The organism is Ralstonia pickettii, assembly GCF_030582395.1.
Taxonomy (GTDB): Bacteria; Pseudomonadota; Gammaproteobacteria; order Burkholderiales; family Burkholderiaceae; genus Ralstonia; species Ralstonia pickettii_D.
Genome location: NZ_CP104382.1, coordinates 1,370,252 through 1,426,317, shown reverse-complemented (window position 1 = coordinate 1,426,317; position 56,066 = coordinate 1,370,252). Strand labels below are relative to the sequence as shown.

The 56,066-nt window shown below is 65.8% G+C and carries 51 protein-coding genes (2 of these 51 running past the window's edge); 24 read left to right on the top strand and 27 right to left on the bottom strand.

The window, feature by feature from the left end; translation table 11 throughout:
- The 4 genes from N5B55_RS23135 to N5B55_RS23120 all read left to right on the top strand — a co-directional run.
- A protein-coding gene (locus N5B55_RS23135) for an Nramp family divalent metal transporter (protein ID WP_304540307.1) crosses the window boundary here: on the top strand, positions 1-1,248 show its 3' portion. Its footprint begins 24 nt before the window's first position; 1,248 of the gene's 1,272 nt are visible here — the last part of the coding sequence; its start codon lies off the left edge, out of view; the stop codon is at positions 1,246-1,248.
- 98 nt (positions 1,249-1,346) lie between these two features.
- Positions 1,347-2,618 carry a zinc-dependent alcohol dehydrogenase gene (locus tag N5B55_RS23130; protein WP_178961427.1) on the top strand — a complete coding sequence of 424 codons (1,272 nt, stop codon included), beginning with the start codon at positions 1,347-1,349 and terminating at the stop codon, positions 2,616-2,618.
- The gene (locus N5B55_RS23125; protein WP_304540304.1) at positions 2,615-3,337 is read left to right on the top strand and encodes a PIG-L deacetylase family protein; all 723 of its coding nucleotides are present in this window, start codon (positions 2,615-2,617) and stop codon (positions 3,335-3,337) included. The genes N5B55_RS23130 and N5B55_RS23125 overlap by 4 nt, the downstream gene beginning before the upstream one ends.
- Positions 3,321-4,244 (top strand): glycosyltransferase family 2 protein, encoded by a 924-nt coding sequence (locus N5B55_RS23120; RefSeq protein WP_154205376.1) that lies wholly within the window; start codon positions 3,321-3,323, stop codon positions 4,242-4,244. Before N5B55_RS23125 ends, N5B55_RS23120 begins: the two co-directional genes overlap by 17 nt.
- A 33-nt stretch (positions 4,245-4,277) precedes the next feature.
- Here the strand turns inward: N5B55_RS23120 and N5B55_RS23115 are convergent, their stop codons facing one another.
- The 11 genes from N5B55_RS23115 to N5B55_RS23065 all read right to left on the bottom strand — a co-directional run bounded on the left by N5B55_RS23115 (position 4,278) and on the right by N5B55_RS23065 (position 18,180).
- Positions 4,278-5,300 (bottom strand): UDP-glucuronic acid decarboxylase family protein, encoded by a 1,023-nt coding sequence (locus tag N5B55_RS23115; RefSeq protein WP_304540281.1) that lies wholly within the window; start codon positions 5,298-5,300, stop codon positions 4,278-4,280.
- Positions 5,297-6,289, bottom strand: coding sequence for a glycosyltransferase (locus N5B55_RS23110; protein WP_304540280.1), 993 nt, complete (start codon positions 6,287-6,289; stop codon positions 5,297-5,299). The genes N5B55_RS23115 and N5B55_RS23110 overlap by 4 nt, the downstream gene beginning before the upstream one ends.
- The gene (locus N5B55_RS23105; protein WP_304540277.1) at positions 6,286-7,431 is read right to left on the bottom strand and encodes a glycosyltransferase family 9 protein; all 1,146 of its coding nucleotides are present in this window, start codon (positions 7,429-7,431) and stop codon (positions 6,286-6,288) included. Before N5B55_RS23105 ends, N5B55_RS23110 begins: the two co-directional genes overlap by 4 nt.
- Positions 7,428-8,480 (bottom strand): glycosyltransferase family 2 protein, encoded by a 1,053-nt coding sequence (locus N5B55_RS23100; protein ID WP_304540275.1) that lies wholly within the window; start codon positions 8,478-8,480, stop codon positions 7,428-7,430. Before N5B55_RS23100 ends, N5B55_RS23105 begins: the two co-directional genes overlap by 4 nt.
- On the bottom strand, positions 8,477-10,303 hold the full coding sequence (locus tag N5B55_RS23095) for a carbamoyltransferase family protein (protein ID WP_304540273.1): 1,827 nt from the start codon (positions 10,301-10,303) through the stop codon (positions 8,477-8,479). The genes N5B55_RS23100 and N5B55_RS23095 overlap by 4 nt, the downstream gene beginning before the upstream one ends.
- A 54-nt stretch (positions 10,304-10,357) precedes the next feature.
- Complete coding sequence (waaF, locus tag N5B55_RS23090; RefSeq protein WP_065859189.1) at positions 10,358-11,569, bottom strand: lipopolysaccharide heptosyltransferase II; 1,212 nt, start codon at positions 11,567-11,569, stop codon at positions 10,358-10,360.
- On the bottom strand, positions 11,566-12,231 hold the full coding sequence (locus N5B55_RS23085; protein WP_304540269.1) for a D-glycero-alpha-D-manno-heptose-1,7-bisphosphate 7-phosphatase: 666 nt from the start codon (positions 12,229-12,231) through the stop codon (positions 11,566-11,568). Before N5B55_RS23085 ends, waaF begins: the two co-directional genes overlap by 4 nt.
- A complete protein-coding gene (locus N5B55_RS23080) occupies positions 12,222-12,983 on the bottom strand; it encodes an SDR family oxidoreductase (RefSeq protein ID WP_304540267.1) in 762 nt (253 codons plus the stop codon). The genes N5B55_RS23085 and N5B55_RS23080 overlap by 10 nt, the downstream gene beginning before the upstream one ends.
- A 33-nt stretch (positions 12,984-13,016) precedes the next feature.
- Positions 13,017-14,330, bottom strand: coding sequence for a glycosyltransferase family 4 protein (locus tag N5B55_RS23075; RefSeq protein WP_304540265.1), 1,314 nt, complete (start codon positions 14,328-14,330; stop codon positions 13,017-13,019).
- 359 nt (positions 14,331-14,689) lie between these two features.
- Entirely contained in the window at positions 14,690-15,259 is a 570-nt protein-coding gene (locus N5B55_RS23070) for a hypothetical protein (RefSeq protein WP_369812442.1), read from the bottom strand.
- A 2-nt stretch (positions 15,260-15,261) separates the two neighbouring features.
- Positions 15,262-18,180 (bottom strand): ABC transporter transmembrane domain-containing protein, encoded by a 2,919-nt coding sequence (locus N5B55_RS23065; protein ID WP_304540262.1) that lies wholly within the window; start codon positions 18,178-18,180, stop codon positions 15,262-15,264.
- Between the two features lie 230 nt (positions 18,181-18,410).
- Between N5B55_RS23065 and N5B55_RS23060 the strand changes: the two genes are divergently transcribed.
- Complete coding sequence (locus N5B55_RS23060) at positions 18,411-19,646, top strand: cystathionine gamma-synthase family protein (RefSeq protein WP_304540260.1); 1,236 nt, start codon at positions 18,411-18,413, stop codon at positions 19,644-19,646.
- An 18-nt stretch (positions 19,647-19,664) separates the two neighbouring features.
- Here N5B55_RS23060 and N5B55_RS23055 read toward each other — a convergent pair whose 3' ends face one another.
- From N5B55_RS23055 to N5B55_RS23025, 7 genes are all read right to left on the bottom strand, one after another.
- Positions 19,665-19,991, bottom strand: a complete 327-nt coding sequence (locus tag N5B55_RS23055; protein WP_065858452.1) for a cytochrome C oxidase subunit IV family protein — start codon at positions 19,989-19,991, stop codon at positions 19,665-19,667.
- Between the two features lie 8 nt (positions 19,992-19,999).
- Positions 20,000-20,689 carry a heme-copper oxidase subunit III family protein gene (locus N5B55_RS23050; RefSeq protein ID WP_065858450.1) on the bottom strand — a complete coding sequence of 230 codons (690 nt, stop codon included), beginning with the start codon at positions 20,687-20,689 and terminating at the stop codon, positions 20,000-20,002.
- A complete protein-coding gene (locus N5B55_RS23045) occupies positions 20,686-21,294 on the bottom strand; it encodes a cytochrome c oxidase subunit 3 (RefSeq protein WP_304540256.1) in 609 nt (202 codons plus the stop codon). Before N5B55_RS23045 ends, N5B55_RS23050 begins: the two co-directional genes overlap by 4 nt.
- Positions 21,291-23,090, bottom strand: a complete 1,800-nt coding sequence (gene ctaD, locus N5B55_RS23040; protein WP_304540254.1) for a cytochrome c oxidase subunit I — start codon at positions 23,088-23,090, stop codon at positions 21,291-21,293. The genes N5B55_RS23045 and ctaD overlap by 4 nt, the downstream gene beginning before the upstream one ends.
- 12 nt (positions 23,091-23,102) lie before the next feature.
- Entirely contained in the window at positions 23,103-24,260 is a 1,158-nt protein-coding gene (locus N5B55_RS23035) for a cytochrome c oxidase subunit II (RefSeq protein WP_304540252.1), read from the bottom strand.
- A gap of 234 nt (positions 24,261-24,494) precedes the next feature.
- Positions 24,495-25,007 (bottom strand): hypothetical protein, encoded by a 513-nt coding sequence (locus N5B55_RS23030; protein ID WP_065858443.1) that lies wholly within the window; start codon positions 25,005-25,007, stop codon positions 24,495-24,497.
- A gap of 97 nt (positions 25,008-25,104) precedes the next feature.
- Entirely contained in the window at positions 25,105-25,563 is a 459-nt protein-coding gene (locus N5B55_RS23025) for a DUF3293 domain-containing protein (protein WP_065858441.1), read from the bottom strand.
- Between the two features lie 146 nt (positions 25,564-25,709).
- Here N5B55_RS23025 and N5B55_RS23020 point away from each other — a divergent pair, with 146 nt between their 5' ends.
- Positions 25,710-26,165, top strand: a complete 456-nt coding sequence (locus N5B55_RS23020) for a universal stress protein (RefSeq protein ID WP_065858439.1) — start codon at positions 25,710-25,712, stop codon at positions 26,163-26,165.
- A gap of 105 nt (positions 26,166-26,270) precedes the next feature.
- Positions 26,271-26,969, top strand: coding sequence for a YceH family protein (locus tag N5B55_RS23015; protein WP_304540248.1), 699 nt, complete (start codon positions 26,271-26,273; stop codon positions 26,967-26,969).
- Positions 26,970-27,017: 48 nt separating this feature from the next.
- Here N5B55_RS23015 and edd read toward each other — a convergent pair whose 3' ends face one another.
- On the bottom strand, positions 27,018-28,847 hold the full coding sequence (gene edd, locus N5B55_RS23010) for a phosphogluconate dehydratase (RefSeq protein ID WP_304540246.1): 1,830 nt from the start codon (positions 28,845-28,847) through the stop codon (positions 27,018-27,020).
- Positions 28,848-29,164: 317 nt separating this feature from the next.
- Here edd and zwf point away from each other — a divergent pair, with 317 nt between their 5' ends.
- Genes zwf through N5B55_RS22995 form a run of 3 tightly spaced genes read left to right on the top strand, consistent with a single transcriptional unit; the run spans position 29,165 to position 32,374 of the window.
- The gene (zwf, locus tag N5B55_RS23005) at positions 29,165-30,634 is read left to right on the top strand and encodes a glucose-6-phosphate dehydrogenase (protein ID WP_065858556.1); all 1,470 of its coding nucleotides are present in this window, start codon (positions 29,165-29,167) and stop codon (positions 30,632-30,634) included.
- A complete protein-coding gene (gene pgl / locus N5B55_RS23000) occupies positions 30,634-31,338 on the top strand; it encodes a 6-phosphogluconolactonase (protein ID WP_103518685.1) in 705 nt (234 codons plus the stop codon). Before zwf ends, pgl begins: the two co-directional genes overlap by 1 nt.
- Positions 31,319-32,374, top strand: a complete 1,056-nt coding sequence (locus N5B55_RS22995; RefSeq protein WP_065858554.1) for a glucokinase — start codon at positions 31,319-31,321, stop codon at positions 32,372-32,374. The genes pgl and N5B55_RS22995 overlap by 20 nt, the downstream gene beginning before the upstream one ends.
- A gap of 13 nt (positions 32,375-32,387) precedes the next feature.
- Here N5B55_RS22995 and N5B55_RS22990 read toward each other — a convergent pair whose 3' ends face one another.
- A complete protein-coding gene (locus N5B55_RS22990; RefSeq protein ID WP_304540241.1) occupies positions 32,388-33,221 on the bottom strand; it encodes a MurR/RpiR family transcriptional regulator in 834 nt (277 codons plus the stop codon).
- A gap of 215 nt (positions 33,222-33,436) precedes the next feature.
- Here N5B55_RS22990 and N5B55_RS22985 point away from each other — a divergent pair, with 215 nt between their 5' ends.
- The 4 genes from N5B55_RS22985 to N5B55_RS22970 all read left to right on the top strand — a co-directional run bounded on the left by N5B55_RS22985 (position 33,437) and on the right by N5B55_RS22970 (position 38,941).
- Positions 33,437-35,161 (top strand): S53 family peptidase, encoded by a 1,725-nt coding sequence (locus N5B55_RS22985; RefSeq protein ID WP_304540239.1) that lies wholly within the window; start codon positions 33,437-33,439, stop codon positions 35,159-35,161.
- 96 nt (positions 35,162-35,257) lie between these two features.
- Entirely contained in the window at positions 35,258-35,992 is a 735-nt protein-coding gene (locus N5B55_RS22980) for a response regulator transcription factor (protein WP_304540237.1), read from the top strand.
- 3 nt (positions 35,993-35,995) lie between these two features.
- The gene (locus N5B55_RS22975) at positions 35,996-37,312 is read left to right on the top strand and encodes a sensor histidine kinase (RefSeq protein WP_304540235.1); all 1,317 of its coding nucleotides are present in this window, start codon (positions 35,996-35,998) and stop codon (positions 37,310-37,312) included.
- Between the two features lie 147 nt (positions 37,313-37,459).
- Positions 37,460-38,941, top strand: coding sequence for a DegQ family serine endoprotease (locus tag N5B55_RS22970; RefSeq protein WP_304540233.1), 1,482 nt, complete (start codon positions 37,460-37,462; stop codon positions 38,939-38,941).
- A 125-nt stretch (positions 38,942-39,066) separates the two neighbouring features.
- On the opposite strand, the gene N5B55_RS22965 is transcribed toward N5B55_RS22970, so the two are convergent.
- Positions 39,067-39,693, bottom strand: coding sequence for a chorismate mutase (locus N5B55_RS22965; RefSeq protein ID WP_304541800.1), 627 nt, complete (start codon positions 39,691-39,693; stop codon positions 39,067-39,069).
- Positions 39,694-39,853: 160 nt separating this feature from the next.
- Here N5B55_RS22965 and N5B55_RS22960 point away from each other — a divergent pair, with 160 nt between their 5' ends.
- The 3 genes from N5B55_RS22960 (at position 39,854) to N5B55_RS22950 (ending at position 41,944) form a co-directional block, all read left to right on the top strand.
- Positions 39,854-40,204, top strand: a complete 351-nt coding sequence (locus tag N5B55_RS22960) for a hypothetical protein (RefSeq protein ID WP_065858544.1) — start codon at positions 39,854-39,856, stop codon at positions 40,202-40,204.
- 69 nt (positions 40,205-40,273) lie between these two features.
- Complete coding sequence (locus N5B55_RS22955; RefSeq protein ID WP_065858542.1) at positions 40,274-40,600, top strand: hypothetical protein; 327 nt, start codon at positions 40,274-40,276, stop codon at positions 40,598-40,600.
- Positions 40,601-40,771: 171 nt separating this feature from the next.
- Entirely contained in the window at positions 40,772-41,944 is a 1,173-nt protein-coding gene (locus tag N5B55_RS22950; protein ID WP_304540229.1) for a GGDEF domain-containing protein, read from the top strand.
- A gap of 59 nt (positions 41,945-42,003) precedes the next feature.
- Here the strand turns inward: N5B55_RS22950 and N5B55_RS22945 are convergent, their stop codons facing one another.
- A complete protein-coding gene (locus tag N5B55_RS22945) occupies positions 42,004-42,387 on the bottom strand; it encodes a VOC family protein (RefSeq protein ID WP_304540227.1) in 384 nt (127 codons plus the stop codon).
- 232 nt (positions 42,388-42,619) lie between these two features.
- On the opposite strand from N5B55_RS22945, the gene treA reads away from it, so the two are divergent.
- Genes treA through N5B55_RS22925 form a run of 4 tightly spaced genes read left to right on the top strand, consistent with a single transcriptional unit; the run spans position 42,620 to position 45,657 of the window.
- Entirely contained in the window at positions 42,620-44,233 is a 1,614-nt protein-coding gene (gene treA, locus N5B55_RS22940; protein ID WP_304540224.1) for an alpha,alpha-trehalase TreA, read from the top strand.
- Positions 44,234-44,268: 35 nt separating this feature from the next.
- Positions 44,269-44,532 carry a DUF2164 domain-containing protein gene (locus tag N5B55_RS22935; protein WP_027679760.1) on the top strand — a complete coding sequence of 88 codons (264 nt, stop codon included), beginning with the start codon at positions 44,269-44,271 and terminating at the stop codon, positions 44,530-44,532.
- A 44-nt stretch (positions 44,533-44,576) separates the two neighbouring features.
- Positions 44,577-44,948 carry a 2OG-Fe(II) oxygenase gene (locus N5B55_RS22930; RefSeq protein ID WP_304540220.1) on the top strand — a complete coding sequence of 124 codons (372 nt, stop codon included), beginning with the start codon at positions 44,577-44,579 and terminating at the stop codon, positions 44,946-44,948.
- A gap of 16 nt (positions 44,949-44,964) precedes the next feature.
- Entirely contained in the window at positions 44,965-45,657 is a 693-nt protein-coding gene (locus N5B55_RS22925; RefSeq protein ID WP_178961401.1) for a Crp/Fnr family transcriptional regulator, read from the top strand.
- Here the strand turns inward: N5B55_RS22925 and N5B55_RS22920 are convergent.
- The 3 genes from N5B55_RS22920 to N5B55_RS22910 form a co-directional block, all read right to left on the bottom strand.
- Positions 45,654-46,667, bottom strand: a complete 1,014-nt coding sequence (locus N5B55_RS22920) for a 2-dehydropantoate 2-reductase (RefSeq protein WP_304540217.1) — start codon at positions 46,665-46,667, stop codon at positions 45,654-45,656. The two genes, N5B55_RS22925 and N5B55_RS22920, sit on opposite strands and share 4 nt — an antisense overlap.
- 27 nt (positions 46,668-46,694) lie before the next feature.
- On the bottom strand, positions 46,695-48,359 hold the full coding sequence (locus tag N5B55_RS22915) for an alkaline phosphatase D family protein (protein ID WP_304540214.1): 1,665 nt from the start codon (positions 48,357-48,359) through the stop codon (positions 46,695-46,697).
- 199 nt (positions 48,360-48,558) lie between these two features.
- Positions 48,559-49,977 (bottom strand): discoidin domain-containing protein, encoded by a 1,419-nt coding sequence (locus N5B55_RS22910; RefSeq protein ID WP_304540212.1) that lies wholly within the window; start codon positions 49,975-49,977, stop codon positions 48,559-48,561.
- Positions 49,978-50,892: 915 nt separating this feature from the next.
- Between N5B55_RS22910 and N5B55_RS22905 the strand changes: the two genes are divergently transcribed.
- Entirely contained in the window at positions 50,893-51,645 is a 753-nt protein-coding gene (locus tag N5B55_RS22905) for an autoinducer binding domain-containing protein (RefSeq protein WP_304540210.1), read from the top strand.
- 16 nt (positions 51,646-51,661) lie between these two features.
- Here the strand turns inward: N5B55_RS22905 and N5B55_RS22900 are convergent, their stop codons facing one another.
- Both N5B55_RS22900 and N5B55_RS22895 read right to left on the bottom strand, forming a co-directional pair.
- Positions 51,662-53,446 carry an EAL domain-containing protein gene (locus N5B55_RS22900; protein ID WP_175402388.1) on the bottom strand — a complete coding sequence of 595 codons (1,785 nt, stop codon included), beginning with the start codon at positions 53,444-53,446 and terminating at the stop codon, positions 51,662-51,664.
- Between the two features lie 435 nt (positions 53,447-53,881).
- Positions 53,882-54,766, bottom strand: coding sequence for an aldo/keto reductase family oxidoreductase (locus N5B55_RS22895; RefSeq protein WP_304540207.1), 885 nt, complete (start codon positions 54,764-54,766; stop codon positions 53,882-53,884).
- Between the two features lie 129 nt (positions 54,767-54,895).
- Here N5B55_RS22895 and N5B55_RS22890 point away from each other — a divergent pair, with 129 nt between their 5' ends.
- Positions 54,896-55,810: a LysR family transcriptional regulator gene (locus tag N5B55_RS22890; RefSeq protein ID WP_304540205.1), complete on the top strand. Its 915-nt coding sequence runs from the start codon at positions 54,896-54,898 to the stop codon at positions 55,808-55,810.
- Positions 55,811-55,981: 171 nt separating this feature from the next.
- Positions 55,982-56,066, top strand: partial view of an ABC transporter substrate-binding protein gene (locus N5B55_RS22885; protein WP_304540202.1) — the 5' portion only. It continues 896 nt past the right edge of the window; 85 of the gene's 981 nt are visible here — the first part of the coding sequence; the start codon lies at positions 55,982-55,984; its stop codon lies off the right edge, out of view.

Below are 56,066 nucleotides of genomic sequence, written 5' to 3'. Positions count from 1 at the left end.
TGGTACCGCCGGCTGGGGCCCGGCTTCATCACCGGCACTGCCGATGACGATCCGAGCGGCATCGCCACCTATGCGCAGGCCGGGGCGCAGGTCGGCACGGGCATGCTGTGGACGCTGTTGCTCACGCTGCCCCTGATGATTGCCATCCAGCTCGTCAGTGCGCGCCTTGGGCGGGTGTCCGGGCAGGGCGTGGTGGCAAATATCCGGCGACACCACTCGCCTTGGCTGGCGTATGCATTCGTGGCGCTGGTTACGGTGGCCAACGTTATCAACGTCGGTGCGGACATTGTGTCCATGGGCGACAGCGTTCGGCTGCTCGTGGGCGGAGCCACCGCCTGGTATGCATGCCTCTTCGCCGTGGTGACGCTCGCACTGCAAGTCTGGATGCCGTATCGCCGCTATGCGCGCTATCTTCAATGGATTGCGTTGTCGCTGCTGGCATACGTCGCCACGGCGTTTGTCGTGAAGGTGGATTGGGCGCACGCCTTGCACGACACCGTAGTGCCGCGGATGCAGTGGTCGAAAGACTACGCGATGACGCTCGTCGCCGTCTTCGGCACCACCATCAGCCCGTATCTGTTTGTATGGCAGGCCGCAGGCGAGGTCGAAGAAACACGGCTTGCCGAAGACGAAGCGCCGCTCAAGCACGCACCCTGGCAGGCAAAGGAGCAACTGGCACGCATCCGCATCGACACGACGTTCGGGATGGCAGTGTCGGCGCTGATCGCCTTCTGCATCATGCTGACGGCTGCCTACGCGCTGCACACCCACGGCGTCACCCACATCGAAACCTGCGCACAGGCCGCCGAAGCGCTCAAGCCGGTGGCCGGCCGCTTCGCGCAGTTGTTGTTTGCCGTGGGCGTAATCGGCACGGGGCTGCTGGCCGTGCCTGTGCTGGCAGGGTCGGCCGCCTATGCCGCTGCCGAGGCCTTTGAGTGGCACAGCAGTCTGGAAGCGAAGGTGCACCACGCGCCCAAGTTCTATCTCTTCCTGACACTGGTGATGGCGGCGGCCATGGTGATGGTGTTCCTGCCGATCGAGCCCTTCAAGCTGCTGTACTGGGCGGCCGTTCTCAACGGCGTGGCGGCCACGCCCGTCATGGTCATGCTGCAGCTGATATCGCGTCGCAAGGCAGTGATGGGGCCGTTTCGCAGCTCGCCCATGCTGCACGGTACGGCCTGGGTGGCGACGTTGTGCATGTGCGCCACCACGTTGCTGTTCTTCGTGCTGGCTGCGGGAGGTTCCTGAAAAAAGGGAGTCGGTCGCGGCGCAGGCACCTGGGTTGCGTGTCTTGGGCGAAACCGCGCAGCGCGCGCGGTGTCCTGTTCACCAACCAGGGGTCAAACATGAAAGCTGTTGTATTTCACGGCATCGGCGACATCCGTCTGGAAGACGTGCCCGAGCCGACACTGCGCGAGCCGACCGACGCCATCGTGCGCCTGACGGCCAGCGCCATCTGCGGGACGGATCTGCACTTCGTGCGCGGCACCATGGCCGATGTGAAGGAGGGGCGCATCCTCGGCCACGAGGGGGTGGGCGTGGTGGAAGCACTGGGCGACGACGTGCGCAATCTGTCGATCGGCGATCGGGTGGTGATTCCGTCCACCATCGCGTGCGGCGCGTGCGCATATTGCCGTGCCGGTTACACGGCGCAATGTGATGTGGCGAACCCGCATGGGCACCTCGCCGGTACGTCGTTCTACGGCGGCCCGGAAGAGGCCGGCGGGTTTGACGGCCTGCAGGCGGAGAAGGCGCGCGTACCGTTTGCGCATGTCAACCTCGTCAAGCTGCCCGATGAGGTGTCGGACGATCAAGCCATTCTGCTGTCGGACATCTTTCCTACCGGCTACTTCGGCGCTGATCTCGCCAACATCAAACCGGGCCATACCGTTGCTGTGTTCGGCGCGGGGCCGGTCGGGCAGTTCGTAATTGCCTCGGCCAAGCTGATGGGCGCGGGGCGCATCTTTGCGGTGGACCATCTGCCGGACCGGCTGGACATGGCGCGTGCCCAAGGCGCCGAGGTGATCGATTTCGAGCGCGAGGACCCTGTGCAGGCGTTGCGCCGGCTCACCGGTGGCATTGGTGTGGATTGCGCGATCGATGCCGTGGGCGTGGACGCCCAGCATGCCGACCACGGCCCCGCACGCCCCGACGACAAGACTGCCGAGGCGTTTGCCGCCGAGCGCAAAGCCACGGCGCCGCAAGCGCGCGGCACGGGTGCCGTTTCCGATACCAACGAGAACGCACCGTGGCAAGCCGGCGATGCGCCGTCGCAAGCGCTGCGCTGGGCCGTCGAAGGCTTGGCCAAGGCCGGCACGCTGTCGATCATCGGTGTGTATCCGCCCAACGACACGACGTTCCCCATCGGCATGGCGATGAACAAGAACCTCACCGTCCGCATGGGCAATTGCAACCACCGGCGCTATCTGCCCAAGCTGGTGGAACTGGTGCGCACGGGTGCCATCGATCCGGCGACCGTGCTGTCGGTGCGCGAGCCAATGGCAGCGGCGCTCGACGCCTACCGCGCCTTCGACTCGCGCGAGCCGGGCTGGATAAAAGTCAAGCTCGACCCGCAAGCCTCTGACGGCGCTCGCACGCCAAGCGCCTCTCGGGCATGACCCGGGAACTGCACGATCGCGTCGCCAGCCTTGGGCCGGTGCTGGTGATCTCGCCGCACTTTGACGATGCGATCTTTTCGTGCGGCGGCTTGCTGGCTGCGCATCACGGCAGCCGCACGGTCACGGTGTTTGGCGGCGCGCCAACGACACCCGTCTCAACGATATGGGACCGTGACGCGGGCTTTGCCGATTCCACCGAAGCGGTGGCCGCGCGTCGGCTGGAGGACGCTCAAGCGCATGCACAAGTGAGCGCCACGGTTCAGCATCTCGCCTTCTGCGACAGCCAGTACGGGCAGACGCCCAGTGCGGCGGAGCTGGAGCGCGCGCTGCACAGGCTGGTGGAAAGACAGGTGGCGGATGCGGTGTTCGTGCCGCTGGGGCTCTTCCACAGTGACCACGTGCTCGTGCATGACGCGGCCCTGATGCTGTTGCGCAAGCTGCCGAAGCGCCTCTGGATCGGCTATGAAGACGCGCTGTACCGGCGCGGGCGCGGTGCGGTGCAGGAGCGCATCGTTGCGCTGGCAGGCCGCGGCATTGTTGCGACACCGGTGTCGCCCGTCACGGCCGTGGACGGCCGACAGAAGCGCCGCGCCGTCGCGCGTTATGCGAGCCAGTTGCGCGCCTTCGGCCCCGGCGGCGTGGACGACCTGCACCTGCCCGAGCGCTTCTGGCTGCTGGAACCCAAGGAAGGAGAAACCGATCATGCAAGCGCTGGATGACGCCCTCAGGGCCCAGGCACCGTGCTCCATCGTCGTGCTGACGTATAACCGGGCGGCCACCGTGCTGGAGACGCTTGGCAAACTTGTCATGCTCGATGAAGCGTGGCCCATCGTGGTAGTCGACAACGGCTCTACCGACGGCACTGCCGACCAGGTCGCCGCGCGCTTCCCAGACGTCACGCTCGTGCGGTTGCCGCGCAACTACGGCGCAGCCGGCCGCAACTTTGGCGTGGCCACCGTCGATACGCCTTACGTCGCCTTCTGCGATGACGACACCGCGTGGCTGCCGGGCTCGGTGGCACGGGCAGTAGACGTGCTGCAGCGGTATCCGGCCGTGGGCGTGGTGGCTGCACATGTCGTGGTCGGCCCGACGCGGCGCGACGACACCGCGTGTGAACCCATGGCTACCAGCACACTGCCCGCCGAAGGTTTGCCGGGCCCCGCGTTGCTCGGTTTCATGGCAGGGGCGTGCGTGGTTCGCGCGCGCGCGTTCACCGAGGCCGGTGGGTATCGGCGGGACCTCTTTATCGGGGGTGAAGAGAGCGTGCTCGCGCTTGATCTGGTCGACGCCGGCTGGCGCATCGTCTACTGCCGGGAGGTGGTCACGCACCACAACCCTTCGCCGGTGCGCGATGTGATGCAGCGGCGCGCCCTGCTGACGCGCAACGAGTTGCTGAGCGCCTGGCTGCGGTTGCCGCTCGACCTCGCGTGGCGGGTGACGGGTCGCGCGATCCGGGCGATGGCCGAACAGGGCGTGCTTGCAGAAGCTTTGCCTGCCGCGCTGGTACGCCTGCCGGGCACGCTGCTGCATCGGCATACCGTGCAGCCGACCACCGTGGCGCTGTGGCGGCAGATGGATGCAGACCGGCAGCGCCGCCGCGCCATCCCCACGCTGTCGATCGGCTAGCCCGATTGACGAAGAACGCCCGCGAAGGCCGAGTCAGGCCCGCGCGGGCATCGGGGCCAGGAAGAACTGCTGCCGGAAGTACTCCACCGTGCGGGCCAGCCCCACCTCCAACGCGGTGCGGGGCTCCCAGCCGAGTACCTCGCGCGCCAGTGCGATATCGGGGCAGCGCTGTGTGGGGTCATCCTGCGGCAACGGGTGGAACACCAGTTCCGAATTGGAACGCGTGCACGAGACGATCTGCCGTGCAATGTCGAGCATGCTCATCTCGACCGGGTTGCCCAGGTTAACGGGCCCCGCAACTTCCGCCGGTGTGTTCATGAGGCGGACCAGCGCATCGATCAAATCGTCCGCGTAGCAGAAGGCACGCGTTTGCCTGCCGTCGCCGTAGAGCGTGATCGGCTCGCCGGCGAGTGCCTGCATGATGAAGTTGGAGACCACCCGCCCGTCGTTCGGGTGCATGCGCGGGCCATAGGTGTTGAAGATGCGCGCCACCTTGACGTCCAGGCCATGCTGGCGGCGGTAGTCCATGAACAGCGTCTCGGCGCAACGCTTGCCCTCGTCGTAGCACGAGCGCACGCCGATGGGGTTCACGTTGCCCCAGTAGCGCTCAGTTTGCGGGTGTTCCTGCGGGTCGCCATAGACCTCGCTGGTCGACGCCTGCAGAATGCGCGCGCCCACGCGTTTGGCCAGCCCCAGCATGTTGATCGCCCCGTGTACGCTCGTCTTGGTGGTCTGCACGGGGTCGTGCTGGTAATGGATGGGGGAGGCAGGGCAGGCCAGGTTGTAGATATCGTCCACCTCCACATACAGCGGGAAGGTGACGTCGTGGCGCAGCACCTCGAACCGCGGATGCCCCAGCAGATGCGCGATGTTGCGCTTGGTGCCGGTGTAGAAGTTGTCGACGCAGAGCACATCGTGCCCGTCGCGCAGCAGGCGGTCGCACAGATGCGAGCCAAGAAAGCCCGCACCGCCCGTGACCAGCACGCGGCGCTGGTCGCGCCAGTGGTGGTGCGGTTCCGGGTGGCCGGGGTGATGTGCATCTCCGTGGTGTCTCATGCCGCCTCCTTCCTCTTTTCCATGACAGCGGCAAACGCATCCAGCCAGTCGGCGACGAAGCGGTCGATGCCGAAACGCGTACGCGCCGTCTCGCGTGCGGCGTCGCCCCAGTCGCGGGCCAGCGTCGGGTCGCGCAGCAGCGTCTGCATGACGCCGGCCAACGCATCGAGGTTGGTATCGACATAGCCGTTGTGGCCGTTGCGGATGACCGTGCTCATCTCCGTGGTGGCCAAGCCGACGATCGGCATGCCGATCGTCATGGCTTCCACCACGGCCAGGCCCAGGCTGGTGTAGCGAATCGGATTGAAGAAGAATCGGTAGCGCGCACAAAAGGCGGGCAGCGCGAGATTGCCCACCTCACCGATGCCCCCAGCCTCTTCCGCGCCCATGCCGACCAGGTCGAGCGGCACGCGCTGACGCAGCGAGTGGAACACGTCCGCACCCAGCCGGCGCCCGCGCTTGTGCAGATGATTCACGACCACGATGCCGCGCTCCAGGTCGCCGGCGTAGGTTGCCGGCGCGGGCAAGTGCACACCGTGCTCGATCACGCGTGCGGGCGTGATGCCGCTGTCCCACATCAACGCGTTGAATGGCGTCACATGCACCAGCAGCACGTTCGGGTCTTGCACCCAGTGGCGCGTATTGGTGGGGTGTTCCTGCGGCGGATCGTGTTCGAGATAGATCGTCGGCAGCGTCCGCTGTGCTGCGCTGAGCACCGACAGGCGATCGTCTTCCCACTGCGCGCGGGATTGATACAGCACGGCATCGAAATGCTGCCCCGCCACGGCATCGAACGGGACTTCGTGCACGTTGTCGCCCCAGGGCAGCGCGCCGACCTTGCCCGCATAACCGGGCGGCACGCGGCCCGACGCATCGGGCGGTCGCGTCACCAGATAGAAGTCGTGCGGCACCTGCGACAGGTAGTACAGATAGTTGCCGTGCACGTGCCAGGTCAGGATGCGCAGGCGTTGTCGCGTGGGGTGGTTCATGTGGTCGGGTTCTCGATCGGGCGGGATGCGGCTTGTGCGTCTGCCGGCTGCGACGCGTGCGATGCACGCAGGTGCACGTCGGGGTCGAAGAGCGCGGCATACGCGGCGTCGAGCACTTCATGCACCGTCACGTCGCGCGCGCATTCGTGCCCCGTGGGGCACGTCCAATGCATGCAGGGCCGGCATGGCGGGTGCGCGGCCAGCACGCGGTGCAACGTGCGGTCGGCCGGCGCCCAGCGTTCCACGTCGCTGCCGCAGGCAACGACCAGGCTGGGCGCACGCACCGCCGCCGCCACGTGCGACACGCCGGTGTCGTTGCACACCAGCAGACGTGCCAGGCGCAGCAGCGCCGCCAGCCCGCCGAGCGAGGTTTGCCCCACCACCGAAGCCGCACGCTGGCGCATGTGGCTGCGGACCTCCTCAACGAGGGCCGCCTCCGACGGTGCCCCCGTGATCACCACGTGAAAGCCGCTGACGATGAGCGTGTCCGCCACGGCCGCAAAGCGCTCCGGCCACCAGCGCCGCGTGGGCATGCGGGCACCGGGGTGCAGGCAGACGAGGCGGTCGCGGTCCAGCGCGTGGTGACGCAGCAGGGCAAGCGCTTCGGCATAGTCGTCACGCGCGAGCGGAAAATCCGGCGTGGCCCGCACCGCCGGCGCCCCCAGGTGGACCAGCAGGGCCAGCAGCCGTTGCGCCTCGGGCAACTGCGTCGGCCACGGCAGCAGCGCTGTATTGGCCTGCCGCGGGATGACGCCGTTGGGCTGAAATCCGAACACATGGTGCGCACCAAACTGCCGGACCACTTCCGTCGATTGCGGCCCGCTCCCGTGCAGCTGGATGGCAACATCCAGGCAGCGGGACCGCATCCCCGCATAGAACGCATGCGTAGCATCCGCATCGGCAGGGCCGGCTTCCGGGAATCCCTCGCCGCCCGGGAACGCGACAAAGTCGTCGAGCAGATCGGCATAGCGCGCTTGGAACTGCCGCGCCCATGGCAGCCCCACGAGCGTGATGTGCGCCTGTGGCGCAGCGGCCCGCAATGCGTGCAGGGCAGGCACTGCGCACAGCATGTCGCCCAGTTGCAAGGCGCGAAATACGGCGATGCGGCGTGCGCCGCGCAAGAGGTCGGCAGCGGGCGTCATAGGAACCAGACCCTGAAATGCCAAGCGCCGCGCATGCGCCAGTACAGCGCCAGTGGCGGGATGGCGATGGATGTCCAAAACATTTCCAGCACATGCCGCACCGTGTGGGCGGTGCCCTGCAGGCGCATGGCGGTAAAGCGCAGCGTGAGTGCCAGCCAGACCACGGCGGCCGCAGCAGCCACCCAGGGCAACTGCGCGGCCAATCCGGCCAGCGCAACCACCACCGCGGCGCCAACACCGTAGTAATGCCACGGCGGCACCGGCCGGATACGCGTGCGGTAGCGTTGCGGGTGCTTCTTGTAGAGCAGGGCGTCGTAAAACACCTTGCGCTGCTGCGACATGCTCACGCCCCACGGTGCGGGCCGCACGGGGTGATGCATCAATGCACGGGGCGCCTGCACGATGCGCCCGCCCGCATCGAGGATGCGGAACTGCAGATCGGAGTCTTCCCGCCATGCCAGCCGGAAGCGCTCGTCAAAGCCGCTGACGCGCTCCAGCATCGCGCGCCGCACGAAGCAATTGGCGGTGACGAATTCGGCGCGGGTGAGGCCGCTGGCGTCGCGCTCATAGTCCGTCGGACGCTCGGGCAGCGGCATGCGGACAGCGCCCGTGGCGGCATCGGGCGGCCCGCCGTTCTCAGCACCGGCAGCGCCCTCGGCGGTAGTCATGACGCGCCAGCCCTCCGCCAGCCACGTCGGCGCAGGGATGGTGTCGTCGTCGGTGAAGGCGATGATGTCGCCCGTGGCGGCGCGCCAGCCGCGGTTGCGTGCAGCGGCGGGGCCCTGCGTTTCGCGCACGGGCACGTACTGCACGCGCCAGCCGGGGGCGGCTGCGGCAAAGCTCTCCACGACGGCGCGGGTGGCGTCGTCCGGGCCGTCGTCGGCGACGACCAGTTCCAGCCGGTGCGCGTCAAATGTCTGTGCCAGCAAGCCGTCCAGGCAGCGTTGCAGCATCTGCGGCCGTCGCCATGTCGCAATCACGACGGACATGGCAGGGGCGCCATGCACGGCGGTCAGCGACGACACGTCAAACGGCATGGGCTGGTTCATGCGACCCCCGCCAGGCCAGGAACGCGCCGCAGCCCGTCGACATTGCGTATGGCGCCGTCTTCCTCTGTTTGCGTTGGGTCCGCGTGCGCGGCCGACTTACGCAGCAGAAAAGGCCCGATCACCAGCGCATCGAGCGGCGATGTCCAGAACGACTCCACCGCATCGCGCGGGCTGCACACCATGGGCTCGCCGCGCGTATTGAACGACGTGTTGACCAGGATCGGCACGCCGGTACGCCGCTCGAACGCGGCCAGCAGGTCGTAGTACAGCGGATGCTGGCGCCGGTTGACGGTCTGCACGCGTGCTGTGCCGTCGACGTGGCGCACAGCCGGGATCTGCGTGGCCCGTTCTTCGCGCACGTCGAAGATGAACAGCATGAACGGCGCGGTTTGCGCACCGATAAACCAGTCGGCCGCGCGCTCTTCCATCACCACCGGAGCGACGGGGCGGAAGTCCTCGCGATCCTTGATCTCGTTTAGCCGCGCCTGCATGTCGGCGGGGATGGGGGAGGCGAGGATGGACCGTGCACCCAACGCGCGCGGCCCGAACTCCATGCGCCCCTGGAACCAACCGATCACCTGCCCTTGGGCCAGCAGCTCGGCGGTCTGTTCGGCAATGTTGTCCAGGCGCTCGAATGGCAGCTTGGACCACGCGAGGAACTGCTCGATCTCTTCATCGGCATACGACGGGCCCAGATAGGCGTGGTCCATTTTCCACAGACGCTGTTTGTTGCCGCGTGTCTGGTAATCCGTCCACAACGCCGCACCGAGCGACGTGCCGGCATCGCCGGCCGCAGGTTGCACCCATACGTTTTCGAACGGGCCACGGTCGCGTATGCGCGCGTTCATCACGCAGTTGAGTGCCACGCCGCCGGCCATGGCCAGATTGCTGGCGCCGGTGGCCTGATGCAGCCATTGGCTCATCGTGAGCACGGTCTCTTCCAACACCTGCTGGAGCGAACGGGCAATGTCGAAGTGGCGCGGTTCCATCGGGCCGCCACGTTGGCGCCGCGGGCCGAAACGTTCTTCCAGCCGCAAGGGGGCCACGGTGTAGCGGCCATCGGTCTCGACCCGCACGATCTCGTGAAATGCGTCGACATAGCGTGGCTCTCCGTACGAGGCCAGCGCCATCACCTTGTATTCGTCGGACGAGCGCAGAAAGCCGAGGTAGTCCGTCACCTCTTCATAGAGGAGGCCGAGCGAGTGCGGCAGGTCCACCTGCTGCAGGCGCGTGTATTCGCCGTTGCGGAAGAGGCCGTAGGACGTGGTGGCGCGCTCGCCCCGGCCATCCATGGTGAGCACGGCGCAGTCGTCGAATGGTGCGGCCAGAAACGCACTGGCCTCGTGTGCCAGGTGGTGCTCGACAAACGACCAGCGGAACGGCCCGGTGTGTGTGACGTTGGCGAAGCGCGCCTGCAGATGATGCGGTGCGCCGTCGGCCAGCTGGCGCGGGGCGTTCAGCACATAAGAGAGAAAAAGCGGGTCCCACGGTGCGGCGCCGGGCGGCAGGTCCAACTGCGCCGAAGGCTGCAGCGGCAGCGCGATATGGGTCTGCGCCTGCAGATCTGTCAGCAGCGCAGGGTCGAGCGAATAGGCGACCTGATCCACGCGCGCCAGATCGATGCCGGCCTCGGCCAGGCAGTAATCGATGGCGTGATACGGCAGCTGCCAGGTGGAAAACGGCACGGGCCGCTTGCCGTGCTTGACGTGGGTGAAGCGTTCGTCTTCAGCGGCGGCAATCACCACACCGTCACGCACCAGCGTGGCGGAAGAGTCGTGATACGCCGCGTTGATGCCGAGGGTGTAGAGCGGTTTGGCTTCCATGCGGGGGCTCCGTCAATCGGTTCAGTCAGGTGAAGTCATGTGCCACGGCCACGCTCAGGTGACCGGCGTCGGCGTATTCGATACAGACAACCCAGACCCAGCGGGCGCGCGCCACAGCGTCTGGGCCACGCGCGACGACTGCCACAACGGGTGCGCGGCCGCGACCACTTCCTCTTCCGTCACACCGGTCAGGCACGCCTGATGGCCGAGCGGGCACACGCTGCGGTAGCAATAGCGGCACGGCACCTGATGCGAGAGCACTGCATGCGGCACGGCCCACGGCGTGTGCTGCGGATTGGTCAGCGCATAGAGATCGACCACCGGTGTTTGCGTGGCTGCGGCCAGATGCACGGGCCCGCTGTTGTTGGAGACCAGCAGCGCCGCGCCTTCAATGAGTGCGGCCAGCTCCCCCAGCGCGAGCGCACCCGCCAGGTTCAGCACGCGCTGCCCGGCGATCAGCCCCGGTAGGCACACCTGCTGCACCAGTTCCGCTTCGGCCGGCGCACCGGTTACCAGCACTGGACACCCATAGCGGTTTGCGAGCGTGCACGCGATCTGCGCGAAGCGATCGGGCGGATAGCGGCGCGATGCCGCCGTCGCGCCCGGGTGCAGCACGATCCACGGCGCATCCGTGCTCACGCCTCGCTTGGCCAGTTTGGCGCGAACGGCATCCCGGTCCGCCGGGCGTACGTTGAAGCGCAGACGATGCGGCAGATCCGCGGCCACATCGGTCACGTGCTGCACGAGGTCCAGCTGACGGCGCACCTCGTGGCGCACGTCGCCCGGCGCGGTGGCTGCAATGCGCGCGTCAGGGTCGGCGATCCAGTCCGACAGCAGCGCGTACGGATTCTCGCGGCAATGCGCGAGGCGCAGCGGAATGCCCGCCAGAAAGCACAGCATGGCGGCCGGCAACGGGTTCTGCGTATGCACGGTAAAGATGACCGCCGCGTCGAATGCGCCGTCGCGCAGAGTGTCCACCAGGGCGGAGGTCTGCTCGGGGTCGGCCGCGGTGGCGTGCTTGGCCCACGGCACATCGCAGACGATCACGTCGTCAATGTCGGACAGATGCGGCGCCGCCGTGGCGCCCGATCGCGAGGTCAGCAGCGTGAGGTGACGGCTCGGTCCGCGGGCGTGCTCGTCGGCTTTGAGCGCATGGAAGGCCGGCGTGGTCATGACCACGTCGCCCAGGTTGTCGGGCCGCACGCACAGGATGCGGCTCGCGTTGGCCCACACGGCGCGGCGTTCGGGGATGCCGGCCGCGATCATGCCGGCGCCCCCAGGTGTTGTGCAGACGGTGTGGGCGCTGTGTGCGAAACGTGCGAGACGTGCGAGACGTGCGCAAGCGGGCGCGTTTGCGCAATCACGATGGCGGCAGCCTCGTCAAAGCGGCCGACGACGTAGTCCGGCACGCGCAGCGGCCCGGGCTGCCAGCGGGTCTCGTTGCCGTTGGCGATGAGGATGGTCTGGCAGCCCGCACGGCGGCCGGCTTCGACATCGTTGAGGATGTCGCCGATCATCCACGAGCCTTCCAGCGCGAGGCCGTGCCCAGCGGCGGCCTGGCGCAACATGCCATCGGCCGGCTTGCGGCACGGGCATTGGATGCTGCCGTCGGCGGCGGGCGCATGCGGGCAGAAGTAGAAGCCCCCCAGCGTGGCACCGTGCAGCGCGAACAACTCGCCGAGCCGCTGCGCTACACCTTCGAGCGCATGCTCGGGAAAGTAGCCCAGCGCAACGCCCGGCTGATTGCTCACCACGATGAGCGGCAAGCCCGTGGCGCCCAACAGCCGCAAACCGTCGCCCGCGCCCGGGGCCAACGCAATGCGTGCCGGGTCGACGTTGTAGGGCACGTCTTCCAGCAGCGTGCCGTCCTTGTCCAGAAAGACGGCCGGGCCCGGCCGCGGCCGTAACGGCCCGCACATCAGGGCCATGACGTCTCCCGCATCGGCAGAACCATCACCTCTGGGATGACAGTCTCGGGCGGCTGCAGCAGCACGAAGCGCACGGCGGCGGCCACGTTGGCCGGGTCCTGCAAGTTGTTCACGTCGATATCAGGAAAGCGGTCCAGCAGGAAAGGCGTGCGCATGCCGCCGGCAATCACGGCAGAGACCTTGATGCCGTGCGGGCGCAGCTCGGCATGCAGGGCATGCGACAGCCCCAGCAGCCCCCATTTGGTGGCGTGATAGACCGACGCATTCGGCCACGCGCGGCGCGATGCCGTCGAGGCGATGTTGACAATGGCGCCGCTCGCGCGTTTGCGCATCAGCACGCTGGCGTGCTTGGCGAGCAGGAACGGGCCGCGCAGGTTCGTGCGCACCACGCGGTCCCAGTCTTCGACGTTCAGTTCGTCAATGGGCAGCGTGATATCGATGGCCGCGTTGTTGATGACGGCATCCACGCGGCCAAAGCGGTCGGCCACTTCATCGAGCGCGCTGCGCACGGCGGCTTCGTCGCCCACGTCCAGCGCAATGGCGTGCGACTGGCTGCCCTCGGTGATCAGCTCGGCGGCGGTGCGGTCAGCGGTGCCGGCATCGTAGTCGGTGGCGACCACCGTCGCCCCTTCGGCGGACAGCACGCGGCTGATGGCGGCGCCGAGCCCGCGCCCCGCGCCGGTCACGATGATGACCTGGTCGCGCAGGGTGGGTGTGGTGCTGGAATTGGAGTTCAAATCGGTCTGGGTCATGGCGGCGTGAGACGCGAGAGTGGAAAAAACAAGTCAGGCCGCAAGCCCCGCCAGCGCAGCAGTGTGGGTGGCGGGCGCGGCAGCGGTCATGCGGCCCATGGCGCGCGCGTGCGTGTCGATGGCCTTGAGGTAGGCGCGCTCGAGTTGTCCTGCGACGCCCAGCCACGTGTAGAGCATGCGGGCGCGCACCAGCCCGGCCTGGCCGAACTCGCGGCACACTTCGGGCTGCTGGATCAGCTGCAGCAGTCGGCCGGCCAGGGCCTGCGGGTCTTTTGGCGGGACGAGGAAACCGGTGCGCTCATGTCGCACGGTCGAGCGGATGCCTCCCACGTCTGCGCCGATCACCGCGCGTCCACAGGCCATGGCCTCGACCGGCGTGATGCCGAAGGGCTCGTACCAAGGCGTGCTGACGAACACATCGCAGGCGCTGTACCAGGTGCGCAGGTCGGCGCGGCCGCGCTTGCCGACGAAGGTGGTCTGTGCGGTCACACCGGCGCGCTCGGCAATGCCCTGCAGGCGGCCGAGTTCTGGTGTGGCGGCCACGTCCGGCACGACGGTGTTGCCGCCCACCACATACAGGCGCACGCGCTTGCGCGCGTCGGGCGGCAGCTTGCCGATGGCCTCGATGACGTTGTCCACGCCCTTGCGCGCCACCATGCGGCCTAGCTGCAGCACGACAAACGCATCGGCCGGCACGCCCAGGCGGCGTCGCGCTTCGGCGCGGTCGATGGGCGCGAATTCCGCGGCGTCAAATCCGCACGGAACAACATCGATCTGCTCGGGGCGGGCGCGGTAGAGCGTTTCCAAATCGGCCTGATCCTGCGGGCATTCGGCGATCACGCGATCGGCGCGTTGCACCAGCGTCTCTTCGATCGCGAAGCGCGCATCCGGAAAACCGTCGGCGCTGCCCTGGTGCAGCCGGCGCACGCGACCCAGCGCGTGAAAGGTCATGACCAGCGGCAGGTGCAGCCGTGTGGACGCCGCCAGCGATGCAAGACCCGACATGAAGAAATTGGCATGGATGACGTCGTAGGCGTCGCCGCTGGCCTGGGCGCGCGCGCAATGGTTCAGCAGGTGGCGGCCGAAGGCGTGCATGTGCGGCAGGAGCGCTTCCTTGGGCAGTACGGCGGCGGGGCCGGCCGGTACGTGGACGACACGGCATCCGTCGCCAAACGGCACCACCTCCGGGTCCAACGGACGCTCGCGGCGCGTGAAGACATCGACACGATGGCCCAGCCGTGCGAGCTGGCGCGCGACATGGCGCACGTAGACGTTTTGTCCGCCGCAGTCGACACCGCCCAAGTCGGCGAGTGGCGACGCATGTTCACTGACCATGGCGATGCGCATGTCGTTTCTCCTCGTATCGTCGCGGCCTGTGGTGATGAGGTGTTCAGAAGCCACGTGCGAAGAGCATCAGCAGTCGGCGTGCCATGAAGCGCAACCTTGTGCCGTAAGGCGTTCCCATGAGGAGAAAGGAGCGAACCCCCGGAAGCGCGTTTCGCTTGTCCGGACAAGCGCTTGCGGGATGCGAAGCGCTGGTGGTGCTTCAGCCGTGCGTATAGCGTGGCGCGCCGTAGCTGCGCGCCCTTGAACGCGCCGCCGTTGAGCGATCGGGCAATTCTTACGCGGCGTACAAGGAGAAACGGCGCGACGATGGCATCACGCCCGTCGCGCCGCGCGGCGATGAAGCGATTGAAGAGACGGCCTCAGGCGAGCCGTAGCGTGCCCCCGGTGGCCGCTGCAGCTTGCTTGGCGATCGCGCGCAGGCACGCCGCCACCACATGTGCAAAGGCTTCGTCATAGAACGGAAGCGCGCCGCTCACCCCGACCACGATGCCGTCCAGCACGGCGCTGCCCCACAGGTTGGTGTCGCACGCGCGCAGCACGTGCGGGCGCAAGCTCTGCAGCGCATGCGTGCTCATGCCGTGCTGCCACGCCAGCCGCGCCTTGGCGCGCGCGTAAGCGGCGTAGTCCGCATCCCATTGCGCGCGGTCGCCCACCGAATATTCGTAGACCACGGCTTCATCAAAGGCGCACTCCGCCGGCAAGCGTGCGGGGTCCATCACCACGATATGCAGGAAGCCGCTGTCGCCCACTTCCTGTGGCCGTGTCATCGCCTGCGTGATGAGCGGCAGCGCCATCTCCACGGCGCGGCGCGCGGCGGCTGCGCCGGCAAAGTGCGAGGTGGGCTGTTGCGTTGGCGTCTGCGGTGCCTGTGGTTCCTGTGGTTGCAGCGTTTCCTGTGCGGAGGCGGGAGGATCGAAATCGGCCAGCATGGTTATGGAGACTCCTGGGCTGATTGGAGGGAAACGGAGGCGTGCGATTCACGCGCGGGCGCACGTCGCGCGCGGATGACGCTGAGGATGGCGGTGACCAGCTCGCCGTGTTCGGTGGGCTTGGCCAGATGCAGCTGGAAGCCGGCCAGCAGCGCGCGCGTGCGGTCTTCCGGGCGGTCGTAGCCGGAGAGCGCGATCGCGGGGAGCCGGGCATCGAGCGGCATGTCGCGCTCGCTCTCCAGCAGGCGCACGTTGCGCAACAGCGCGTAGCCGTCTTCATCGTCACCCAGCGCGATGTCGGAGATCAGCACATCGGGCCAAGAGTTGCTCGGCGCGGCGCGCAAGGCCGCGAGGGCGGGCTTGGCAGCGCCATACGCGGTGACGGTGGCGCCGTAGTCTTCCAATAGCAGCTGCAGGATTTCGCGTGCGTCCTCCTGGTCATCGACGATGAGCACGTGCACGCCGGACAGCGCATCCGGCGGCGGCAGTGCCGTGCGCTCGGCCCGCGGCGCCTGCGGCGCGGCGGTCGGCGCGGCCTCGCCCGGCGCGGGCGCAAGCGGCGCCACGGCGCGGATCGGGAAGTCCATCACATATGTGGTGCCGTCACCGTGGGGCAGCGGCACGACGGCAAAGCGGCCGCCATGTTGTTCCACAACGGAGCGGATCCACAATGGGTCGAGCGTGGCTGCGGGTGTGGGCGCCGTGTCTTGCGCGGCGCTCGCCAGCGCGGTGTCGAACGTGCGTGGTTCCTGCCGCAGCGGCGCGAGCGGCTCCACCGGGTCCAGCACGTCGAACGGAGCGGGCGCCGGCGCGGTTGCCGACGGCCCAAAAGCCGACAGGGCGGCGTCGGGTTCCATCTCAGCGGGTGTATGCGAGGCGGTGGGAATGGCGGCCGCCGCCACCGCCGGTATGGCAATCGTGTCGGTCACGCGCAACTGCGCCATGCCTTCCACGCGCTCCAGCACGATCTCGATGCGGCTGCCCGGGTGGCTGGCCAGCACGGCGTGGCTCAGCACATCGCCCACGATGCCCTGCAGGCGGCTCGGGTCGCCCGTGATGCTCGGCGTTTCCGAGCGGATCACGGAATACACGGTGATGCGGCGTGCATCGATGGCTTCGCGCAGGCCGTCGAGCACGCTCACCACCAGTGCGACCAGGTTGATCGGCTGCTGTGCCAGTCGATGCTGAGCCTGTTCCAGGTCGGACTGTTGACGTTGCAGCGTCCAGAGCTGGGCGTAGACGCCGTTGGCGGCCAACAGGTCGGTATGGCGGCCGCGCTCGACAATGCGGCCTTTTTCCAGCACGACGATTTCGTGCGCGTCCACCACCGTGGAGAGCCGGTGCGCAATCACCAGCGTCGTGCGGTGTGCAGAGAGCCGATCCAGTTCGCGCTGGATGGCGCGTTCGGAGCGGGTGTCGAGTGCCGACGTCGCCTCGTCGAAGATCAGGATCGACGGGTTCTTCAGCAGTGCCCGCGCAATGGCAATGCGCTGCTTTTCACCGCCCGACAGCTTGAGCCCGCGCTCGCCGACCATGGTCTGGTAGCCCTCAGGCAGCGCGGCGATGAAGTCGTGCACATAGGCCGCGCGCGCCGCCTCGATCACCTCGGCCATCGTCGCGCCTTCGCGCCCGTAGGCGATGTTGTAGGCGATAGTGTCGTTGAAGAGGATGGTGTCTTGCGGGACGATGCCGATGGCGCGGCGCACGCTGTCTTGCGTCACCACGCGCAGGTCTTGCCCGTCGATGGACACGCGCCCCGCCCACGGGTCGTAAAAGCGCAGCAGCAGCCGCGCCAGCGTCGACTTGCCCGAGCCGCTGCCGCCCACCACGGCCACCGTGTGGCCCGCAGGAATGCGCAGCGAGAGATCATGCAGGATGGGCCGCGTGTTCTCGTAGCTGAAATCGACGTGATCGAATTGCACCTCGCCCTGCGTCACGCGCAGCGGTGCGCCGCCGGGCAGGTCCACCACGTCGGCCCGTTGTTCAAGCAGTTGGAACAGGCGCTCCGCATTGATGGCGGCGTCCTTTGCTTCGCGGAACATGAAGCCCAGCGCGTTGAGCGGCAGGCATACCTGGATGATGTACGCGTTGATCAGCACGAGATCGCCCACCGACAGCACACCGCGCGTCACGTCCTGCCCGGCCAGCAGCATGACGGTCGCTACACCGCCGGCAATGACGCCGCTTTGCGACACATGCAGCAGTGACAATGCGCGCTGGTTGGCGACGGCCGTCTCGATGCGCTGGCGCAGGATGTCGCGGTAGCGGTGGGCCTCGAAGCGCTCGCTGGTGTAGACCTTCACGGCCTCGTGATTGAGCATGCTGTCGAGCAGCCGGCTGCCGGCCATCGAGTCGAACTCGTTCATCTGCCGCTGCAGGCGCACGCGGCGTCGCGTGAGCAGCACGGTGGCCGTGCAATAGGCCGCAAACGTGGCCACGATGGTGAGGAGATACCACCCGCTGTAACGGCTCATCATGATGATCAGCACGGAGCCGATCTCCACCATGGTCGGCAGGATCGTGAACAGCGCGACACCCAGCAAGAACTCGATGCCGGTGGTGCCACGTTCCACATCGCGGATCAGCCCGCCCGTCTGCCGGCTTGCATGAAAGCGCGGTCCGAGCTGGTGCAGGTGCTCGAAGGCCTGTGCCATGAAGCCCGCCACCGTAGGCTGCGACACGCGCGAGAACACCATGTCGCGCAGCTCGCCGAACAGCGTGCCGCCAAAGCGCAGCACCGCATAGGCCAGCAGCAGGAAGGCGGGAAATACACGTGCCCGCGTGGCATCGCCAAAGCCGTCGACGATCCACTTGAGCACGATCGGCACGCCCACCGCGCACAGCTTGGCGAGCACCAGCAGCCCCACGGCCACCAGCACGCGCTTGCGGTAGCGCCAGATGGCGCGCCACAACGCGCCCACGATCCGCTGCTGGAGGCTCGATGCCTCAGCAGGATGGGAAGGAGGGGAGGATGCAGGAGATGGGCTCGTCACCAGGCGTGGAATCCGGTCGGTCTTGCAACGCGAGGTGGGACGCAAGCCACGTTCCACGCCCGGCCGGCTTCCGGCGCCCAGGTGGCCCCGGAATCGCGCGATAATGCAGAACTTTCCTGCCGTTTCCTGCTGTTTCCTGCCTTTCTGCTGCCCCCGCCATGACCGGACTGACCACCGCCCTCCTGCACGCCGACCGCGAAGCCGGCGTCGAGCACTACGCCATCCACAAGCCGCTGCACACGTCCACCACGTACGGCTATACCGATACGCGCGAGCTAATCGACGTGTTCCAGGGTAAGCCCGGCTACACCTACGCGCGCCAGGGCAACCCCACCACGGCCGCTCTGGAAGCCAAGATCACGATGATGGAATCCGGTGTCGCCACCGCGTGCTTCGCCACCGGCATGGCGGCCATCATGGCGGTGTTTTCCACCATGCTCCGCGCCGGCGACCACGTGGTCTCCAGCGCCTTCCTGTTCGGCAATACCAACAGCGTGTTCGAAACGCTGCGCAACCTGGGTGTGGAAGTGACATTCGTCGATGCCACGTCTGCCCAGGCTGTGGCCGACGCCGTGCAGCCGAACACGCGCCTCGTCTTTGTGGAGACCATTGCGAACCCCCGCACGCAGGTGGCGGATCTGAAGGGCATTGGCGATATCTGCAAGGCACGCGGCCTGATCTACGTGGTCGACAGCACGATGACCTCGCCGTGGCTGTTCCGCGCGCGCGACGCACAGGCCAGCCTGGTTGTGCATTCGCTGTCCAAGTACATCGGCGGGCACGGTAACGCGCTGGGCGGCGCGGTGGTGGATACGGGCCTGTTCGACTGGGCGGCCTACCCGAACATCTATCCGGCCTACCGCAAGGCCAAGCCGGAAATGCAGGGCATTCAGCAGATCCGCAAGAAGGGCCTGCGTGACCAGGGCGCGACCTTGATTGCCGATGCCGCGCACCGCATTGCCGTGGGCGCCGAAACGATGGCCCTGCGCGTTGACCGCACCTGCAGCAACGCGCTGGCGCTGGCCCGCACGCTGGCCGCGCACCCGAAGGTGGCACGTGTGTACTACCCCGGCCTGCCGCAGCACCCCCAGCACGCCCGCGCCACCGAGCTGTTCCGCCACTACGGCGGCCTGCTGAGCTTCGAACTGGTGGACGGCGCTGATTTCGTCGACATGCTCGACCACCTGCGCTACGCCGTGCGTGCCACGCACCTGGGTGATACGCGCACGCTGGTGATTCCGGTGGCGCCGACCATCTACTGGGAAATGGGCGCCGAGCGCCGCGCGTCGATGGGCATTGCCGATTCGCTCGTACGCGTGTCGGTCGGCATTGAGGACGAGGCCGATCTGGTGGCGGACTTCACCCAGGCGCTGGATGCGACGGCCGTTGCTTGACGGCGAGCTGAACGGCGCTCAATGGAAGAAGAGGGCGCGCATCCCAAAGGTGTGATGCGCTTCCGCGGCCATCAATACCATCAGCACGAGCAACGCCAACGGCGGCATCAGGATGGCGTACACCAGTGCCAGCCGCTCCCACATCATGTGCATGAACACGGAGACGATCAGCCCGGCCTTGGCGATCATGAACACGATGATCAGCGTCCAGCGCATCAGCCCCTGCACGTGGAAATAATCGACCAGGTACGACATCGTGCTCAGCACGAACAACAGGCCCCAGATCTTCAGGTAGATGCCGATGGGGTGTTGTTGCCCGTGGGCAGAGGGTTGCGTGTGGTCCATGACAGGCCTCACCACAGGTAGAACAACGCAAAGATGAACACCCAGACGAGATCGACGAAGTGCCAGTAGAGGCCCGCGATCTCCACGATCTGGAAGTTGCCGTGCTCGGCAAAGCCCGGCTGCAAGATCTTGCGGGCGATCAGCAGCAGGTAGATCACGCCGCAGGTCACGTGAAAGCCGTGGAAGCCCGTGATCATGAAAAAGCATGCGCCAAACTGCGCCGCGCCCAGCGGGTTGCCCCACGGGCGGATGCCTTCATGCACGATCAGCTTGGTCCACTCGAACGCCTGCATCGACACGAACGCCGCGCCCAGGATGGCAGTCGCCAGCATGAGCAGCGCCGCGCGCTTTGCCTCTCGCCGGTAGCCGAAGTTCACCGCCATCGCCATCGTGCCGCTGCTGCTGATGAGTACGAACGTCATGATGGCGATCAGCAGGAGCGGCACTTCCACGCCGCCCACCGACAGTCCGAACACCTTGGACGGGTCGGGCCATGGCACCGTGGTCGACATGCGCACCGTCATGTAGCCGATCAGGAAACTGCTGAAGACGAAGGTGTCCGACAGCAGGAAGATCCACATCATGGCCTTGCCCCACGGCACCCTGAAGGTTTCGCGGTCGCCCGACCAGTCGTTGACGATGCCGGGCCAACCTCCGGCGGAGGCGCCCGAGTCGGCGGGTAGCGTGGGATCGCTCATGGTGTGGCTCCGTACAGCGGCCCGCAGATGGCCGTCACAAATGCGGGTGTGATCCACCACATCGCCGCCAGCAACACAAGCCACACGGCCAGCAGGAAGTGCCAGTACGTTGCGCAGAGGGCAACGCTGCGACGCGTGCGGTCGGCGTTGCTGCGCAGGCGTGCCACCGTCACCGCCCAGACGACCAGGCCACCGACGACATGCGCCGCATGCAGGCCCGTGAACACATACAGAAAGCTGTTGGACGGGTTGACCGCCACGCCTTGCCCGGTGGCCGACAGTTGCTGCCACGCGGCCCATTGCCCGAGCACGAAAAGCGCGGCAAGCCCGCCACCCGCGAGCAGCCAGATCGTGCGGCGCGTGTCGGTTCTCCGTGCCAATTCCATGGCCACGCTGGCCAGTGCCAGCACGCCGGTGTTCCACCACAGCAGCGCCGGGTGGGGAACCGGCATCCAATCCGGCTCGCGCATGCGCATGGCATAGGCGAGGATCAGCAACAAGAACAGCGCCGTCACCACGGCCATGAAGACGCGCAGGCCAATGCGCCCCGCTTGGGGCAATGCGGACGACGCATCAGGTGCGAAGTGGCGGGGCAGGGTCGTCATGTGCGCACCCCGCTGGCGTGGAGGATGGAGGTTGCCGGCGCCGCTTCCGTTTCCGCTCCCATATCGGGGGCGCCGGTGGGCGGTTCGTTCTGCGGCACGAAGTCATCCGCACGGCCGGGCGGGCTGTACTCGTATGCCCACCGGTAGACCACCGGCAGCATCGGCCCCCAGTTGCCGTGCACGGGCGGTGTCTGCGGCGTCTGCCATTCGAGCGTGGTGGCACGCCACGGGTTGGACTCGGCCTTCCTGCCACGCACGAGGCTCCACGCCAGGTTGAAGAGGAACAGCAGCTGTGCCAGGCCCACGATGATCGCAATGACGGTGATGAACGTGTTCAGTGTTTGCGCGGAGGGTGGGATGAAGCTGTATCCCTCATACGCGTAGTACCGCCGCGGCATGCCCAGGACTCCCAGGTAATGCATCGGAAAGTAGATCAGGTACGTGCCGATGAAGGTGATCCAGAAATGTGCGCGGCCCAGCGTGTCGTTCAGCATGCGGCCCGTCACCTTCGGGTACCAGTGGTAGAGCCCGCCGAACACCACGAGGATCGGTGAGACGCCCATCACCATATGGAAGTGCGCGACCACGAAGTACGTGTTGGACAGCGGAATGTCGACGCTGACGTTGCCGAGGAACAGCCCCGTCAACCCGCCGATCACGAACGTGCTGATGAAGCCGATGGCAAACAGCATCGGCACGGTCAGGTGGATGTCGCCCCGCCACAGCGTCAGCACCCAGTTGTAGACCTTGAGCGCGGTCGGGATGGCGATGATCAGCGTGGTGGTGGCAAAGAAGAAGCCGAAGTACGGGTTCATGCCCGCCACGAACATGTGGTGCGCCCAGACGACGAAGGACAGCACGCCGATGATGAGGATGGCCCACACCATCATCCGGTAGCCGAAGATGTTCTTGCGCGCGTGCGTGCTGATGAGGTCTGACACGATGCCGAAGGCGGGCAGCGCGACGATGTACACCTCGGGGTGCCCGAAGAACCAGAACAGGTGCTGGAACAGCAGCGGGCTGCCGCCGCTGTGGTTCAGCTGCTGCCCCATCGACACCACCGCCGGCATGAAGAAGCTGGTGCCCAGCGTCTTGTCGAGCAGCATCATGATGGCCGACACAAACAGCGCGGGAAACGCCAGCAGCGCCAGCACGGTCGCCGTAAAGATGCCCCATACCGTGAGCGGCATGCGCATGAGCGTCATGCCGCGCGTTCGCGCCTGCAGCGTGGTGGTCACGTAGTTGAGCCCGCCCATGGTGGCCGCCACGATGAAGATCGCGAGCGACACCAGCATCAGCACGATGCCCCATTCGGTGCCCGGGGTGCCCGGCAGGATCGCCTGCGGCGGATATAGCGTCCAGCCCGCGCCGGTGGGCCCGCCCGGCACGAAAAAGCTCGCCACCAGCACCAGCACGGCCAGCAGATACACCCAATAGCTGAGCATGTTCAGAAACGGAAACACCATGTCGCGCGCGCCCAGCATCAGCGGGATCAGGTAGTTGCCGAAGCCGCCAAGGAACAGCGCCGTGAGCAGGTAGATCACCATGATCATTCCGTGCATGGTGACGAACTGGTAGTAGTGGTTGGCGTCGATAAAGTCGAACTTGCCGGGAAAGCCCAGCTGCAGCCGCATCAGGTTCGACAGCACGAGCCCCACCAGCCCGATGGCGATGGCCGTGAGCGAATACTGCACCGCGATGACCTTGTGGTCCTGGCTCCAGACGTAGCGCGTCCAGAAGCTTTGCGGTGCGTGATCGTGGCCGGGGGACGCGGGGCTGGGGTGTGCGTAAGACATGGCGTCTCCTCGCTACGGTTTCGCCGTGGTCGATGCGGCATCGCCACCTTGCGCTTCGATGTATGCAACCAGCGCCGACAGCTCCTGCTCGCTCAGATCGAACGACGGCATGATCGGCGCGAAGCCCTTCACCACCCGCGCCTTCGGGTCACGGATGAACGCGCGCAGGTACGCCTCGTCGACGTGCGCGGTGCTGCCGTCGGCCATGGTTTCAGTCTTGCCGTAGAGCCCCTTCCACGTGGGGCCGACGCGCGGGCTGCCGTCGATGCTGTGGCAGGCAACGCAGCCCTTGGCCTGGGCGAGCGTCTGGCCTTGCTCTGCCAACGCCTGCGCGCGTCCGCCCGCAGCAGGGGCGGCGGCTTGCAACTTGGCTTTCTGGCGCTGCTCGAAAGTGGTCTGCTGTGCGAGCCAACGTGCGAACGATGCCTCGTCTTCCACGACCACCACACCGCGCATGTTGGAGTGCCCGATGCCGCAGAGCTGCGCGCACAGGATGTCGTAACGCCCTGCCTTGGTGGGGGTGAACCAGAACGTGGTGATCATGCCCGGCACCATGTTCATGCGCGCACGGAACGGCGGCACGTAAAAGTCATGCAGCACATCGCGCGAGCGCGCCAGTACCTGGATCGGGCGATTGATCGGCAGGTGCAACTCGGGCGTTTCGATCAGGACGTTGTCGCGTCCGTTCGGGTCGGCCGGGTTCATGCCGAACGGGTTGTCGTTGCTCATGTAGCGCACGTCGGTCGTGCCGAGCTTGCCGCCGGGGCCGGCAAAGCGGAAGCGCCATTGCCACTGCTGGCCGAGCACTTCCATCTGCAAGGCGTTCGGTGGCGGCCGTACGTAATCGGCATAGACGAACAGGCCCGGCGCAAGCAGCGCCGCCACACCCACGCTGGTAATGCCGATCAGCCACCATTCCAGGCGCTTGTTGTGCGGCTCGTAGGCGGCCCGCTGGTTGCGCAGGCCGTCGCGATGGCGATAGCGCAGCAGCGCCGCGACGACGAAGAGGTTGATGGCGACAAACAGCACACCGGTGATGACGATGGTGATCGTCAGCGTGTCGTCCATGCGCACCCAGTTGGAGGCGATTGGGGTGATCCACCAGGGGCTGGCAAAGTGAAACCCCACCGCCAGCACGACGATCAGCACGAGCGCAATCGCAAGGGCCATGGGCACCTCCCGGCGAGGGACTCCCTCAACACGCTAAAGACAGGCTAGGTCGCGCACCCGGATCGTGCAAGGCAACGTAAGGACGAGGCGCACCCCGCGTATGGATCGGGCCGACGCGGCATCTGTGTGCTGCGCCGCAATGTAAAACGGCCGCCTCCGGCATGCGTTGCCCGAGGCGGCCGCCTCCTGAAGGCGCCGCTCAGCTTGCGGCGCCGCAGGAAAAAGGTGGGGGTGTCAGTGCATCGGCTCGGGCATGCGCCGCTCCAGCATGCCGTACGTGATCGCCGTCACGACGCCAAACAGCAGGTTGGCAAGCAATGGCCCCGAGCCGCGCTCCGACACAAACCACGGGAACACGGCCGTCATGCCGTAGAAGTTGACCACGTACGCCACGATTCCGAAGACCACGCCGACGGCGGCGAGCATGCCGGGGCTCGAATCGAAGTGGAACGGCGCGATGATGGCCCCCAGGATCATGCCCATGAAGGCGCCCAGCACGAAATGCAGCACGAGCGCTGTCCCTACGATGCTGAGGCTGAACAAGGACATCTCTTCCAGCGCGCCGCGGCCCATGACCATGGCGGCGATCTTGTGTGTCGGGCGCCAGGGGCTTTCATTGAGCACCATGGTCGACCAGAAGAACTCCAGCACGATGACCAGCGCGCCGCCCACGAGGCCTGCCACGCTGGCGGCGAGCCAGTCTGGCATGCGGCGCTCCCAATGATGCGATTGCATGTGCAGTTCCATACGAACCTCCTGCTGATGTATCTACGCCAGCACTTAGGGATCGGAAGCGCCACTTGCAGTACTGCAAAGCGCTGTGCGCCAAGTGCCCTGTGCAGAATCAGTCTGGCAGATACGGGTGCCAACGCAAGGTACAAAAACCATGCGCATCGCACAGCACCACCGCGTTCTGGTCGAACGTGAGCATGAGCGTATCGGCGATGGCCGGGTCTTCGATGAACAGGAGCAGGCTCGGCTCGGCTGACCATGTGTGCGCGGGGGCATCTTCGGGCGGGCCGCCTTCTCCAGTCAGCCATTGCAGGCCGCGTGCGATGGCCCAGGCAAGCAGCTCGGCTTGCCGTGCGGCGTTTTCTTCCGCTGACACCGCGCGCGAAAACGGCTGATGCGCCGTTACGAACACGGCCCACGGCGCATGGGCCTGGGCGAGCAATGCCGCCACGCATGGGTTGATGGCGTCGACGCGCAGCAGCACATCGCCTTGCGGCGCGCTGACGCGATAGCGGGCGCCGCGGTATGCGGCAATCAATTCAGGTGTGGGGGCGGGCGGATGGCGGTGCATTATTGCGTCGCATGGTCGCGGCCATCTGATTTGGCGCAACGCAAATGGGTGGTCGATGTCACAGAATAGCGTGTGGGTGGCCCAGGCGCCGCCCCAACACCGTCAGCACAGTATTCCGACAACCACTCTCCTGCGAGGCTTGAACCATGTACAAGAAGATTCTGGTCGCCGTTGATGGCAGCGAAACCAGCAAGCTGGCCCTGGCCGAGGCCGTGCGCCTGGCCAAGGCATTCCAGAGCACCATCCGCGCGGTTTATATCGTCGACAGCCCGGCCATGTTGTTCGACGTCGGCTATTACGACCCGACGGAGCTGCGCAAGTCGTTCATCGAAGCCGGCACGGCGTTGCTCGCCGACACCGCCGCGACGCTTACCTCCGCCGGCCTGCAGCAGGAGACCGTGCTGGTTGAAACCCAGCACGTGGGCGAGGATGTGGCGGGCGCCCTGCAGGCCGAAGCCGTGCGAAGCGGCGCCGATGTGGTCGTGCTCGGCACGCACGGTCGCCGTGGGCTGGCACATGCGATGTTGGGCAGCGTGGCCGAAAAGTTCATCCGCCAGGCGACCACGCCGGTGCTGCTGGTGCGCGGTGCGGCCAAGGGCTGAGTTTCGATTGTTGTTGCGCAGGCAGGGCCGCCTGCCTGCGTGCGCCGGATATGATGTTGGCGTTCGAATTTGCCCCAACCCAAGCGTATCCGTCGCCGTCCCGCCATGAATATCAATTCCGACGCCGTGCAGCGTCGCGCCATCCGTACCCTGACCGCGCTTGAAGGACGTGTTCTCGGCGTCCTGGTCGAAAAGCAGCACACGGTGCCCGACACTTATCCGCTCACGCTCAACGCGCTGGCGGCCGGCTGCAATCAGAAAACCGCACGTGCACCGGTCATGTCCGTCACCGAAGCCGAAATCCTTACGGCCATCGACGGGCTGAAAACGTTGAGCCTGGTCATGGAAGGCAGCAGCAGCCGTGTGCCGCGCTTCGAGCACAACATGAACCGCGTGCTGGGTGTGCCGAGCCAGTCCATCGCGTTGCTCACGGTGCTGTTGCTGCGCGGCCCGCAGACGGCGGCCGAGCTGCGACTGAACGCGGCGCGGTTCCACGCCTTTGCCGATATTTCATCCGTTGAAGCGTTTCTGGACGAACTGGCAGAGCACGATCCGCCCTATGTCGTGAAGCTGCCGCGCATGCCGGGCGAGCGTGAAAGCCGCTGGATGCACTTGCTCTGCGGTGAAGTTGCGCAAGCTGACATCCGCCACGGCGGCGCCGTTGACGAGTCCATTGCACCGTCGGAGTTCGAAGCGCTGAAAGCGGAGCAGAAGCAGTTGGCCGACAAGGTGGCAAGGCTTCAAACGCTTGTCGAACAGATGGCCGGTGAGCTGGGCATCTCGATCGACAAATCCATGCTGTAAACCCAGCCGGCCGAGGCACTGGCCCTGGGCCGGCTGCAGCATCCTGGCTTATGCGCCGGCCGAAACGAACAACGTGCAGGCGCCTTCTTCCGCTGGCGACACATTGCGGCGGAAACCCGAGAACAAGTCCCGCCCAACGCCTGCGTGGTAATGCGATAGATCCGGCGCGGTGACCTGGCGGGCATTCCACTCCGCCTCCGGCACGCGCACTTGCAGCGTGCCTGCTTCCGCATCCAGCACGACGATGTCGCCATCGCGCACGCGCGCCAGCGGCCCGCCGTTGAGCGCTTCCGGCGTGATGTGAATGGCGGCCGGCACCTTGCCTGAGGCGCCCGACATGCGGCCGTCCGTCACCAGCCCGACCTTGAAACCGCGCTCCTGCAGCACCGACAGCGTCGGCGTGAGCTTGTGCAGTTCGGGCATGCCGTTGGCGGCCGGGCCCTGATACGGCAGCACGGCAACGAAATCGCGCTCCAGTTCACCGGCCTTGAACGCGTTGATCAGATCGTCCTGCGCGAGGAAGACGCGTGCCGGCGCTTCCACAAAACGATGTTCCGGCTTGACCGCCGACACCTTGATCACCGAGCGCCCGATGTTGCCGTCGAGCACCCGCAGGCCGCCGTCCGGCGAGAACGGCTCGGCCACGCCGCGCACGATGTTGGTATCGAGCGAGGCAGCGGCGCCATCGCGCCACACCAGCTTGTCGCCTTCCAGGAAGGGCTCTTGCGCATGGCGGCGCAGGCCCCTGCCCATGATGGTCGTCACGTCGTCATGCAGCAGGCCGGCGTCGAGCAGTTCGCGAATCACGATGGACAGACCGCCTGCGGCCTGGAATTCGTTCACGTCGGCCTTGCCGTTCGGGTAGACACGCGCCAGCAGCGGAATCACGCCCGACAGATCGTTGAAGTCGTCCCACGTGAGGAGGATGCCGGCCGCACGCGCCATCGCCACGAGGTGCAACGTGTGGTTCGTCGAGCCGCCCGTGGCCAGCAGGCCGACGATGCCGTTGACGAAGGCGCGCTCATCGAGCACGTCGGCAATGGGGGTGTATTGGTCGCCGCTGAAGACGAGCTTGAGCGCCTGGCGCGCTGACTCACGCGTGAGCGCCTCGCGCAGCGGTGTATTCGGGTTGATGAAGGCGGTGCCCGGCAGGTGCAGGCCCATCACCTCCATCAGCATCTGGTTGGAGTTGGCCGTGCCGTAGAACGTGCACGTGCCCGGGCCGTGGTACGACTTGGATTCGGCTTCGAGCAGATCGGCGCGCGAGAGCTTGCCTTCGGCGTACAACTGGCGCGTGCGCGCTTTTTCATCGTTGCTGATGCCGGTCGTCATGGGGCCGGCCGGCACGAACACGGCCGGCAGGTGGCCGAACGACAGCGCGCCGATCACCAGCCCCGGCACGATCTTGTCGCACACGCCCAGGTACAGCGCCGCGTCGAACATCTGGTGCGACAGCGCCACGGCCGTCGACAGGGCAATCGTGTCGCGCGAGAACAGCGACAGCTCCATCCCGTCCTGGCCCTGCGTCACGCCATCGCACATGGCGGGCACGCCGCCGGCAAACTGCGCGGTGCCGCCGGCGTCCAGCGCCGCCTGCTTGAGCCACGCCGGAAACGCCTCCAGCGGCTGATGTGCCGACAGCATGTCGTTGTACGCTGAGACAATGCCGAGGTTCGGCCGCTCCAGCGCTTTCAGGCGGATCTTCGCTTCGCCCGGCATGGCCGCAAAGCCGTGCGCGAGGTTCGTACACGAGAGCAGCGTACGCTCGACCTTGCGGCCGGCATTCTTGCGGGTGACATCCAGATAGGCCTGGCGGGGGCCGCGGCTGCGGTCGATGATGCGTTGGGTGACGGCGGCCAGAGTGCGGTGCAGGGCCATGCGGGTTCTCCTGGGGGTAGGTCCGGGCAGGACAGAATGCTGTAATTTTCCTACAAATGGGCCGGATTTGGTGCAGGGTTTTCCACAGGTACCGAATCCAATGACGTGCAGATAACACGGCCAAGCACGCGAATTGCGTGCCACAAGGCGCGCGTGAGGCCTTGACCCGTGGGAAAAGTCCGGTCGGAAACGCTTGCCCGGGCAGTTTCGCGAACGTCTTGCTCACGATGTAGTAATACTACAGAATGAGCCTAGAACAGTTGCCTTGCTAGTCAGCTAGGCTAGCCTAATCGATGGCTCACACACAGGAGATGACGATGTCGGTGCCCGCATTCGACATGGTGTTGTTCGGCGGTACGGGCGATCTTGCCCGCCGCAAACTGATTCCGGCCTTGTTCGATGCGCATCAGGGTGGCGAACTCCACTCCCGCGGGCGGATCTTCGCCATCGGCACGCAGCCGCTGGAGACTGCCGGCTACCTGGCCCTGCTGGAGCGCGAAACGCGCCCGACCATGCGCCTGTATTCCGGCGCGCCCGTCTCCGACGACGCCTGGGCCTCGTTTGCCGAGCGCATCGTCTATCAGCAGGTGGACGCCCGCAAACCCGAGCAGTTCGACGCGCTGGCCGCCGCGCTGGGCGAGGACCGCGCGCCGGTCACGGTCTGCTACCTGGCCACGGCGCCGGGCTTCTTCATCGATATCTGCAAGCAGCTCGCCCGTGTCGGGCTGAATACGCCGAATGTGCGGCTGGTGCTGGAAAAGCCGCTGGGCACCGATCTTGCGTCGAACGAGCGCATCAATTCCGCCGTGGCGCAGTTCTTTGCCGAAGACCAGATCTACCGGATCGACCACTACCTCGGGAAAGAGTCCGTCCAGAACCTGATGGCGATCCGCTTTGGCAACGCGCTGTTCGAGCCGCTGTGGCGCCGCGAATGGATCAAGGATGTGCAGATCACGATTGCCGAGCAGCTTGGCGTGGAAAAGCGCGGCGATTTCTACGACGGTGTCGGCGCGCTGCGCGACATGGTGCAGAACCATCTGTTGCAACTACTGTGTATCGTCGCCATGGAGCCCCCTTCTAGCCTGTCGCAAGATGCCATCCGCGACGAGAAGCTGAAGATCTTGAAAGCGCTCAAGCCGATTCCGCTGCAAGAGGTGCCTGAGAAGACCGTGCGCGGCCAGTACCAGGAAGGCGCCATCGCGGGGCAGCCGGTGCAAGGCTATCTGCATGAGCAGGGCATTCCGCCCGACAGCCGCACCGAAACCTTCGTCGCCATCAAGGCCGAGATTGCCAACTGGCGCTGGGCCGGCGTGCCGTTCTACCTGCGCACCGGCAAGCGCATGCCGCAACGGCTGGCGGAGATCGTGGTGCGCTTTCATGACGTGCCGCACGCGCTGTTTCCAAAACCGCTGATCCAGTTTCCGGAAAACCGTCTTGTCATTCGCCTGCAGCCGGAAGAGAGCATCCGCCTGCAATTCCTGACGAAGACACCGGGCGCTGCGCTGGGCTTGCAGCCGTCCACGCTGGACCTGGACTTTACCGACCACGGCGGCGTGCGCCATGCCGGCGCGTATGAGCGTCTGCTGATGGACGCTGTCAACGGCAAGCTCGGTCTGTTCGTGCGGCGCGATGAGCAGGCCGAAGCCTGGCGCTGGGTCGAGCCGATCATTGAAGCGTGGAACGAAGCACGCATTCCGCCCAAGGGCTACACCGCGGGCAGCTGGGGCCCTGCGGCATCGAGCGCGCTGCTCTCGCGCGACAACGCCGCGTGGCACGAGGAGATGTAATGGCGATGCGCTGGCACGCAGTTCCGGAGGCCGCCGCGCAGGTGCAAGCGTTGGCAGCGTCCATTGCGAACACGCTCACGCATGTGATCGAGGCGCAGGGCAGTGCCTGCCTGGCTGTATCGGGCGGGCGCTCGCCCATTGCACTGTTTGCCGCGCTGCGCGTGCTGCCGCTGCGCTGGGCCGACGTGTCGATCACGCTGGTCGACGAGCGTGCCGTGCCGCCCGAGCATGCCGACAGCAACGCCCGGCTCATCCGCGAGCATTTGCTGCAGGATGCCGCGGCGGCGGCGCGCTTCTTTCCGCTGGTGTTGTCACCGCACGTGCATGGCGAATCGGTTGACGTGGATGCCTGCGTGGCGACCGCGAATGAGCCGTTTCAGCAACCCGACGTCGTGATTCTCGGTATGGGCGATGACGGGCATACCGCCTCGTTGTTTCCCGACGCACCTGAATTGGGCGAAGGCATCGATCGCACGCGGGCGCCGGCGTATCTGCCGGTGCGCCCCGGCGCTGCGCCGCATCGGCGTATCAGCCTGAATCTGTCTGCGCTGTGTGCGGCGCGCCGGTTGTTCCTGTCGATCTCGGGGCAGGTCAAGCGCGGTGTGTTCGACAAGGCCGCGCGAGGCGGGGCACAGCGTGCGCTGCCGGTGAGCTACGTCATTCATCAGCGTGAGGTGCCGCTCGATGTCTATTGGACTGCATGAGGTGAACGCGGGCAGCGTGGCTGACACGCTGGCCTACCCGCGGCTGGTCGCCGATGTGGGCGGCACCAACGTCCGCTTTGCGCTGGAAATGGCGCCCATGCGCCTGGCGCACATCGGCGTGCTGGCCGGCGACGACTACCCGTCGCTCGAAGCAGCCATGCGCGCCTACCTGGCATCGCTGCCGCCGGAGATTGCCACCGCGGGCGTGCGCCATGCGGCCATCGGCATCGCCAATCCGGTGCTGGGCGACCAGATCCGCATGACCAATCGCGACTGGGCCTTCTCGATCGAGGCGATGCGCCAGTCGCTGGGCTTCGATACGTTTGTTGTGCTCAACGACTTCGCGGCGCTGGCGCACGCATTGCCGTATCTGCCCGCCGACGAGCTGGAACAGGTGGGAGGCGGTGCCAGCTTGGCCGATGCACCGCGCGCGCTGCTCGGCGCCGGCACGGGCTTGGGCGTTGCGTCGCTGCTGCCGACGCCGGAGGGCCGCTACATCGCCGTGGCCGGCGAGGGCGGTCATGTCGCCTTCCCGCCGATGAACGACGAGGAGGCCGTCATCTGGCGCTTCGCACGCGAACGCTTCGGCCATGTGTCGGCTGAGCGGCTGATTTCCGGCATGGGCCTGGAGCTGATCTACGAGGCGCTGGGTGCGTGCTTTGACCTCTGGCAGCAAGGTCCCACCTTGCGCCGCGCCGCCGACATCACCGCCATCGCATTGGGCGAGATGGAAGACGCTGCCGGCGACCACGCGCGCTGCCGTTATGCCGTCGATACGTTCTGCGCGTTTCTCGGCACCATCGCGGCCAATCTGGCGGTCACGCTGGGCGCGCGCGGCGGCGTGTACATCGGCGGCGGCATTGTCCCGCGTCTGGGGCCGGCGTTTGCCAACTCACCGTTCCGGCGGCGCTTTGAAGACAAGGGGCGCTTCTCGGCCTATGTGGCGTCGATGCCCGTGTACGTGATTCATTCACCGTACCCGGGGCTGATCGGCCTCTGCGCTGCCATGGATCACGCAGTGGCCCAGGGACACTGACGCCGCGTTGGCGTTATTCAGGCTGGTCGGCGTGCTGGAGGGCGCTGCCCTTGCGTAGTGCCACTTCCAGTACCAGCGCATCGAGCAGCGCCAGGTGCAACAGGCGCGCGACCATCGAGCGGTCAGTCACGGCATCGTCCACGCCTGCGGGCAGCACGACATCGGCGAGTGCCGCGAGCGGGCTGCCCGGCGCCGTGACGGCAATTACGCGCACCCCCAATTCGCGCACGCGTTCCACCGCCGTCTGCAGTTCGGGCAATGCGCCCGATTTGGAAATGGCGATCACCACGTCCCCTGCCTGCAGCACGTTCAACGACATCGACACCAGATACGGATCGCTATAGGCATTCGCGGGGATGCCGTAGCGGAAGAACTTCGTCTGCGCGTCGAGCGCTACGACGCCGGAGCTGCCGAAGCCGTACAGGTCGATGCGGTGCGCGCTGTCGACCAGCGCCACCGCTGCATCGAGTGTGCGCGGGTCGAAGCGGTCCTGCAGCGTGTTGAGTGAATCGATGGCGTCCTGCAGGACGCGTGTGCCCGAGGGAGACGCGTCGCGTGCCGGCGCGGCGTCACGGGCCGCATTGCCCTGCGCCAGCCGCAGCTTGAAATCCGACAGGCCATGGCAGCCCATCGAGCGGCAGAAGCGGATCACGGTCGGCTGGCTCACACCGGCTTCGCGCGCGATGGCGGCCACCGGCAGGCTGAGCACAGTACCGGGCTGGCGCAGTACCCAGTCAGCCACCTGGCGTTCGGCCGGAGAGAGCGACGGGCGCGCCGCGCGAATGCGCTCGCGCAGGTCGGTCGATGAATCTGGGGTGGCGGAGGAAGTGGCTTGCTGGGCGCTCATCTGCGCGCGGGTTCGAATGGCGGACCGCATCACGATAAAGGCAAGCGCAGCCGCGCGCAACCGCCCTGCGAGGGGTTGTTAGATGCAGCGCGCCCCAAGTGCAACTGACTGTTTTTGCACTGTTGGGAGGCGGGCGCCTTGGCTACGGTGAACGACGCCCACGTCGTCACAAGCGGCGTGGTTCTGCAACGTCGTACTCCTCAAAAGGACATCCGATGCTCCGTACTGATCTCCCCGTGCAGCGCTTCTCAACCCTGTGCCGTCATCTGGCGTATGCATGGCCCCTGGTGCTTGCGGCCGGGCCGCTGCATGCCGCCACCGATTGGGTCGACACCCACACCAAGGCTTTCGTGACGGGCCCGCAACTCCTGGCACGCGGTGCCACCAACGAGGTCGCTCCCGGCCAGACTGCCGATGTACTGATCAGCCTCAAGCTACGCAACGAGGCCACGCTGAAGGCGCTCGCGCACGACGTGAATGACCCGCGCAGCCCGCACTACCGGAAGTACCTGACCAGCGAGCAGTTCCTGGCCGACCACGCGCCCACGCAGGCGCAGGTAGACGCTGTGGTGCGCTATCTGCGCCAGAACGGTTTTATCGATATTGACGTTGCGCCCAACCGGCTGCTGGTATCTGCGCGCGGCACGGCCGGCACGGTCAAGGCGGCGTTCAACACGCCGCTGGTGCACTACCAGCTGGCCGGCCGCAGCGGGTTTGCGAACAGCGGCAAGGCGCAGGTGCCCCGCGCGCTGGGCGGCATCGTCGGATCGGTGCTGGGGCTGCAGAACGTGGCGCGTGCGCGTCCGCTGCTGCGTGTGGGCGATGTGGCGGAAGCGCGCACGCTGGCGGCCGGTACCGCCACGGGCCACTACCCGAAGGAATTCCCGGCGCTGTACGGCGCGACCGGCGTGCCGACGGCGGCAGGCACCACCGTGGGCATCATCACCATCGGCGGTGTATCGCAAACGCTGCGTGACCTGCGCACGTTCACGAGCAACAACGGCTACGCCGCGGTGTCCACCACCACGATCAAGACCAACGGCACCAGCGGCAACTACACCGACGACCAGGAGGGCCAGGGCGAGTGGAACCTCGACAGCCAGTCCATCGTGGGGGCGGCCGGCGGTGCGGTCGGCAAGCTGGCTTTCTACATGGCCGACCTCAACGCGCCAGGCAACACGGGCCTGACCAAGGCCTTCAACAAGGCCGTGACCGACAACACCGCCAAGATCATCAACGTGTCGCTCGGCTGGTGCGAGAACGACGCCAGCGCCGACGGCACGCTCGATGCGGAGGAGGCCATCTTCACCACCGCCGCCGCGCAGGGGCAGACGTTCTCCGTGTCTTCCGGCGACGAGGGCGTCTACGAGTGCAACAACCGCGGCTATCCGGACGGCGCCAACTACAGCGTGTCGTGGCCGGCATCGTCGCCCCACGTGCTGGCCATTGGTGGCACCACGCTGTACACCAGCGGATCGAGCTTCGCCAGCGAGACCGTGTGGAACGAAGGCCTCGACGGCAACGGCAAGCTGTGGGCCACGGGCGGCGGCATCAGCCAGATTCTGCCGGCACCGAGCTGGCAGGGCGGGAATGCGCGGCTGTTGCCCGATGTGTCGTTCGACGCGGCGCAAAGCACGGGTGCCTACATCTACAACTACGGGCAACTGCAGCAGATTGGCGGCACGAGCCTGGCATCGCCCATCTTTGTCGGCTTCTGGGCACGGTTGCTGGCGGCGAACGGCAACCTGGGCTTTCCTGCTGCGCGCCTGTACAGCGCCATTCCAGCCAACGCGTCGCTGCTGCGCTATGACGTGGTCTCGGGCAACAACGGCTACCAGGGCTACGGTTACAACGCCGCCAAGGGTTGGGACTATCCAACGGGTTGGGGCAGCCTGAACATTGGCGCCCTGAATCAGTTGATCAAATCGGGCGGCTTCTGATGCGGAGGTGAGTTTGCGGGCGGCTCTGCACAAAGTGTGAGCCGCCCGCGCAGCAGTTCTACAATGAGCCTTCCCCGGCTTATTTTTGATGCGTCCATGCGCGTACTGCTCGTAGAAGACGACGACATGATCGGCGACAGCGTGCGCAAGGGTTTGCGCCACGACGGTTTCGCCATCGATTGGGTGCGTGACGGCGAGGCAGCCGTGCACGCGGTCACGGCGCCTGGCGCTGCCAGTGCAGAATCAGGCAGCACCCTGTTCGACCTCATGCTGCTCGACCTCGGCTTGCCCAAGTGCGACGGGCTCGACGTGGTGCGCGAAGTGCGTCAGCGCGGCATCGCCATTCCCATCCTGATCCTGACCGCGCGCGATGCGGTGGCCGACCGCGTGGCCGGTCTCAACGCTGGCGCAGACGACTACCTCGTCAAGCCATTTGACCTGCAAGAGCTGGCGGCGCGCATGCACGCGTTGCTGCGCAGACAGGGCGGCCGTGCCGATCCGCTCATGCGCCACGGCGAAGTGCTGCTCAACCCCGTCACCCGCGAAGTGCTGCGCGCAGGGGTGCCGGTCAAGCTGTCGGGCCGCGAGTTTGCGGTGCTGCATGCGTTGCTCGCGCGGCCGGGCAAGGTGTGGTCGATCGCCCAGTTGCAGGACAACCTCTACGGCTGGGATGAGGAGGTCGGCAGCAACACGGTCGAGGTGTACATCCACGCGCTGCGCAAAAAGCTCGGCAGCCATTTCATTCAGAACATCCGCGGTGTGGGGTATGTGATTCCGCGTGAGGCGTCGACGTCGCCTGCGGAACCTGCCGACGGCGACGCGCACCAATAACCCATGCAATCGATCCGTAAAACCCTGCTGTGGTGGCTGGCCGGCGGCCTGCTGGCGGGCATCGTCATCGCCACCGGCCTGATCTACGCACAGGCGCGCCAGGAAGCCAACGCGCTGTTCGACTACCAGATGCAGCAGGTGGCCGCCGCGCTGCCGAGCCAGTGGATCGACCCGCCGCCGCCGGCGCTTGCCGGCATTGCGCGTGACGATGATGTCGTGATCCGCATCTGGGACGGCACCGGCCGCAGCCTGTATCTCTCGCACGCGCGCCCAAATCTGCCGGACCAGGCCGAGCTGGGCTTTTCCGACGCTAATACGCCGGAAGGCCCGTGGCGCATCTACAGCGTCGCTTTCGGGCCTGCCGTGGTGCAGATCGCCCAGCCGTACAGCGCGCGGCACGAAGTGGCGGCGCGCATGGCGTTGCGCACAGTGGCGCCGCTGCTGATCCTCTTGCCCCTGCTGGGCTGGATCGTCTGGCTGGCGGTCGGGCGCGGGTTGGCGCCGCTGGGTTCCGTGGCCAAGCAGGTGCAGGCGCGCGACGCGGCCGCGCTGTCGCCGTTGCCCACGCACGATTTGCCTGACGAGATCCGCCCGCTGACGAATGCATTGAACGATCTGCTGGCGCGACTCGGCACCGCACTGGCACACCAGCGCGCGTTCGTCGCCGACGCGGCACACGCGCTGCGCACGCCGTTGGCTGCGCTCAAGCTGCAGTTGCAGGTGGCCGACCGTGCCGAGAACGAAGATGAACGCCGCGCCGCGCATGCCGATCTGCATCGCGGTGTGGAGCGCATGATTCGCCTCGTTGGTCAGTTGCTGACGCTGGCGCGGCAGGAACCGGGCGCTGCCGATACGCAGCGCGCAACGGTTGCGCTCGACGCCGTGGCGGCCGACGTGGTTGCCGAACTGTCACCGGCGGCGGTGCAAAAGCGCATTGACCTGGGGATCGCGGTGGAGTCGCAGCCGGCATCCGTGATGGGTAATGCCGATGCGCTGCGCGTGCTGCTGGTCAACCTTGTCGACAACGCATTGAAATACTGTCCGGCCGGCGCGCGCGTCGATGTGTCGACGGCACATACGCCAGACGGTGGCGCGCAGCTCGTGGTCGAAGACAACGGCCCTGGCATCCCGGCGGAGGAGCGTGAACGCGTGCTCGATCGCTTTTATCGCCCGGCGCAGGCGCCCACCGGCGGCAGCGGCCTGGGGCTCGCCATCGTTCGGGAAATCGCGCAGGCGCATGACGCCACCCTGGCACTGGAACCTCGCGAAGGCGGCGGTTTGCGCGTGGTGCTGCGCTTTCCATTCAAGGCCAGCACGTAGAAACATTTCGTTTCATGTGATGCGCGTGTGCGCCGCCCACCTTTAAGTCTCGTTTAAGTCTGGCCGCCTACGATGCCTTCAACCGATTGGCACGGCAGGCGACTCCGCAAGCCGTGACCCTCGCGCTCAGCAAGAGAGGACACGACAATGACGCGTCAAACCCTGGCACGCACTGCGGCCGGCCTGGCGGCTGTGGTCGCCGTTGCAGGCGGCTATGCCTATCTGCAGAAAGACATGATTTCGCGCGCGGTGGCGGCACCCGTGGCCACCGCAACGTCAACGACCGCGCCCGCGGCCGGGGCGGCTCCGGTGGCTGTCGCCGCGCCGATGGATTTCTCCGGCATCGTCGATCGCTACGGCCCGGCCGTGGTCAACATCAGCACCACCGCACGTGCGCAGCGCACCAGCATGCAGGGCCTGCCGCCGGGCATGAGCCCGGATGACCCGTTCTCCGAATTCTTCAAGCGCTTTATGCCGCAGGTGCCGCAACAACGCGGTGACCAGATCGTGCGCGGTCTGGGCTCCGGCTTTATCGTCTCCGCCGATGGGCTCATCCTGACCAACGCCCACGTGGTGGATGGCGCGCAGGAGGTCAACGTCAAGCTGACGGATCGCCGCGAGTTCAAGGCCAAGGTGCTTGGCGTCGACAAGCAATCCGACGTGGCAGTGCTGCGCATCTCGGCCACGAACCTGCCCGTGGTGCAGATCGGCAGCCCCGCCAACACCAAGGTGGGCGAGCCTGTGCTTGCGATCGGTTCGCCGTACGGTTTCGAGAACACCGTCACGGCGGGGATCGTGAGCGCCAAGTCGCGCTCGCTGCCGGACGATACCTATGTGCCCTTCATCCAGACCGATGTGGCCGTGAACCCCGGCAACTCGGGCGGCCCGCTGTTCAACCAGCGCGGCGAGGTGATCGGCATCAATTCGCAGATCTACAGCCAGACCGGCGGCTACCAGGGCCTGTCGTTTGCGGTGCCGATCGACGTGGCGATGAAGGTGGAGCAGCAGCTTGTCTCTACCGGCAAGGTCACGCGCGGCCGCCTGGGCATTGCGGTGCAGGAGGTCGACCAGTCGCTGGCCGATTCTTTCAAGCTGCCCAAGCCTGAAGGCGCATTGGTCAATTCGGTGGAAGACGGCGGACCCGCGGCCAAGGCCGGTCTGCAACCCGGCGACGTGATCCTGCAGATTGGCGATGCACACATCGATCGGTCGGGCGACCTGCCCGAGCAGGTGGCCGACATCAAGCCGGGCTCGACCGTGCCGCTGCAGATCATCCGCCAGGGCAAGCCCACCACGCTGACGGTCACTATCGGCGCCGCGAAGGACGCCAAGGTGGCATCCACTGAAAAGGCGGCGCCGGACCAAGGCCGCCTGGGGCTGGCGGTGCGCCCGCTGCAGCCCGAAGAGAGGCGTCAGAGCGGTTTGCCCGGTGGCCTGGTGGTGATGGATGTGACCGGCCCGTCGGCCAAGGTCGGCATTCAGCCGGGGGATGTGATCCTGTCGCTCAACGGCACGCCGGTGTCGTCGGTGCAGGAGCTGCGCACCCTGGTGGATCGTGCCGGCAAGCATGTCGCCCTGCTGGTGCAGCGCGACGATACGAAGATCTTTGTGCCTGTGGATTTGGGCTGACGCAAACCTCGGCGCTGCGGCGCTGGGGCCATCGCCGCTGCTCGTATAGCCGGTCTTGGAGGCCGGCTTTTTTGTTCTGCTTTGCGGCGCGTCCGACCGATGTGGCCGCCCGGTTCTTCAGAGGATCAGCGGGTGGTGCAGAGCCGCGCCGTTGCACGATCCAGTGCAATGCGATGCAGGGTGTCGAGCGATTTCTCATGCGTGACATGGCCGATTTCCTTCGCCACCTGAACGGGGCAATCGGCTTGACTGCGCGCCGAGGCCGCACTGCGCAAGGCTTGCAGGATAGATTTCTGCAGTTCGTCGAGCTTGGGCCGGATCACATCCGGCAGGCTCTGCCGTTGCGCGGTGGGCGCAGCCCCGGCCCTGCGCCAGTCGTTCAGGAGGGCGTACTGCACTTCCTTGTTCGCCTCGATCTGGTCTGTAAAGACCTCGGTTACGTCCTGTGCGACCAGTCCGTAGGCCGGCGCCTCCGCTGAGACATTGGCGATGACCTTGGCCTCGCGCGCCGGGTCGTAGACCGACTGGCCGCTGTCCCATTTGCTCAGCGCGACCTGATCTGCGGTGACGAGCCGATCGGCCAGATGCCGGAGCAACGGCGCGAAGGCGCTCTCCTCGGCGTGAGCCTGCGCAACGCAGCTTGCCGCCAACAGCAGCGTGCAGGCGATCCGGGTTGTCATCAACGTGTTAAAGGCGTTCTTCATGCTGGGTAGCGGTCGATTGCCGCGCGTCTCGGGACGGGGAGCGGCCATCATACCGAAGCGCGAAGTGCGCGGCGTGCGCAGCGTTGTTCCGATGCCCGCCGCTAGGCCATTTGCACGTGCTGTCTGCCACAAACCCAGGTATCATGCGGGCTACGCGCCGTTTTCGTCTGCAAAGCCTGCGGCGGCGCGGCTAGCTGAGCATACGACGATGGATTTTTACCCCGATCTGGAAGGTTTGCCGCTGTTTGCCAAACCCGCATTCGGCTGGGAGGAACCACTGTCGGCATCGCCAACCGAAACGCCCCCCGCCAAACCCCGCCGCTTGCGCCGATGGCGCGGCCCGATCACGCATTGGGAACGCGGCTACCGCTCTCACTATTACCGCGACAAGCGCGGCAAGAAGCTCGGTGAAATCCACCTGAGCCCGCGCGGTCAGGCGCCGCTGCTTTACCGCTGGCTGGCCGGTACGCTCTCGGGCATCGAGGGGTCGCTCACGCACGCGCGCATGCGGGTCGAAGAGGCGATCGGGTTTGGAATGCGGCAGATGGCGCTGTTCTGAGCGGGCGGCCCGGCGCGCCGCTGGGCACGGCCGATGCGTCAACTTTGGGTTCACCACGAGGAGAACACCATGCCGACCATCGTCCGCATCTTCACAGACCATGCGGCTGCAGAAGCAGCCCGCCAAGCCGTATTGAATACCGGACTCGCGCTGGATCGCGTCGCGCTGTCGCACCAGGGTGACGAGGCGGGAGCCTTGCGCGGCAACTTCCTGTGCGGCGATTACGAGCCGGGCGGCGAAAATGCCGAGACCTACGAGCGGAAATTCCAGAACGTCGTGATCGGCGGCCGCTTTCTGCTGACCATCGACGCCGAGCCCGCTCAGGTAGGCGCCGCCGAAGCCGCGCTGCAGCCCGTCGGCGGCCATGCCGTAGATGACCTGGGACCGAAGCGCTGACCTTTTGCGGCGCGCCTGGAATACCGGCGTAGCACGCCCCGCCGCAGTGCGTGACGAGGACTTCTGCTACGCCGACGCTGCCCTGCGCGCGCCTTGCCCCACCACCCGGTGATGTCCGCCACGCGCCGCTTTTCGTAGAATCCCGCCACAAAAGACCTTGCGGGAGTGCTCATGCTGGATCCAGGCGTCGCCATTGCCACGTCGGCGCTGATGAGCTTTGTGCTCCTGGGGCTGCTGGGTTCGTTGTTGCGCGCCGGCAAGCCTGGCATTGCCGAATGGTTCGGCGCCAATCTGGCCGTGGTGCTGGCGCTGCCGTTGATCCTGCTGCGCGGGAACATTCCCGATAGCCTGTCGGTCGTGGTGGCGAATGTCGTGTTGGCGCTGGGCGGCGCTGCCTACTACGCGGGATGCGCGCGCTTTCTCGGACGGCGGCCGCAGTGGCCAATCCTCCTGGCCGGCGTGGCGGCGGTGGGGGTGGCGGTCATCTACTGGCGCTACGCCGTCGATAGCATTCCCATGCGGGTGTTTTCGACCACGCTGTTTTCCGCCGCCTTCTGCACGGGACTGGTGTGGATGCTGTTGCGCCATTCGCCGGCCGGTCGACCGACCTATCCGTATCGGGTCACGGCCGTCATCGCATTTGTGTTCGGCGCCTGCCAGCTGGTGCGCGGCATCTATTTCCTGACGCTCGACGCTGCGTCCAGCCCCAGCATGTTTGCCACCGCCGGCAGTGTGCTGCTGCTCGTGGTGGCGGCGGCCATCATGCCCATCCTGTCGATGTCGGCCATGCTGATGGTGCACGATGCCCTGCTGGCCGATGCGCGCGATGCGGCAAACCGTGATTTCCTGACCGGTGCGCTGTCGCGCCAGGGTTTCGAGGCGCTGGCGCGCCGCCATGTCGGCCGTGTGCAACGTCACGCCGGGCCGCTGGCATTGCTGATTCTCGATCTGGACCACTTCAAGCGCATCAACGACACCCTTGGCCATGCCGCTGGCGACGCCGTGTTGCGCGCGTTTGTGCAGATGGCGCAAGCGCAGCTGCGGCCGACCGATGTGCTCGGGCGCATCGGCGGCGAAGAGTTTGCGCTGCTGCTGCCTGACACCGACAGTAGCAGCGCGATGCACCTGGCAGAACGCTTGCGCAAGGCCGCTGCCGCGCACGTTGTCACGGCCGGAGCGCAGTCCTGCAGCTACAGCATCAGCGGTGGCGTGGCGGCGTGGCACCCCGGCGAATCGTTCGACCGGCTGAGTGCGCGCGCAGACCGCGCGTTGTACGACGCCAAGCATCAGGGACGCAATCGCATCTGCGTTGCCGATGCGGGCGTCGCCGTTGCGGTGGCGTAGCGCCGTTCAAGGCATTGGATCTGCTCCGCTGCCTGCCACCAGGGTTCAAGGTGAGCGAGCTATGACCCCAGGTCATACGGCCGCGTCATGATCTCCAGAAAGTGCCCGTCTGGATCGTCGAAGTACACGCCACGCCCACCGTTGTGCTGGTAGGTTTCGCCTGGCCGCTTCTTGGCGGGGTCCGCCCAGTACGTCAGTCCTTTCGCCTGGATGCGGGCGAACGCCGTCTCGAATTCGGTGTCGCTGACGAGAAAGGCATAGTGCTGCATGGCGATGGGCGCATCGCTGTCAAAAAAATCGAGCGACACCCCGTTCGATAGAGGCACGACCAGCATCTGCCCGAACGGGATTGGCTCGGGCAGGTCGAGGATGTCACGCAGAAAGCGGGTGGACTTCTCCTTGTCGCGGCACCAGACGATGGTGTGGTTCAGTTCGATGTGCATGCTGGCTTCCCGGCACGACGCAATGTGATCGTGCCCGTTACACGATAGGCCACGCATGCTCGCGTGCAAAACCGCGCCGCGCCTCAGCAAGTTGCTTGCCCGCCGCGCCCGATATGGCGCCATTTCTGCCGCTCTGGCACACCGCTGTTTTGCGCAAAACCTGTCGATTTGACAACGCTGTCGGCGTCTCCTTTTCTGGTCTGGCTTTCCGTCCACCAAGCAGGAGACGACGATGCATCGACAGGCTCACTTTTTGATCCGGCGCCGCGCGGCCAATGTGGCTGCATGGCTGGCGTTCGGTTTGGCGGCGTCGTCCGCTTTGGCCGATGTGGGCGTGGGTGCCGCGCTGCCGCCCTCGCCCGACAAGCTCTACGGCGACTTGTTCGTGGCCGTGCAGACCGCGCAGGTGTATCCGGATCAGAAGACGTTTGTCGATGCGGTGCCCAAGGCGGCGCCCGCGGTCATCCTGCAGGCGTATCAAGCGCAGAAGAACGTACCGGGCTTCTCGCTCAAGGCGTTTGTCGACCAGTACTTCGCGCCGCCGGTGGACACGCCCGTGACACCGCCAGCGGGGCAGTCCTTGCGCGCGCACATCGACTGGCTGTGGCCGGCGCTTACGCGCACAACGACCACCGCGCCGGACAACAGCTCGCTCATCCCCTTGCCCAAGCCTTACGTGGTGCCCGGTGGCCGCTTCCGCGAGGGCTATTACTGGGATACCTACTTCACCATGCTCGGCCTGCAGGAGGCCGGCCGCGAAGACCTGGTCGACAACATGCTCGACAACTTCGCCTATGCGATCGACCAGTTCGGCCACATCCCGAACGGTAATCGCACGTACTACCTGAGCCGTTCGCAGCCGCCGTTCTTTGCACTAATGGTGGAGTTGGCTGCGCAGAAGGAGGGCGACGCGGCGCTCAAGCGCTACTTGCCGCAACTGCGCAAGGAGTATGCGTACTGGATGCGCGGCGCGGCCACCACGCCTGGCGGACAGGCGGCCAGCAACGTCGTCGTCATGCGCGACGGCACTGTGCTCAATCGCTACTGGGACGACCAGGACACCCCGCGCCCCGAGTCGTATCTACAAGACGTGACGACCGCGCAGCAAACGCCCGCGCGCCCCGCCAACGAAGTCTGGCGCGATCTGCGCGCAGCGGCCGAAAGCGGTTGGGATTTCAGCTCGCGCTGGTTTGGCGACAACGCCACGCTGGGCACCATTCGCACCACGTCGATCGTGCCGGTGGATTTGAACAGCCTGATGTTCCAGCTGGAGAAGACGATCGCGCGCGGTTGCACAGCGGCGCGCGATTTTGCATGCACGGTCGAATACTCTGTGCGCGCCGGAAAACGTGCCGTCGCCATCGAGCGCTATCTGTGGCACCCCGCCGGCTACTACGCCGATTACGACTGGCAGCTCGGCCGCATTCGCGACAACAAGTCTGCCGCGATGGCGTATCCCCTGTTCGTGGGCGCTGCACGGCCAGACCGCGCGTGGAAGACGTTGCAATGGACGCAGCGGGCGCTGCTGCAGGTGGGTGGCTTGTCGACCACCACCTTCAAGACCGGCCAGCAGTGGGATGCGCCCAACGGCTGGGCGCCGCTGCAATGGATTGCGTTGCGCGGGGCGCAGCGATACGGCTGGCAGCCGCTTGCCCAGGCGATCGGCGAGCGCTTTCTCGGCAGCGTCGAGCAGCTCTATGCCAGCCAGCAGAAGCTCGTCGAGAAATACATCGTCGATGGAACGGGCACGGGCGGTGGCGGCGGCGAATATCCGTTGCAGGACGGTTTCGGCTGGACGAACGGCGTCACGCTCAAGCTGCTGGATGCGTATGGGCGCGGGCAGTAAGCTGGTGGCCTTGTCCGCCACCGCGAGCCCTGCGCATGCCCATCGAACTTGACCGCGACGTCCGCGAAGAGGCCGTCCAATCCATCCAGCGCTACTTCACCGAGCAGTTGGACGAGCGCATCGGCAACATCCAGGCCGGTGCGCTGCTGAGTTTCTTTCTTGAAGAGATCGGCCCCGCGGTCTACAACCTTGCCGTGCAGGAGGTGCAGGAACGCCTGCAGACGCGCGTGGCCGAGCTGGACTACGAGTGCCACCAGGAGCCGTTCGGTTACTGGAAGAAATTCGACAAGCGCCGATAGTTCCCGGCTAACATGCCCGGATTCCATCGGGCTGTTTCGCTTCCATGTCTTCCTTGCGCGCATTCTTCAGCACCGCCTTTCGCCGGCAGCGCGGCCGCCAGGGCACGGGCTACGACAAGATGCTGCTGGCCACCGCGCCGTGGCCCATCCCGTTCGACAGCTACCTGATCCGCTATCCGGACGGCTCGGAAATTCCACCGCATACCGACCCCGTTACCAACGGCCGGCACTACCGACTGAACATCGTGCTGAAGTCGCCACGCGCGGGCGGCGAGTTTGTCTGCGCGAAGCCGATCTTCCAGACACGACGCATCAAGCTGTTCCGACCCGATGCGTGTGAGCACAGCCTGACGCGCGTCGTGGGGGGCAGCCGGTATGTGCTGTCGGTGGGTTGGGTGCTAGGCCGTCGAGGCTAAGTGCGGGAGCTGAATCGTGCTGAACGCATTTGCCGCCAACCTTTGGTTCCGGAGCCTCGCGCCGCACGTTGCCGATGCACTGCTCGAAGCCACGGTGCCCGTGCGCATCGCCGCTGGCACATTTCTCTTTCGGCAGGGCGATCCCATGGACGCCGTTTCGCACGCGTTCTTTGGCGTGGCCAGCGGCACGCTCAAGCTCTCCATCTTCAATGCCGACGGGGATGAGGCCATCCTCGCATTGGTGGAGCCAGGCAACTGGTTTGGCGGAGTGTCGACGCTCGATCAACAACCGCGCGGCCATTGCGCCATCGCACTGGAAGATTCGGAAGTGCTGGCGGTGAGCGTGGCGCGCTTTGAAGCATTGATGCGTGATGCCGCGTTTGCCGGGGCGATTGCGCGGCTGGTGGCAGCGCGCTTGCGGCTGGCGTATGGCTCGCTGGCGAGTGCGGCACTGCACGGTACGCGGGCGCGTGTGGCGCGGCGCATTGCTTCACTCGCGCACGGCGATGTGTCGCAATCGGCAGAGGGGCGCGCGAGCATCTCGACCTCGCAAGACGCCTTGGCGATGATGCTGGGCATCAGCCGGCAGACGCTGAGCAAGGAGCTGCAGGCACTGGTCAAGCTCGGTGCGATCCGCCTGCGCTATGGCCACATCGAGATTCAGGACATGGCGTTGTTGCTGGATGCCAGCGAAGCAGGCGCCGACTAACCCGCTGCACGCAAGGCCGCCAACAGATCGTTGCCGGACCAGCTCGGGCGCGTGGCAGCAGATTCGGCGGCATGCACCATCGCACACAGGTGTGCATTCACGGGGGCGCGTTGCCCCAGGCGCTCGGCCAGGCGCACCACTTCGCCGTTGATCCAGTCGACTTCGGTCGTGCGGCCGGCGGCCAGATCGTCGGACATGGACGAACGCGCGAGCGGATCGATGGCGAGCATCTTGCCGCCCAGACGCGCAAACACCGCATCGGGTGTGGCAAGCAGGCGTGGAATCCAGGCGGGCGGTATGGGCGTCAGCTTGGCAGGCTGGATGCCCGCACGCGACAGCAGCCGGAGTGCCTCCGTTTGCGCCAGCGCGAGGCAGCGACGGTACGCACGCTGCGACAGCTCTTCCTTCAGCGGCCGGTTGGCCAGTGCATTGATGGCGTTGTTCAGGTTGAGCAGCAGCTTGGCCCATTGCACAGCTGCCATGTCGGTGCGTTCCGTGAGCGGCAGACCGGCGCGGAGGAAGTCATCGAGAAACGGCTGCAGCGTGGGGGATGCCGCCACTTCCAATTCACCGGCCGTACCCTGATGAAAGGCACCCGGGCCAGGCTGCATCACGTTGAAGGGCACCATGCCGGCCAGTACGATCTGCTGCGGCAGGGCGGCGCGCAGGACGTCGGCATTGCGCAGACCGTTCTGGAAGCTGATGACGATGGCGCCCGCGCGCAGCACCGGCTTCAGTTCATCGGCGACGGATTGCGTGGCAGCGGACTTCACGGTCACCAGCACGAGATCGGCATCGGCGGCCGCGCCGGGCTCGGCCATGTAGCGGATCACCGCCGGCTGCACCTGCCAGCGGCCGTTGCGGTAGTCCGTCAAGGTGAGGCCGTGCGCGCTCAGTTCGTTGCCGATGCGTGCGCGGCCCACGAGCGAGACATCGGCGCCGGCCGCCAGCAGACGGCCACCCAGGTAACAGCCGATCGAGCCGGCCCCCACGATGCAGATCTTCGCCATGCGTCTCCTAGTTGTTGTGCTGACTTCTCACGCCAGCCGCGGCACCTCGTACACCAGCGCCGGCTGTAGCGTATCGATGGCTTCCACCGGCTCGGGCGGGCGCCACATGAACAGCGAGAAGGTCATCTTCTCGGGCGTCACGTCGATGATGGTAAAGCCGTTTTTCTCCGTTGGGCGTAGCGCCTCCTGCATGGCCACGGACAGTGCCGGCGTGGTCTCGATGCTGCGGAATGCTGAAGGGAAAGCGAGGTCGCCAGTGCCCAGCGTGCCCGTCATGACCGTGTGCACGGGCTGTGCGAAGGCGAGGTCTGCGGAGCGCGACATCGACCCGGCCGCCGATGCATGGAAGTCGCCTTGCACGATGACGGCCGCGCGCTGTTTCTGCTGGGCAAGCGCCGCCACCAGGCGCTGGTGCTGGGCGTGCCAACCGCTTTGCCAGCCAGCCTTGGGTTCGTTGGCGACGAGGCGGCCGGTCTTTCTGTCGAGCAAATCCGGATACCAATCGCCCAGCTTGCCGGACGAATATGCAAACGGCAGCGAGGGCACATGGAAGAAGTGCGCGGTGTCTTCAGCGCGTGTGCGCGCCACGAGCCAGTCTTCCACCCATTGCGGCACGACGCGTGCGTGGATGCCCTTGTTGTCGAGAAAGCGCCGGCAGTCGTACAGCACGGCCTCAAGCAATGCGCCGTAACGCAGCGTGCCGAAAGCGCTGTTGGTGTCGGTGGGCATGCCGGCCTTGTCACCGCCGGGCAACCAGACGGGGCGGTTGGCGTCAGGCAGGAACTCGGGGTAGTAGCGGCGCTGTGTCAGCTCTGCACCGACCAGCCCGTAAGGCTCCGGCGGCAAGGTGGCGACCTTGTCGTCGAACTCGTCGTTCTCGAAGGTGTCGTGGTCGTCGGTCAGGAAATACGCGGGCGTGGAGCGCAGCGTGGTGCCGTACAGCCCGCTGATCTGGTAATCGCACACGCGCGTGAAGATGGCTTCGTTCTTCGGGTGCGACATCGGCACCGACGTGTCGAGCGCGCCGCCAAACTTCGCCCACATCAGTTCGCGCACCTGGCGTGCGAAGGGCTTGTTCTGCGAGGTCTGCAGATCCCAGTAGATGTGGTCGCCGTTGGCGATGACGGTATCTGGTGCAAACGACATGCCGCGTGCCAGCAGGCGCCGGCGCGCGGTCATGTCGAGCCAGGCGGTCTTGCCGGCCAAGGGTGGGCCGTCATAACCGCCGGCACAGGTGTAGGCCAGGATGCGCAGTCGCGCGGGCGTGGCATCCGGTGACGGAAAGGTGCGCAGCGGCCACGCGTCGGCCAGCGGCTTGCCGGCCGCATCGACAATGCGCAGCGTGTATTGCGTGGCGGGCTGCAGACCGCGCACGTCGAAGCGCCAGAAGCGGCCGGCGGCATCGGTCTGCTCCCCAGCGACGCGCCTGCCGTTGACCATCAACCAAGGTGCCCGCGCAAGCGGCGCCTGAAACGATGCCTTGATGAGAAAGCGGTCGTGGCTGGCTGCCGGGATCAGGTGCGCGAGCTGGCCGGCGTGCCAACTGGCGTCATTGGCGTGCGCAGCGGCATGCGCGCCTTCCGGCAGACTCAAGCCCAGCGCGCCAAGGCTGGCGGCGGCGGTGCCGAGCGTCAGGAAATCGCGCCGGCTCATGCCGTGCGGGGTGCTGTTCGGTGGTGTGCGTGAGGGCATCGTCATCCTCTGGCGTGGTGCGGAGACGCCATCGTGCCGAGCCGTGCCCAGGCTGAATGTTCAGCTTTTGACAATTTAGGGGTAGGCCCCAATGCTGGCTGCTGATCGACCCCCTGACCCATGACAAACGCCCCGATGGCCGAAGCCACCGGGGCGTTGTCATGTCAGGCGATGCTGATGCTGATGCGGATACCGCGGCTTAGTAGCCCCACACCTGCATTTCGTCCAGCGAGTAACCCCATTGCGTGGCGCGCTGCGTACCGTACATGCGCACATAGCGACCGCTGCCCTTGAGGTTGGTGAGTGACGTATGGCCCCACGAGGCGCCGCTCGACGTCGAGTAGATGCTCGTCCAGCTCACGCCGTCGTTCGAGGTCTGGATCGAATACACCTTGGCGCCTGCGTCCCAGTACAGATCGACGCCGGTGATGGTGCGGGTTGCGCCCAGATCGACCATCAGCCATTGCGCGCCGGCCACGCCTTCCACGGAATCCCAGCGCGTGCTGGTGGTGTTGCCGTCGAACGCGTAGGCCGGGCCGAGGCTGGCGCTGTAGCTGGACGATGCGCTGGCCGGCTTGCCCTGGGAGAGCAGCGTGATGGCTTTTGCGGCGGCCGTCGGCGTGCCTGCGTAGTAGTTCGAGCCGAGCTTGGCCTTGGTCGTGTCCGAGTTCACGCCAAACTGCGACAGGCTCCAGCGCTGGCCGGTGCTCGCGTCGCCCAGGTAGAGCTGGTAGCCGCCGGCGCTCGTCGACGAAAAGAACACGTAGTTCGTGTTGTTCACGGGCGATGGGTCGGAGTTGTTGCTGTTGCAGTCGTTGAGCGCGAGCTGGTTGGGCGCGTCGCTCGGGTTGACCTTGGTGTAGATCTGGTCGGCCTGGCTGGTGGCGTCGTGCCAGCGGGCGTAGAACACCGTGCCGTCGGCGCGTACGATCGGGTAGTACGTCGCCAGGCCGGCGGGCGTGTCGAACGCCACCTTGGCGGTGCTGCCCACGGTCTGCTTGTAGAGGCCCATGCCCGAACCGGTGCCCGTGGTGTAGAAGACGGCGGTGCCGTCCGGCGTTGCAAACGGCATCGAGTTTTCCAGCGTCGGTGCCGTGCGCGTCAGGTTCACGGTGGAGGTGAAGACCGGACCCGAGCTGGTATACGACAGCGCGGCCTGCATGACGTCGCCGTTTTGCTTGAAGAACAGCGATTTACCGTCGGTGCTGAACTTCGGGTCTTCATTGCGCGTCTGGCCGGTGCTGTTGGTGAGGTTGATCGGCATGCTGGTCGAGCCGACTTGCCAGAAGAACACGTTCCACGCGTTGTTGGTCAGCCCCATGAAGGCGATCCACTTGCCATCGGGGCTGAACACGGCGTTCATGGGGTCCTTGATGCCCCAGGCTGCGTTCGATACCTGTTGCAGCGTGCGCGCCGAAAAATCGTAGATAAAGATCTGGCTCGTGCCATCGCCGTAGCTGGCGTAGCTGTGATAGGCGAGCTTGCCGGTCAGGTTGGCGGGGAAGGTCGTGTTGGATTGTGTCGGGGGATTGGCGACGCAGTTGGCCTGGGCGCCAATGGAGAACAGACCGAGCGTGGCGCTGGCGACAAGGCCAAGCGAAATCAGAGTGGAGCGCATGAAACGGGACTTCCTGTGCAAATGGGTCAGAGGGGCGGGGTAATCGCCGCATTAAGTCCGCATCACCTTTCCGATTTTGGGCAAAGCTCCGCCAATTCCGGGAAAGCCGGATTTGAAAAAGCGCCACAAACCGGGAGTGACGAGGATTGGAAGACGCGCCAAAAAACCCTGTTGCTTCGTACCGTCGTGTTTCTTGTCGGGGTCTCGACTACATCGAGAAGGCGAGTCGCGGACCAGACTGTAAGGGTTTCGCTGACACTCCGAAACCCCAATAAGAGCGTCGTTTCTGCCCTAATTTGCCACTGTGCGTGCAATTCGCCACACACGCGTGTAAATGTGACACGTCAATTTGACATGGCGTTGATCAAACCGCACGTGCAAAGTCGATATTGTTATTTTTACTGCGACATTCTGCCGCGTGGTAAAGGCGCAATCTTTGCTGGGACGTCGTTTTCGCGCACTGCCCCTTGTTGAGGCGAGCGCACGTACCGTGGCGCCTTCTTCACCGTGCGAACGGTATGCGTGCGATCGTTCACTTCACGAAGAACAATGAAAAAACGCTCCGCATTGTTGGTACGAATTCCGCCTACAGGATGATTGAATCCCGCTGCCCGGATGGCGACTCCAGAAACCCGCGCCAAATATCACATTCAAATAAACCGCGCGATGTTGCGCAAACCATTCGGTTATCGGTTGATTTATCGCTGTACTGCGTTATCTCTTATTCGAGCGCCTCCACTAATTGCATTGAGCATGCACATCGCGCAATTCGTTTTGGATTATGTATAGTTCCAGCACGTCAAAAGTAGTCCTCAGCAAAACGCAAGGCTGAATGCGTTTTCACCCATGTGGAAATGACAGAGCCGATCGATGAGGACTGGCACGGGGGATTGAGTGGGTTCTGGAGGCCAAAGGATGGGCGCTCACGATCCATTGCCGCAGGGCCGCGCAACATCCTGGCGTGCGGCACTGCTGCGCGAATTGAACGCCTTGCGCGATGCCGATGCGGTATTCCGCTGCCTGCAGCCGGCGGTGGCGCGGCTTGGTTTCGACTATTACGCCTACGCCCTGCGCGGCGCGATCCCGATCACGCGCTTCAACACCATCTGCTGGAGCACGTTCCCTGAGCACTGGCGCGAGCACTATCGCGTGTGCGGCTATTCGGCAGTCGATCCGGTACTGCAGCACGGGCAACGCTGCGTCAGGCCAATGCTGTGGTCCAGCATTGCCACGGCGGAATCGCCGTTCTGGGCCGATGCGCGCCAGCACGGCCTCAACCATGGGTGGTCGCACACCATTCGCGATCACTCCGGCATCTTCGGTACCTTCAGCCTGGTGCGCCGCGCCGTGCCCATCACCGAAGACGAGCTGGCCGCCTCCGAACCAGAAATGATCTGGCTGGGCCAGCGCGCGCACGCCAGCATCAGCGCGCTGATGGCCAGTAAAGTCTTGCCGGATGCCGCTACACGCCTGAAAGACGTCGAGCGGCAGATGCTGCACTGGACGGCCGAAGGCAAGACGGTGGCGGAGGTTGCCGCCATCCTGGAGATGACCGAGCGCAACGTGAACTTTCACCTCCGCAACGCCATCACCAAGCTCAATGCCGCCAACAAGACGCATGCCGTGGTGAAGGCCGCGTTGCTCGGGCTGATCCCGGCCGTGCTGTAGCGCCGCCCAGACGCTTTCAGGCCGTGGCGCGCATGGACTGGCTGGGGCGCAAGGCTTCCAGATAGAAGCCGTTGTCGCTTTGCTTGGCGCGCCGTTTGGCGAGGGCCGCCGCCGTGCCGATGTCGTCACTGTTGCGTGCGGCTCCGGGGTGAACGTGCAGGGCGCCGACCGCCATCGTCACGAAGCGGAAGAAGGCCGGCAGCCCCTTGCGGTCTTCAGCATGGATGCCGCCTGCCGCGCGGTCGGCCGGTGTGTACATGGCGAGCGCGTTGGCGTTGAACGCCGTCATGGCCTGCGTAATCCTCGCCTGCCAGTCGGCGCTCTGAAACAGGATCAGGAAATCATCGCCGCCCACGTGGCCGAGAAAATCGCGTGTGGGCTCGCATGCGGTCGCCAGTAGGGCAGCGGCCATCTTCAGCATCTCGTCGCCCTGCCAATAACCGTACTGGTCATTGAAGGGCTTGAAATGGTTCAGGTCCACATAGCATGCATAAAACTCTGCATTCGCCTCCAGCAAACGTTCAATATGCAGGTTCAACGGAATGTTGCCCGGCAGGAATGTGAGTGGATTGGCGTAGCGGGCGGCCTCGATGCGGATTTCCGTCACGGTACGCACCAGTTCCTCGCCGGTGCCCAAGCCCAGGTAGCGGCCGTGTTCGGTGATGATGAAACCATCGGTCAGATAGCGCTGGTCTTCGCTCATCAGCAGTGCCGACATGTCTTCGAGCGAGGCCGATTTTTCCACCAGCACCGGCTGCCGGTTGGCAAACGCCAGCGCCGGTTTCTTGCCGTACAGCTCGCGGTGATACGGCATCGCATAGCGGTCGATGAATGCACGGCGTGCGATGAGCGCAAGCGGCCGCTCGTCTTCGTCGAGCAGCGCCACGGCGTGCAGATCAGGATGGCGGTTGAACAGGTGCAGCACGTCGTCGTTGCTGCTGCGCAAGGGCAGCGTGGGAGCAACGCGCAGCAGCTTGCTGGCCGTGATGGCGCGCCAGCCCACGCGCACCGCCTGCGGAAACACCGCAATCTGCGAGGACTGCAGCACGCGCGCCGCCTGGCTCGACATGTCGCTCGCGGGCTTGTCCTGCGGGCGCGCCAGGAAGAAGCCCTGACCGAAACGGATGCCCAGGTCGCGCACCACGCCCAGTTCGTCCTCGGTTTCCAGCCCTTCGGCAATGATGCTGGTGGCGCCGCCCTTGAGCGTCTGCTGCAGCGTACGCGCGATGTCCAGCTTGGCCGGATGCTTGGCAATGTCGCGCAAGAAATACTTGTCGAGCTTGATGAAGTCGGGCGTGAGTTCGATCAGCAGGTTCAGGTTGGCATTGCCGGTGCCGAAGTCGTCCAGCGCGCATTGCAGGCCAAAATCGCGTGCCACCGACAGCGCCTCGGCAAAGCTCGCCAGATCGTCGATGGGCGTCTGCTCGGTCAGTTCGATGACGATGCGCGACGAATGCAGATCGTGATCGGCAATCGCGTGCAGCAGGCGGGCGTGATCTTGCAGCAGTTGTCGCACGCCTTGCGCGCTGAAGTTCAGGAACAGCTTGCCCGGCAAGCGCATGGCCGAGAAATTCGCAATGGCCAGACGCGCGGCGGTGGTCTCCAGCGCAATCGTGCTCGCCGTGTCGGATGCCGCGGCAAACAGCGCCGCCGGCGACTCCATGGCCGAGCCCACCGGCCCGCGCAGCAATGCTTCGTAGCCGAGCACCTCGGTGGTCGACAGGCGAAAGATCGGTTGGAACACCGTGCGCAGCATCTCGGGCGCAATGCCCGCGGGCAAGGGAAGCGGTGAGGAAGTCATGACGTTGGCGGTAGACGCAAGATCGGACATTCCGCTAAACGACCCGCTGAACAAAGAGTTGAATGAACTTTTTGTGACGCACGCAGCCGCGCGGGTTGGCGGGGCATGGCCCCCACCACAGAGGGGCCTGATCCAGAATCCAGCAAGCGCCTGCGTCTTCACGGGGCGCTGCCGATTGCAATCCTTTCATGCCGTGCTTGACCGTCACATTGTGTGAGGTCCCAACCTGTTTCCAAGCCAGAAGACAGCAGCCACCATGTTGTTGAAAGTGGGCGATCTGGCCAAACGCTGCGGCGGCAGCATCTGGCCAAGCGGAACCATTTCTTGACCGCTGCACCTTGCCTTCAGCCTGTGCTTCCGCAAGATGGGCGGCGAAGAACGTCGCGTCCGTTTCAGCCGCCCGGTGCATCGACCGCCGGGCCGCCAAGCAAGGTATTACGCGGCAGCGTCCGTGGAAAGGGCAACGGCGTCGAGTTCGCGCATCGCATCTTCGGGCAGCGCAATCGCCGACGCGGCGACGTTCTCGCGCAGGTGGCCGACCGATGAGGTGCCCGGGATCACCAGCATGTTCGGTGACCGGTGCAGCAGCCAGGCGAGAGCCGTCTGCATCGGTGTGGCGCCAAGCCGCGCTGCGACATCGTTGAGCGTGGACGATTGCAGCGGGCTGAACCCGCCCAGCGGAAAGTACGGAACATACGCGATGCCGTCGCGGGCAAGCGCGTCGATCAGGCCGTCGTCGTTTCGGTGAGCGAGGTTGTAGTGGTTCTGCACGCAGACGATCTCGCAGATGCGCCGTCCTTCTGCGATCTGGTTGGCCGTGACGTTGCTCAGCCCGATGTGCCGCACCAGCCCCTGCCGTTGCAGTTCCGCCAGGGCGGTGAGGGGTGCCTCGATCGACCCTTCCGCGGGGCCATGGGTGTCGAACATGATCCGCAAATTCACCACGTCGAGCACATCCAGGCAGAGGTTGCGCAGGTTGTCGTGCACGGCTTCGGTCAGCGCCTGGGTTGAAAACGCCGGCAGCCAAGCGCCGCTGGCATCTCGCCGCGCACCGATCTTGGTGACGATGAGCAGATCGTCGCGATACGGGTGCAAGGCTTCGCGGATCAACTGGTTCGTGATGTGCGGGCCGTAGAAATCGCTCGTGTCGATGTGGTTGACGCCCGAGGCAACGGCTTCGCGCAATACGGCAAGCGCGGCGTCGCGATCCTTGGGTGGGCCGAAGACGCCCGGGCCGGCCAGCTGCATGGCGCCATAGCCGAGACGGTGCACCTGGTGGCCGCCAATGGAGAACGTGCCGGATTGAGCAATGAAAGACATGGTCACACTCCTGTTTCGAAGAAGGAAGGTCGAAGCCCGAAGAAAGCGGGGGGGTGACAGCAGATTAGGTGCAAGCGCTGTGCGCGATAAGGGGACATAATCCGCACGGGTTGTGCGAAAAGGCGAACAATGAAAGTCGATCTGGGCGATTTGAATGCTTTTGTGGCGGTGGCGCAGGCCAAGGGCTTTCGCGAAGGTGCAAGACTGATGGGCACGAGCGCATCCGGACTGAGCGAGGCCGTGCGGCGGTTGGAGACGCAACTCGGTGTGCGCCTGCTGAACCGCACGACGCGCAGCGTCTCGCCCACTGAAGCGGGGCAACGTCTGCTGAGCCGTCTGCGGCCGGCCTTGAGCGAGGTGGAAGCCGCGCTTGACGTCGTCAATAGCTTTCGCGAAAGGCCCGCCGGCACGCTAAAGCTCAATGTGCCGATGAGCGCCGCGCGGCTCGTCTTGCCTGCCATCATCCCGGGCTTCCTCGACGCCTTTCCCGAGATCCAACTGGAGGTCGTGGCCGAAGAGAGCTTCGTCGACATCCTGGCTGCAGGTTTCGACGCAGGCATCCGTTACGACGAGCGGCTCGAACAGGACATGATCGCCGTCCCGATCGGCCCGCGATCGCAGCGGTTCGCAACGGCAGCGGCACCCGGCTATTTCGATCGACACGGCCGGCCCGCCCATCCGCGCGAACTGCTCGACCACGCGTGCCTGCGCGGCAAGTTTGCAAGTGGAGCGATGCCGCCGTGGGAATACGAGCGGGATGGTGAAGTGGTTCGGGTGGAGCCGTCGGGCCCGGTGCTCGTTCGCATTGGCGGCGCGACCGATCTTGTCGTGGATGCGGCCCTGGCTGGCGTGGGGGTTGTCCATCTCTATGAAGACTGGCTGCGTCCCCATCTTGCAAGCGGTGCGCTCGAACCCGTGCTCGAGGATTGGTGGCGGCCGTTCCCGGGGCCGTATCTCTACTATCCGGGGCGGCGTCTCGTGCCGGCTCCGCTGCGGGCGTTCATCGATTTCATCAAGGCCGCTGCCGACCCGGGCGCAGTTTGAGTGACCGCAGACGAGGCCCACGCCGGCAATGCTGGCGCGCGCGCGTTCCATCGATTTTTCGCGATGGCTTCGTAGGGGCGACCCCTCGTTTGCACAATCCACGTAGTACGCGGTGGCGGTCAGGGCTCGCACACTGGGGCCGTTGTCCACTTGCCATCGGCCGTCCGCACCATGCAGCACGTTCGTCTCATGCTTGAGTACTTTCACCCGTGGACGAACGCCGCCGGGTTTTACTTGGCCCGTGCCAAGGGCTGGT

Excerpts from the sequence above, each read along its gene's own strand:
- N5B55_RS23130 (WP_178961427.1), top strand. The coding sequence starts at position 1,347 with ATGAAAGCTGTTGTATTTCACGGCATCGGCGACATCCGTCTGGAAGAC.
- N5B55_RS23125 (WP_304540304.1), top strand. The coding sequence starts at position 2,615 with ATGACCCGGGAACTGCACGATCGCGTCGCCAGCCTTGGGCCGGTGCTG.
- N5B55_RS23120 (WP_154205376.1), top strand. The coding sequence starts at position 3,321 with ATGCAAGCGCTGGATGACGCCCTCAGGGCCCAGGCACCGTGCTCCATC.
- N5B55_RS23115 (WP_304540281.1), bottom strand. The coding sequence starts at position 5,300 with ATGAGACACCACGGAGATGCACATCACCCCGGCCACCCGGAACCGCAC.
- N5B55_RS23110 (WP_304540280.1), bottom strand. The coding sequence starts at position 6,289 with ATGAACCACCCCACGCGACAACGCCTGCGCATCCTGACCTGGCACGTG.
- N5B55_RS23105 (WP_304540277.1), bottom strand. The coding sequence starts at position 7,431 with ATGACGCCCGCTGCCGACCTCTTGCGCGGCGCACGCCGCATCGCCGTA.
- N5B55_RS23100 (WP_304540275.1), bottom strand. The coding sequence starts at position 8,480 with ATGAACCAGCCCATGCCGTTTGACGTGTCGTCGCTGACCGCCGTGCAT.
- N5B55_RS23095 (WP_304540273.1), bottom strand. The coding sequence starts at position 10,303 with ATGGAAGCCAAACCGCTCTACACCCTCGGCATCAACGCGGCGTATCAC.
- waaF (WP_065859189.1), bottom strand. The coding sequence starts at position 11,569 with ATGATCGCGGCCGGCATCCCCGAACGCCGCGCCGTGTGGGCCAACGCG.
- N5B55_RS23085 (WP_304540269.1), bottom strand. The coding sequence starts at position 12,231 with ATGGCCCTGATGTGCGGGCCGTTACGGCCGCGGCCGGGCCCGGCCGTC.
- N5B55_RS23080 (WP_304540267.1), bottom strand. The coding sequence starts at position 12,983 with ATGACCCAGACCGATTTGAACTCCAATTCCAGCACCACACCCACCCTG.
- N5B55_RS23075 (WP_304540265.1), bottom strand. The coding sequence starts at position 14,330 with ATGCGCATCGCCATGGTCAGTGAACATGCGTCGCCACTCGCCGACTTG.
- N5B55_RS23070 (WP_369812442.1), bottom strand. The coding sequence starts at position 15,259 with ATGCTGGCCGATTTCGATCCTCCCGCCTCCGCACAGGAAACGCTGCAA.
- N5B55_RS23060 (WP_304540260.1), top strand. The coding sequence starts at position 18,411 with ATGACCGGACTGACCACCGCCCTCCTGCACGCCGACCGCGAAGCCGGC.
- N5B55_RS23055 (WP_065858452.1), bottom strand. The coding sequence starts at position 19,991 with ATGGACCACACGCAACCCTCTGCCCACGGGCAACAACACCCCATCGGC.
- N5B55_RS23050 (WP_065858450.1), bottom strand. The coding sequence starts at position 20,689 with ATGAGCGATCCCACGCTACCCGCCGACTCGGGCGCCTCCGCCGGAGGT.
- N5B55_RS23045 (WP_304540256.1), bottom strand. The coding sequence starts at position 21,294 with ATGACGACCCTGCCCCGCCACTTCGCACCTGATGCGTCGTCCGCATTG.
- ctaD (WP_304540254.1), bottom strand. The coding sequence starts at position 23,090 with ATGTCTTACGCACACCCCAGCCCCGCGTCCCCCGGCCACGATCACGCA.
- N5B55_RS23035 (WP_304540252.1), bottom strand. The coding sequence starts at position 24,260 with ATGGCCCTTGCGATTGCGCTCGTGCTGATCGTCGTGCTGGCGGTGGGG.
- N5B55_RS23030 (WP_065858443.1), bottom strand. The coding sequence starts at position 25,007 with ATGGAACTGCACATGCAATCGCATCATTGGGAGCGCCGCATGCCAGAC.
- N5B55_RS23025 (WP_065858441.1), bottom strand. The coding sequence starts at position 25,563 with ATGCACCGCCATCCGCCCGCCCCCACACCTGAATTGATTGCCGCATAC.
- N5B55_RS23020 (WP_065858439.1), top strand. The coding sequence starts at position 25,710 with ATGTACAAGAAGATTCTGGTCGCCGTTGATGGCAGCGAAACCAGCAAG.
- N5B55_RS23015 (WP_304540248.1), top strand. The coding sequence starts at position 26,271 with ATGAATATCAATTCCGACGCCGTGCAGCGTCGCGCCATCCGTACCCTG.
- edd (WP_304540246.1), bottom strand. The coding sequence starts at position 28,847 with ATGGCCCTGCACCGCACTCTGGCCGCCGTCACCCAACGCATCATCGAC.
- zwf (WP_065858556.1), top strand. The coding sequence starts at position 29,165 with ATGTCGGTGCCCGCATTCGACATGGTGTTGTTCGGCGGTACGGGCGAT.
- pgl (WP_103518685.1), top strand. The coding sequence starts at position 30,634 with ATGGCGATGCGCTGGCACGCAGTTCCGGAGGCCGCCGCGCAGGTGCAA.
- N5B55_RS22995 (WP_065858554.1), top strand. The coding sequence starts at position 31,319 with ATGTCTATTGGACTGCATGAGGTGAACGCGGGCAGCGTGGCTGACACG.
- N5B55_RS22990 (WP_304540241.1), bottom strand. The coding sequence starts at position 33,221 with ATGAGCGCCCAGCAAGCCACTTCCTCCGCCACCCCAGATTCATCGACC.
- N5B55_RS22985 (WP_304540239.1), top strand. The coding sequence starts at position 33,437 with ATGCTCCGTACTGATCTCCCCGTGCAGCGCTTCTCAACCCTGTGCCGT.
- N5B55_RS22980 (WP_304540237.1), top strand. The coding sequence starts at position 35,258 with ATGCGCGTACTGCTCGTAGAAGACGACGACATGATCGGCGACAGCGTG.
- N5B55_RS22975 (WP_304540235.1), top strand. The coding sequence starts at position 35,996 with ATGCAATCGATCCGTAAAACCCTGCTGTGGTGGCTGGCCGGCGGCCTG.
- N5B55_RS22970 (WP_304540233.1), top strand. The coding sequence starts at position 37,460 with ATGACGCGTCAAACCCTGGCACGCACTGCGGCCGGCCTGGCGGCTGTG.
- N5B55_RS22965 (WP_304541800.1), bottom strand. The coding sequence starts at position 39,693 with ATGGCCGCTCCCCGTCCCGAGACGCGCGGCAATCGACCGCTACCCAGC.
- N5B55_RS22960 (WP_065858544.1), top strand. The coding sequence starts at position 39,854 with ATGGATTTTTACCCCGATCTGGAAGGTTTGCCGCTGTTTGCCAAACCC.
- N5B55_RS22955 (WP_065858542.1), top strand. The coding sequence starts at position 40,274 with ATGCCGACCATCGTCCGCATCTTCACAGACCATGCGGCTGCAGAAGCA.
- N5B55_RS22950 (WP_304540229.1), top strand. The coding sequence starts at position 40,772 with ATGCTGGATCCAGGCGTCGCCATTGCCACGTCGGCGCTGATGAGCTTT.
- N5B55_RS22945 (WP_304540227.1), bottom strand. The coding sequence starts at position 42,387 with ATGCACATCGAACTGAACCACACCATCGTCTGGTGCCGCGACAAGGAG.
- treA (WP_304540224.1), top strand. The coding sequence starts at position 42,620 with ATGCATCGACAGGCTCACTTTTTGATCCGGCGCCGCGCGGCCAATGTG.
- N5B55_RS22935 (WP_027679760.1), top strand. The coding sequence starts at position 44,269 with ATGCCCATCGAACTTGACCGCGACGTCCGCGAAGAGGCCGTCCAATCC.
- N5B55_RS22930 (WP_304540220.1), top strand. The coding sequence starts at position 44,577 with ATGTCTTCCTTGCGCGCATTCTTCAGCACCGCCTTTCGCCGGCAGCGC.
- N5B55_RS22920 (WP_304540217.1), bottom strand. The coding sequence starts at position 46,667 with ATGGCGAAGATCTGCATCGTGGGGGCCGGCTCGATCGGCTGTTACCTG.
- N5B55_RS22915 (WP_304540214.1), bottom strand. The coding sequence starts at position 48,359 with ATGCCCTCACGCACACCACCGAACAGCACCCCGCACGGCATGAGCCGG.
- N5B55_RS22910 (WP_304540212.1), bottom strand. The coding sequence starts at position 49,977 with ATGCGCTCCACTCTGATTTCGCTTGGCCTTGTCGCCAGCGCCACGCTC.
- N5B55_RS22905 (WP_304540210.1), top strand. The coding sequence starts at position 50,893 with ATGGGCGCTCACGATCCATTGCCGCAGGGCCGCGCAACATCCTGGCGT.
- N5B55_RS22900 (WP_175402388.1), bottom strand. The coding sequence starts at position 53,446 with ATGACTTCCTCACCGCTTCCCTTGCCCGCGGGCATTGCGCCCGAGATG.
- N5B55_RS22895 (WP_304540207.1), bottom strand. The coding sequence starts at position 54,766 with ATGTCTTTCATTGCTCAATCCGGCACGTTCTCCATTGGCGGCCACCAG.
- N5B55_RS22890 (WP_304540205.1), top strand. The coding sequence starts at position 54,896 with ATGAAAGTCGATCTGGGCGATTTGAATGCTTTTGTGGCGGTGGCGCAG.